This is a genomic window from Nonomuraea sp. NPDC050227, from assembly GCF_044459705.1.
Lineage (GTDB): Bacteria > Actinomycetota > Actinomycetes > Streptosporangiales > Streptosporangiaceae > Nonomuraea.
Genome location: NZ_JBITJF010000001.1, coordinates 927,171 through 981,793, shown reverse-complemented (window position 1 = coordinate 981,793; position 54,623 = coordinate 927,171). Strand labels below are relative to the sequence as shown.

Genomic DNA, 54,623 nt, shown 5'->3' with positions numbered 1-54,623 from the left:
GATCGACCCGATCGACGAGTACGGCGTCGCCGCCGTGTCCCCCAGCACCACCCGCACCCGCTCGATCGGCACCCCCATCCGGTCGGCCGCGACCTGGGCCAGCGCGGTCTCGATGCCCTGCCCGATCGAGACCACCCCGGACGACACCACCACCGACGCGTCCGGCTCCATGCGCAGCACCGCCGTCTCGTAGCCGCCCGCCTGGATGCCCGACGCCTTCATCTCCATCGACGGGCCCAGGCCGGTGGTCTCGACGTGGCAGGAGTAGCCGACGCCGCGAAGGCGGCCGTCGTCCACGCCGGTGACCGGGGTGACCAGGTCGCGCAGGGTGCGCAGGGCCCGGGGATAGTCGCCGGAGTCGTACTGCTGGTAGACCCGGCTCGTGCACGGCAGCTCGTCCGGCGTCAGCATGTTGCGCAGCCGCAGCTCGACCGGGTCCAGGCCGAGCCGCCGGGCCGCCTCGTCGATCAGGCGCTCCCTGGTCCAGGTGCACTCGGGCTGCCCGAAGCCGCGGTAGGAGCCGGTCGGGGTGGTGTTGGTGACCACTCCACGCACCCGTACGCCGACCCGCTCGAACCGGTACGGCCCCGGCAGCAGGGTGGCCGAGACCGCGAAGGGTGAGATGCCCACGTTCGAGGGATGGGCGCCGAGGTCGCCGAGGATGTCGGCGTCCAGGGCGACGAACCGGCCCTGGCCGTCGAGCGCCAGCCTGGCCCGGTGGACGGCGGCCCGCGCGGGCAGGGTCGCCGCCAGCCGGTCGCCGGGCGACTCGGTCCAGCTCACCGGGCGGCCCGTCCGCATCGCGGCCAGGCAGACGAGCGCCTCGTCGGGGTAGACGTGCTCCTTGCCGCCGAACCCGCCGCCGACGTCCCGGCTGATCACGCGTACCCGGTCGTGGGTGAGCCCGAACGCGTCGGCCAGGTGCTCGCGCACGTGGTGCGGGGCCTGGGAGGAGATGTGCACGGTCAGCTCGTCGTCGGCGTAGGAGGCCACCACGCCGCGCGGCTCGACGGGATGCGGCGAGATCCGGCCCATCCTGAACGTCATCTCGACGACGTGCTCGGCGGACTCGACGAACTCCGCGCAGTCGGCGTCGCCGAGCAGGAAGTCGGTGACCAGGTTCGTGCCCCACTCGGGGTAGAGCAACGGCGCGTCCTCGTCGAGTGCGCGTTCCGCGCCGACGGTCGCGGGCGACTGGTCGAGCTCCAGGTCCAGCAGGTCCGCGGCGTCGCGGGCGGCGGCGGGGGTGCCGGCCACGACGACGGCGAGCGGCTGGCCGGCGTACCTGATCGTGTCGTCGAGCACCCGGTAGGCGGTCAGCCGCTGGCCGGGGGCGAGGGTGACGCAGGGCAGCAGCAGCTCCGCGGCGTCGGCGGGGGTGATGACGTCGAGCACCCCCTCGACCGTCCAGGCCGCCTTGGCGTCGCAGCCGAGGAGCCGTCCGTGCGCGACGGGGCTGCGCACCACCACCGCGTACGCCATGCCGGGCAGGCGTACGTTGCCGACGTATCTCCCCTTTCCGGTCAGCAGTCTGGCGTCTTCCCTGCGAGGCGTCCGCGCGCCGACATAGCCCATGGGCCGATTGTGCGCGCCGCGAGGCGTGCGGTCCATATACGATCTCGCGGGGCGGCAGGCGGGAAAGACCAGGTCAGCGGGGGCATCGAATGCAGACATTTCTTCCGTATCCGGATTTCGCGGCCAGTGCCGGAGTCCTGGACGCGCTGCGGCTGGGCAAGCAGCGGGTGGAGGCTCTGCAGGTGCTGCGCGCCCTGATCGTCCCCGGCTACGGCTGGCGCCACCACCCCGCCGTCAAGATGTGGGCCGGCTACGAGGAGGCCCTGGTCCGCTACGGGCTCGACGTGTGCGAGCGCTGGTGCTCGACCGGCCGGGCCGACACCTGCGCGGCCACGATGTCCGTCGAGCTGGGCCGCGCCTGCGGCACCCCCGTCATCCGCACCCAGCACGAGCTGGCGGCGGCCGGCGAGCTGCCGCCCTGGCTCGGCGACGACGCCTTCCACCTCAGCCACCGCTCCGCCCTCCTGCGCAAGGACCCCGATCACTACCGCCCGCTCTTCGGCGACGAGCCCGACGACCTGGAATACGTCTGGCCCGCCTCGGGCCGCCCGCCCGCCTGCCTACCGGCCTGACCTGCCGCCGGCGCCCACGCGGGTCCCGGTGAGGACGCCCTCCGCGTGCCGCGTCGCCGTGGCGGCGCCGAAGGCGACGAGCCGCACCAGGTCCTCGTCCGTCGTCGCGGCGCCGCGCCAGGCGGCGACGTCCGCGTCGGTGACCCGGTAGGGCGCGAGGGCGGCGAGCAGCGCGAGCCTGGCCCCCGGCCGTTCCTCGCCGGGCACGCCGGTCAGCGGGCCCGACAGCCAGTCGCCGCCCATCGGCGGGTGCTCGCCGTCCCAGGCCGCGACCGCCTCGGTGACGGCCGTCCGCGCCGCCTCGCCGAGCAGCTCCCCGCCCGTCACCGCGACGGCCATGAGCGTGGCGTACGCCGTGCCGGCCGGCATGCCGGCCGCCCAGGCGGGCTCGGGCGAGGAGGGCAGGCCGTCCAGCACGTCCAGGCCCGCGCCGGGCGGCAGCTCCCTGCGCACCGTCCGGGACATGGCCCGGCCGCCCACGCTGCGCACCAGGCGCGACTTCTGCAGGTTGCCCGGCAGCAGGTTCTCGGTGAGCAGGGACGAGGCGATCCGGTTGACGAAGTGGAAGGTCAGCGCGGTGCCGACGTACGCGGGCGCCTCGTCCTCGGGGAAGGGCGCGGGCACCCGCCGGTCCTTGGCCCACCGCAGCAGCGCGGCGTGCCCGGGATCCGCGGGCGCGCCCCCGGCCGCGACGGTCTCGGCCAGCCTGTGGTCGCCGGTGGCGTGCAGCAGCGTTGTGTGCGCGGCCACGCAGAACGGGCACCGGTTGGCCAGCGACACCCCCAGCGCCACCACCTCCCTGCCGGTCCTGGACCCCGGCCCGGCCAGCAGCGACTCCCGCAGCAGCGCCCAGGTCCCGGCCAGCACGGCGGGAGCGGGCGACAGGGTCAGGAAGGCCGCCATGCGGGCCATGCCGAAGTCGTCGGCGAGGCGGGCGTAGACCTGGGCCACCCGGCCCGTGGCGTCCTGCGGCCGGACGGGCGTGACGTAGCGGAACTGGCCTGCGGCCGTCTGCGTCGTGTTCATGGCCGCCATGGTGGGCCGCGGGACGGGCCGAAGTCGTCCTGCCCTGGATGACTTCCGCGGCTACGGCGCGGGGCGCAGAGGCGGACGGCGTACGACGGCGGGAGTAGTCCCCCATTCCGCCCACGTGAGGACGATTATCGACACATCAGGCTCTACTGTGCTTGGCATGAGCTTGCGATGGCACCCCGCCGTCATGGACGCGGCGCTCGCGGCTGTCGTGGCCGTGCTGCTGACGGCGACCGTGGTGGCCACGCCGGACGCGGGGCCCGCGGACTACGCCGCCGTGCTCGCCGGGTCGCTCGCGCTCGTCGCCTGGCGGCGGGCGCCCGTCCCGGCGCTGCTGGTCACCACGTTGTGCATGCTGGTCTACTCCGCGCACGCCCAGCCCGGCCCGCCGGCCGCCTTCCCGGTGATGGTGACCGTGTTCGCCACGGTCAGGGCCGGTCACCGGGCGCTCGCGGCGGCGGCCGGCGCGGTGTTCCTGGGCGGGACCCTGGCGGTCAACCTGGCCACCCCCGACGGGCAGACCGCGCAGGAGATCGTGCAGAAGACGACGCTGCTGCTCGGCTGGTTCCTGGCGGCCGGGGTGACCGCGACCGTGACCCGGCACCGGCAGGCGTACCTCGTGCAGGTCGAACAGCGGGCCGCCGAGGCCGAGCGGACCCGCGAGGAGGCGGCGCTGCGCCGGGCGGGCGAGGAGCGGCTGCGCATCGCCAGGGAGCTGCACGACTCGCTCACCCACACCATCTCCGTCATCAAGGTGCAGGCGGGCGTGGCCGTGCACCTCGCGCGCAAGCGCGGCGAGGAGGTGCCGGCGGCGCTGCTGGCCATCCAGGAGGCCAGCGGCGAGGCCATGCGCGAGCTGCGCGCCACGCTGGAGGTGCTGCGCGAGGACGACGACGCCCCCGCGGCCAGCGGCCTCGACCGGCTCACCCACCTGGTCGAACGGGCCCGCTCGACCGGCGTCCCGGCCACGGTGATGGTCACCGGCGACCGCCGCGACCTGCCGGCCGAGGTCGACCGGGCGGCCTACCGGATCGTCCAGGAGGCGCTGACCAACGTCTCCAAGCACGCCGGGCCCGCCACCGCCTCGGTACGCGTCGACTACGGCAAGGAGGAGCTGATCGTGCAGGTGGACGACGACGGCCGCGCGAACGGCGGCCCCTGCGACCCCGGCGTGGGCCTGCTGGGCATGCGCGAGCGCGTCACGGCGCTCGGCGGGCGGCTGGCGACCGGGCCGCGTCCCGAGGGCGGGTTCACCGTGCGCGCCGAGCTGCCGCTGCAGGAGGCCCGGTGATCCGCGTGCTGCTGGTGGACGACCAGGCCCTCATCCGCGGCGGCTTCCGCGCCCTGCTGGAGGCCGAGGACGACATCGAGGTCGTCGCCGAGGCCGCCAACGGGGAGCAGGCGGTCGCCCTCGCCCTGGAACACCGCCCCGACGTGGCGCTCGTGGACGTGCAGATGCCCGTCATGGACGGCATCGAGGCCACCAGGCGGATCGCCGCCGACGAACGCCTGGCCGAGGTCCACGTGGTGATCCTGACCAACTACGGCCTGGACGAGTACGTCTTCCACGCCCTGCGCGCCGGCGCGAGCGGCTTCCTGGTCAAGGACACCGAGCCCGCGGACCTGCTCCAGGGCGTCAGGGTGGCCGCCCGCGGCGACGCCCTGCTCTCCCCCGCCATCACCCGCCGCCTGATCGGCGAGTACGTCGCCCGCCGCCCCGAACCCGAACCCCAGGGCCTGGACGTGCTCACCAACCGCGAACGCGAGGTGACCGCCCTGGTCGCCCGCGGCATGTCCAACGACGAGATCGCCGCCCAGATGGTGATCAGCCCGACCACCGCCAAGACGCACGTCAGCCGGGCGATGACCAAGCTGCACGCCCGCGACCGCGCCCAGCTCGTGGTCTTCGCCTACGAGTCCGGCCTGGTGACCCCGCGCGAGCGCTGACCCGAGGCTTGACCGTCGAGGAACGCGGTCCCTCCGCATACCCGTCCCGGACTGAGTACACTCGGGCACGTTCAACGGCCGAGACTTGTACGGCGAGGCTCTTGGCCCGGGGCGGTGGCCCCTCGGCCCCCGTCCCTCTGGAGTCACGTGAGCAGCGGGCTTGTCGATGCTCCGCCCTCCAGCGACCCCGGCGCCCCCAAGAGGCGCCACGGGCGCTGGCTACGCTGGGTGATCGCGATCGCGGTCGCCGTCGTCCTCCTGGTCGCCGGCGTGGCCGTCGGCGTCACCGCGAAACTCAGCGGCAACCTCAAGCGCTCCACGGTCACCAAGGAGGACCTCGGCGAGACGCGGCCCCCCAAGGTCGCCACCTCGGCGATGAACGTCCTGATCGTGGGCTCCGACCAGCGCGACGGCAAGAACGCCAGGTACGGCCGCCGCATCGCGGGCGAGCGCACCGACACGATCATGCTGGCGCACGTGTCGTCCAAGCGGGACAACGCCATGGTGATCAGCTTCCCGCGCGACTCGCTGGTCCAGCTCCCCGCCTGCCGGGCCACGGGCGGCCTGCCCGGCCAGCAGCCGCACCTGGGCATGATCAACGAGTCGTTCAACTCCGGGGGCATCGCCTGCACCTGGAAGACGATCGAGTCGCTCACCCGCATCCACATCGACCACTTCGTGAAGGTCGACTTCACCGGCTTCAAGAGCATGGTCAACGCCGTGGGCGGCGTCGAGGTCTGCCTGCCCTCCCCGGTGAACGACAAGAAGGCCCTGCTCCACCTGCCCGCCGGGCGGCAGACGCTCAACGGCGAGCAGGCGCTCGGCTACGTCCGCGCCCGCTACAGCCTCGGCGACGGCTCCGACATCGGGCGCATCCAGCGGCAGCAGATGTTCATCGCCTCGATGCTCAAGAAGGTGATGAGCGGCGAGACGCTCACCGACCCGTCCAAGCTGTTCGGCTTCCTCGACGCCGGAACCAAGTCGGTGACCGTCGACGACGACCTGTCGGTGGGCGTCATGAAGGACCTCGCCACCAGCCTCCAGGGCCTCAACGCCGGGCAGATCCGGTTCATCACCACCCCCTGGCACTACTCGCTGACCCAGCCGGGCCGGGTCGAGTGGGTGCAGCCGCAGGCGGGCCGGCTGTTCCAGATCGTCGCCAGGGACCAGAGCGTCCAGGGCGTCAAGGGCGGCCAGGCCAAGGTGGGGCGGTCGAAGATCCAGATCGAGCTGCGCAACGGCACCTACCGCGGCGGCCTCGGCACGCAGGTGGCCGCCTTCCTGGAACAGCGCGGCTACCACATCAGCAAGATCGGCGACACGGCCAGGAAGCCCCAGGCGAAGACCACGCTGCTCTACGGCCCCAACGCCGAGACGCGGGTGCCCACGCTCACCAACGACCTGCTCGCCGCCACGCCCAAGCTGGTCGCCGGTGCCCGGACGAACCACCTGGTGCTGGTGATCGGCGACGACTGGAAGGGGCTCAAGCCGCTGCGCGCCGACGACACCGAGGCGATCAAGGGCTTCGACGCCACCCACGACACCTGCGCGGCCTAATTCCGGCCCCCTCGGCTCCCCCAGGCCCGTCCCGGCTCACGTAGGGCCGGCCGGGCCCAGCCGGCTCGGCCCGGCTCACAGGGCGTCGGCGAGCCCGCCCCCGTCGATGGCGGTGAAGCCGGCGTCCTCGATGAGCGGCACCACGGCCTTCTTGGCGGCCTCGTCGTCGCCCCAGTAGGGCATGTCGGCCCGCGGGCCGCCCCGCTGCCCGGCCGTGCCCAGGTCCAGCAGCTCGTTGGGGTACTTGGTGTTGAACGTGCGCACCAGCCGCACCTCGCGGCCGAGCACGTGCTGCTGGTACTGCGGGCTGGTGAGCCCGTCCGGCACGGCCACCACCGCCTCGGCGCCGTCGAGCCGGGTGATCGGGTTGCTGGGGTCGATGACGATCTTGCCGCCCAGCGCCGCGCCCAGCTCCTCGACCACGGTGGGGAACGCCTCCCACCACACCGCCATGACGACGACCTCGCCGAAGCGCGCCGCCTCGATCGGCGAGCCGACGCCCGACTGCCCCTCGGCGGCGGCCGCGGCCTCCTCGGCCAGGGCCGGCCGGGCGTCGCTGAAGAGCACGTCGTGACCGGCCGCCGCGAACAGCCGGCCGAGCGGCGCGCCGAGCCGGCCCGAGCCCACGATTCCTACGCGCATGTCTGGATCTCCTTGTCGGCCGATCGGCACCTGCCCATCGGCCTTCCCCGCATGCCCGGCTTTGCGCCTGCGCCGCGAGATCTTTGCCCGCCGGTGATCCCTACACTCGTCGTCCATGAACGATCCCGACGTCCATGAGCTGCGCAGGGGCAGCGCCGAGCGGGCGCACCTGCGTGCGCGGGGGCCCGAGCTGCCGCAGGTGACCGACCTGGCCGGGCCGCGCGGGCTGCCGCTGCGGCACTACCGGCCCGCGCGGGAGCGGCGGCCGCTGGTGGTGTACGTGCACGGCGGCGCGTGGGTGCTCTGCGACCTGGACACGCACGACCGGATCTGCCGCCTGCTGGCCAGCGAGTGCGAGGTGGAGGTGCTGGCCGTGGACTACCGGCTGGCGCCCGAGCACCCGTACCCGGCGGCCGTCGAGGACGTCGTGGACGTGCTGCGCGAGGCCCGTCCGGTCGCGGTGGCCGGGGACAGCGCGGGCGGCTACCTGGCCACGATGGCCTGCCTGGAGCTGCGGGACGCGGGCGACCCGTTGCCCGCCGCCCAGATCCTGGTCTGCCCCAACACCGACCTCACGCTCTCCTGCCCCAGCGTGCGGGAGAAGGGCACCGGTCACGGCCTCGACGAGAGCTTCCTCGCCTGGGCCGTGCGGCAGTGGGCGCCCGATCCGGCGCGGCGCGCCGACCCGAGGCTGAGCCCGCTGCGCGTGCCCGACCTGAGCGGGATGCCCGCCACGCTGGTGGTCACCGCCGAGCACGACGCCCTCAGGGATGAGGGCGAGGCATACGCCCGCCGGCTGGCCGAGGCGGGCGTGCCGGTCACGTGCCGCAGGGAGCCCGGCCTCACGCACGGATTGCAGCAGAACGCCGACCCGGTGTCGCGGGCCGCCACCGGCCGCCTGCTCGCCGACGCGCGCCGCCTGCTCGAAGCGGTGACGGGCTAGCCCGCCGGACCACCGCGGCCCGGCCCGCGCCCTGCGGCACGCCGCCGGGCGGGGACGGGAACACCGCCTGGAACTCGCGGCGACCGGTCAGGCGCCGGAGGCCAGGCGGCCCGAGAACGTCGCGGACGCCCCCGCGAAGCCGGCGCGCGTCATTGCGCGCGCTCGGACTCCTGCTCGGACGCCGTAGACGTGTACATCTCCTCGCGCGGCGTGTCCGCGCCCAGCTCCTCGCGCAGCCGGTCGTAGTCGATGTTGTGGTTGGCGTACTTCAGCTGGCGAGCGACCTTCGTCTGCTTCGCCTTGGCTCTTCCTCGGCCCATGGCTACTCCCTAGTCCCCGCTGTCATGCTATCCAACAACGTTACGACTTGAAGAATTATGCAACTGCGCTCGATTAGTCTTGCAATATGCACGTGGAGGTCCACCAGGCCAAGGCCGACTTCTTCAGGACGCTCGGCCACCCCGCTCGCATCAGAGTGTTGGAGCTACTCCAGGAAGGTCCACTGCCCGTCAGGGACCTGCTGGCCCAGATCGACATCGAGGCGTCGAGCCTCTCACAACAGCTGGCGGTCCTGCGCAGGGCCGGGATCGTGAGCGCAATCCGCGAAGGCAGCACGGTGGTCTACACCCTGGCCACTCCCGAGCTGGCAGACCTGCTCGGGGCCGCCCGCCGCATCCTCACCGACATGCTGGCCGACCAGGGGGAGCTCCTGGCCGAGCTGCGGGCGGAGGTCACTTAGCGGCGGCCTCGGCGCGGCGCCTGACCACCTTCGGGTAACGGGCGGTGAAGACGGCGGGGACGACGAACGAGAGCACCTTGATCGCGATGACGACCGTGGTGGCGTGGGGGGCCGCGGCCAGCACGAACGTCAGCGAGACGGCGGCGAGCGTGAACGCCGCCGCCCACACCGTCGTGATCACCACGTTGACGCGGCGGAACGCCTGGGTCTCCCAGATCTCCTTCGGCGCCATCGTGCGCGCGATGCCCAGCGTGAACGGCTTGCCGATGGCCAGCGAGCCCCAGGCGGTGCCGGCCAGCCAGACGTTGACCAGCGCGGGCCCGTACGGCGTGAGCGGCGAGTGCGGGGCCGCCAGGGAGAGCACCGTGAGCAGGGCGAAGAAGGCGGCGGCGCTCGTCTCGATCACGATCTCGTCCCAGGCCCGGCCGGACCGCCGGTCGATGGCCACGAGGGCGAGGGCGATCACGAGGCCGGTGATGGCGCCCCAGCGCCACTCGTCGCCGGTGGCGATGACCGCGTAGACGACCCAGGGGAGGAAACCGAGCAGACCGCGCATCGCGCAACTCCTTTGACATTCCTAAGTAGACATGTCGAATGTAGAACCTCCTGTGGAGATATGTCAATATAGGAATATGAGCTTGAGACACGCCGTGCTTGGTCTGCTCGCCGAGGGGCCGGCCAGCGGCTACGACCTGCTGAAGACCTTCGACGTCTCATTGTCCAACGTCTGGCCGGCCACGCAGAGCCAGCTCTACGCCGAGCTCGGCAAGCTGGCCGACGCCGGTCTCGTGAGCGTCGCGGCCGAGGGCCCCCGCGGCCGCAAGGAGTACGCGATCACCCAGGAGGGCCGGGCCGAGCTGCGCCGCTGGATCACCGAGGTCGAGCCGGTCAGGGTCGGGCGCAGCGACATGCTGCTGCGCGTGTTCTTCCTCGGCCAGGTCGATCCCGAGCAGGCCCGCGCCTACCTGCGCCGCCAGGCCGAGGTGGTGGGCAGGCACCTGGAGCACATGGAGGCCATCAAGGGCTTCGTCGAGAGCGGCCAGGACAACCTGTCGGTCTACGGCCGGCTCGCCCTGGAGTACGGCCTGCGGCTCGGCGCCGTGCAGAAGGAGTGGGCCGAGTGGGCCGAGGGGCAGATCCGTTAGGCTCGCCCCCATGGTCTCCGAGCTGTTCGATCCGAAGATGTGGCAGGTCGTCGAGGGCTTCGACTTCACCGACATCACCTACCACCGGGCCCTCGACCAGGGCACGGTGCGGGTCGCGTTCAACCGGCCCGAAGTGCGCAACGCCTTCAGGCCCCAGACGGTCGACGAGCTCTACCGGGCGCTCGACCACGCCAGGCAGGCCACCGACGTCGGCTGCGTGCTGCTCACGGGCAACGGCCCCTCGCCCAAGGACGGCGGGTGGGCCTTCTGCTCCGGCGGCGACCAGCGCATCAGGGGCAAAGACGGCTACCAGTACGCCGACGGCACCCCCGCCACCGGGCGCCTGCACATCCTGGAGGTGCAGCGCCTGATCCGCTTCATGCCCAAGATCGTGATCTGCGTGGTGCCCGGCTGGGCCGCGGGCGGCGGGCACAGCCTCCACGTCGTGGCCGACCTCACCCTGGCCAGCGCCGAGCACGCCCGCTTCAAGCAGACCGACGCCGACGTGGCCAGCTTCGACGGCGGCTTCGGCTCGGCCTACCTGGCGCGGCAGGTCGGGCAGAAGTTCGCCCGCGAGATCTTCTTCCTGGGCGACACCTACAGCGCGGCCGACGCCCACCGCATGGGCATGGTCAACGCCGTCGTCCCGCACGCGGAGCTGGAGGCCACGGCGCTGGAGTGGGCCCGCAAGGTCAACGGCAAGTCGCCCACCGCGCAGCGCATGCTGAAGTTCGCCTTCAACATGATCGACGACGGGCTCGTCGGGCAGCAGGTGTTCGCGGGCGAGGCCACGCGGCTGGCGTACATGACGGACGAGGCGGCCGAGGGGCGCGACTCCTTCCTGGAGAAGCGGGCGCCCGACTGGTCGCCCTTCCCCTGGCACTTCTAGCCGCGGGCGCCCCGGCCGGAGGCAGACTGGGGCGATGAGGATCATGGTTCCCGAGGCGTTGACCGCATCACATGTGAAGATCGACGGCGAGCGGGGGCGGGCCTGGTCGGCCGGCCTGCCCGCGCTGGCCGAGCGTTACCTGGAGGAGTGGGGGCTGCGGCTGGACGAGGGCCGCCCCATGCACGGCGTGGTCTCCCTCGTGCTGCCCGTCGTACGGGAGGACGGCACCAGGGCGGCGCTCAAGCTCCAGCCCGTCACCGACGAGAACGCCACCGAGGCGCCCGGCCTGCGCACGTGGGCCGGGAAGGGCTCGGTCCTGCTGCTCGACGACGACCCCGAGACCGGCACCCTGCTGCTGGAACGCCTCGACTCCGGCCGCCCGCTGTCGGCCCTCCCGGACGACACCGAGGCGCTGACGATCCTGACCGGGCTGCTGGGCCGGTTGACCGCCCTCCCCGCCCCGCCGGGGCTGCGCCGGTTGGGCGACATCGCCGCGCAGATGCTGGCCGACGTCGACCGCGCGACGGCCGCGCTGCCCCGCGAGCAGGACAGGTACTGGCTGCGCTGGTGCGCCGACGCGGTCGCCGAGCTCGTCGCCGAGCCGGGCGACCGGCTGCTGCACTGGGACCTGCACTACGACAACGTGCTGGCCGCCGAGCGGGAGCCGTGGCTGGCCATCGACCCCAAGCCGCTGGCCGGCGACCCCGGGTTCGACCTGTGGCCCGCCCTGGACAACCGCTGGGACGCCGTCGTCGCCACCGGCGACCCGATCAGGGGCGTGCTGCGGCGGTTCGACCTGATGGTGGACGGGCTGGGCCTCGACCCCGCCAGGACGGCCGGCTGGACCCTCGGCCGGATCCTGCAGAACGCCCTGTGGGACGTCGAGGACGGCGAGCACGAACTCAACGAGGTCGCCCTGGTGATCGCCGAGGCCGTGCGCCACCGGCAGTGACGGGTCACCGCCAGTAGGCGGGGTATCTGTGGCCCGGCAGCAGCCGTCCGAGCGCCACCCCGGCGGCGATCACCACGACGCTCGCGACCAGGACCGGGTCGAGCAGGTACACCGGGTCCGGGGCGGTGAGCCCGATCAGCGCCGCCGTGGCCCCGGCCGGCGGGTGAGGGGCCCGCAGCAGCAGCATCGGGGCCGTGGAGAGCGCCGCCGCGGCGACCGCCGTCCACACCGAGGGGCCGGTGAGGGCGGTGAGCGCCAGAGCGAGCGCGGTGGCGCTCAGGTGGCCGAGGAGGATGCTGCGTGGCTGGGCGAACGGCGCGGCGGGCGCCAGGGCCACGATCCCGGCGGTGGCGGCGAACGGCAGCGCGAACAGCTCCATGCCGGTGAGGCCGGCCAGCAGGGCCAGTGACGACAGTCCGGCCAGCGCCGCCGCGGTGGCCAGGGCCACCGCCCTGCCGGACGGCCGGGCGGGCGCCCCCGACGTCCCGGCCCGCCCCCACCTCCGGGTGGGCGGCGGCCCGGCCGTCGGGCCCGCCGCGCGCCCGTGGGGGGCGGGCGCGCGGCGGGAGTTCAGTGATCGGTGCGCGTGGACGGCCGCGGCGGACAGGCCGGGGCGGGCCGTGGTGTTCCCGCGGCGGCGGGGCTGGGCCATCGGAGGCTCCCGTCAGTCGGAGAGGCGGCGGAGGAAGTCGCGGACCAGCGCGGCGATCTGCCGGCCACGGGTCTCAAGGGCGAAGTGGCCAGCGTCGATGAGCTGGATCTCGGCGCGCTTGGTGTCCCGGTCGAAGGCGAGGGCGCCGTCGGGGCCGAAGATCTCGTCGTGCCGCCCCCACACGGCCAGCACCGGCGGCTGGTGCGTGCGCAGGTACTCCTGCCACTGCGGGTAGAGGCCAGGGTTGCGGCCGTAGTCCACGAAGAGGGCGAGCTGGACGGCGTGGTTGCCGGGCCGGTCGAGGCGAGCCTGGTCGAGGGCCGCCTTGTCGGGGTTGACCATGGCGGCGTCGGGGACGCCGTGCGTGTACTGCCAGTGGGTGGCCTCGGGGGTGAGCAGGCCGAGCAGCGCGGAGGTGTTCTCCTCGGAGGGGTCGGCCCACGCCTTGCGCAGCGGCTCCCAGAACGGCGTCAGACCCTCCTCGTACGCGTTGCCGTTCTGGGTGACGATGCCGGTGATGCGCTCCGGGTGCCGGACGGCGAGCCGGAAGCCGACGGGGGCGCCGTAGTCGTGCACGTAGAGGGCGTACTTGGCGACGCCCAGGGTGTCCAGGAGGCTGTCCACCACGTCGGCCAGGTGGTCGAAGCTGTACTCCCACTCGTCGGCCGCGGGGGCCGAGCTGTGGCCGAAGCCCGGGTAGTCCGGCGCGATCAGATGGAACTCGTCCGCCAGGTCGGCGATCAGCTCCTGGTAGGCCACCGACGAGGTCGGGAACCCGTGCAGCAGCACCAGCGTGGGCGCCGACGGGTCACCGGCCTCCCGGTAGAACACGTCGAGGCCGTCCACCACAGCGGTGCGGTACCGAACAGTCATCTCATCCTCCAGCCATAACCGGCTAAATCCGTTTTGCTGGTTAAGTGATAGCATGGCGATCAGTAACCGGTCAAATCGCTTTGGGGGGTTAGAGGCAGTGAGGATACGGCCGCTTCGCGACGAGCCCATGGCGCTCGACCTGGTCGACACCGTCTGGGTGGAGCACGGCGTCCTGCTCGACCAGTTCGACGACCTGGAAGGCGTGCGCTCCTGGCTCGGCGACCACGGCCTGCCGGGCGAGGACGATCTGGAGCGGGTGCGCGACCGGCTCGTCCGGGCGCGGGACGCGCTGCGCGGCTCGCTCGAAGGCCGGGGGCACGACGCGCTCAACGCGGTGCTCGCCGAGGGCTCGACCAGGCCGCGGGTGGACGCCGACGGGCCGCGCGAGACCGTCGTGGTGAGCGATCCGGCCTGGGAGTCGGCCTGGACGGCGGCCGCCGACTTCGTCCGGCTCCTGCGCGAACGTCCCGAACGGCTGCGCAAGTGCGCGAACCCCGCCTGTGTCCTGTGGTTCCTCGACGTGAGCAAGAACGGCAGCCGCAGGTGGTGCTCGATGGAGGTGTGCGGCAACCGCGCGAAGGCGGGCCGGTTCAACCAGCGCCACAAGAACGCCGTCTGAACCGCGAAGGCGGGCCGGCTCGGCCGGCGCCACAGGAACGCCGCCCGAACCGGCCCGCCCGGAGATTGTGGCGGACCTCTAGTCCGTCACGAGGACGACCTTCCCCCGGCCGTGGCCGGTCTCGATCTCGCGGTGGGCGTCGGCGGCCTCCTCCAGCCGGTACGTCCGCCGCACCGGGAAGGCGAAGCGGCCCTCGGCGTACAGGGCGGCGTACCGGCCGAGCCGTTCGGCCGTGCGCTCGCCCTGGACGACCTTGACGCCCAGCTCGGCCGCCCGGCCGTGCTCGACCAGCGTGACGATGCGCCCGCGGTCGGCGACCAGGTCGAGCGAGACCTCCAGGGCGTGGCCGCCGGCGCCGTCGAGGGCCGCGTGCACGCCGCCGGGGGCGAGCGCGCGCACCCGGTCGGCGAGCCCGTCACCGTAGGCGACCGGGATCGCGCCGAGGTCGCGCAGGTGGTCGTGGTTGGCCTCGCGGGCGGTGCCGATCACCGTGGCGCCGCGCATGCGGGCGATCTGCACGGCCGCCGTGCCCACCGACCCGGCCGCGCCGTGCACGAGCAGCGTCTCGCCGGCGCCGACCGCCAGGGCGTCGAGGGCCAGCTCGGCCGTCTGCACGCCGGAGGTCAGCCCGCCGGCCACCTCCCAGGGCGTCCCGGCGGGCTTGGGGGCCACGTCGGCCGCCGGGACCACGATGTACTCGGCGTAGGCGAACAGCCGCGAGAAGCCCAGCACCTCGTCCCCGGCCGACACCCCGGCGACCCCGTCGCCCACCTGGTCGACCACGCCGGCGAACTCGTTGCCCGGGATGCGCGGCCAGGGCACGTCCCCCATGTACGGCGGCAGCCACCCCGCCCGTACGGCCGCGTCGAACGGCTGCACGCCGGCCGCCCGCACGCGGACGCGCACCTGTCCCGGGCCCGCCTGCGGCGCGGGCACCTCCATCACCTTCAGCACCTCGGGGCCGCCCGGCTCGGCGAACGCCGCCGCCCTCATCACGTCAGTCATGCCGTCGAGCGTGCTACCTCAACCGCCCTTGAGGTCAAGTCGGCTAACTTTCGATATGAAGTCGGGAACTTTCCGCTTTAGTCGCGCTTTATATGTATATAGTCCGTCAGGACACACCGGGGGATGGGGCAAACCGAGGGCTGATGACCGAGTTCTTCCACGCCGCTCTGGGCTTTCCGACCGTCATTTTCACTTTTCTCCTCGCGGCGGTCCTGGCTTATTGGCTGGCCGTCATCGCGGGCCTGCTGGACCTCGACCACGACGCGCCATGGCTGGGATTCGGGGGCGTCCCCGCCGGGATCGTCATCTCCCTGCTGGTGGCGGTCGCGTGGCTGCTGAGTCTGATCGGCGGCCAGGTGCTGCCGGACGCCGCGCTGGCCGCCGTGCCCTTCGCCGCGGCGGCGGGCGGCTGGCTCGCCACGCGCGCCCTGATCGGGCCGCTGCGCAGGGCTTTCCAGGACGGCGGGCAGCACTCGCGCGGCGACCTCGTGGGCCGCCCGTGCGTCATCCGCACCGGCGCCGCCACCCCCGAATTCGGCCAGGCCGAGGTCACCGCCGAGGACGGCTCGACCGCGGTCGTCCAGGTCCGGACGACCGGACGGGACCGCCTGGGCCGCGGCGACAAAGCACTCATCTTCGAATACGACAAAGACGGCGAATTCTTCTGGGTCATGCCCTACGAAAGCGAGCTCTGATGGACGTCATCTCCACGGGCTTCGGCGTATTTCTCGCCGTCGTCCTGGTCATCGTGATTGGCCTGCTGGTCATCATCGGCCGCCTTTTCCGCAAGGTGGAACAGGGCAAGGCGCTGATCGTGTCGAAGGTCAACAAGGTGGACGTGACGTTCACCGGCGCCATCGTGCTGCCGGTCGTCCACAAGGCCGAGACCATGGACATCTCGGTGAAGACCATCGAGATCACGCGTACCGGCCGTGAGGGGCTGATCTGCCGGGACAACATCAGGGCCGACATCAAGATCACGTTCTTCGTCCGGGTGAACAAGACCGCCGAGGACGTCATCAAGGTCGCCCAGGCCATCGGCACCGCGCGGGCCAGCGACGAGAACACCCTCCAGGAGCTGTTCAGCGCCAAGTTCTCCGAGGCGCTGAAGACGGCCGGCAAGCAGCTCGACTTCGTCGACCTCTACACCAAGCGGGACGAGTTCCGCGACGAGATCATCCGGCTCATCGGCACCGACCTGAACGGCTACAGCCTCGAAGACGCCGCCATCGACTACCTGGAGCAGACCGCGCTCACCCAGCTCGACTCCAGCAACATCCTGGACGCCCAGGGCATCAGGAAGATCACCGAGCTGACCGCGCTGGAGCACGTACGGACCAACGAGTTCCAGCGGGCCGAGGAGAAGGAGATCACCCGCCAGAACGTGGACGCCCGCGAGGCCATCCTGGAGCTCCAGCGCCGCCAGGCCGACGCCGAGCTCAAGCAGCGCCGCGAGATCGAGACCGTCAAGGCCCGCGAGGAGGCGGAGATCGCCCGCGTGCAGGCCGAGGAGCGGCTGCGCGCGCAGACGGCCGGCATCAAGACCGACGAGCAGATCGGCGTGCAGCGGGAGAACCAGGCCCGCGAGGTGGCGGTCGCCGAGAAGAACCGCGAGCGGGTGATCGCGATCGAGAGCGAGCGCATCGAGAAGGACCGCCTGCTGGAGGTCATCGCCCGCGAGCGGGAGACCGAACTGTCGCGCATCGCCAAGGACAAGGAGGTCGAGACCGAGAAGCGGTCGATCGCCGAGGTCATCAGGGAGCGCATCGCGGTCGACAAGACGGTGGCCGAGCAGGAGGAGAGCATCAAGCGGCTGCGGGTGGTCGAGGAGGCCGAGCGCACCCGTCAGCAGGTGATCATCGCGGCCGAGGCCGAGGCGCAGGAGAACCTGGTCAAGGACATCAAGGCGGCCGAGGCCGCGGAGGCGGCCTCGAAGTTCAAGGCCCGCGAGGAGCTGGTGCTGGCCGAGGCCCGGCAGCAGGCCGCGGAGCTGGAGGCGCGGGCCAAGATCCGGCTCGCGGAGGGCGTGCAGGCCGAGTCCGCCGCGGCCGGGCTGGCGCAGGTGCAGGTCAAGGAGCGCGACGCGGACGCCATCGAGAAGGTCGGCCGCGCCGAGGCCCTGTCCCTGGGCGAGAGGCTGCGGGCCGAGGCCGAGGGCGCGCGGGCCATGGCGCTGATCGAGGGCGACCGGCTCAAGGCCCAGGCCGAGGGCGAGCAGGCCATGGCGCTGGCCGGCGCCACCGCGATCGGCGAGAAGCTGAAGGCCGAGGCCGAGGGCCTGACCCAGAAGGCCGCCGCGATGGCCGCCCTGGACGAGGCCAGCCGGGGCCACGAGGAGTACCGCCTGCGCCTGGAGGCCGACAAGGAGATCAGGCTCAAGCACATCGACGTCACCCGCCAGGTGGCCGAGTCGCAGGCCAGCGTGCTGGCGGCGGGCCTGGCCAAGGCCAACATCGACATCGTCGGCGGCGACACGATGTTCTTCGACAAGGTGGTCGGCTCGATCACCGCGGGCAAGGCGGTGGACGGCTTCGTCGGCCACTCGAACGTCGCGGGGGCCCTCGCGGCGCCGTACCTCAACGGGACGGCCAGCCTGGCGGCGGACATCGCGAGCGTGGTCGGCGGGGTGCGCACCGAGGACATCAAGAACCTGACCGTCTCGGCCCTGCTCATGCGGCTCATCCAGGACGGCGGCCCGCAGTCGACGGCGCTCGGCGAGCTGCTGGAGACCGCGCGCCGGCTGGGCGTGGCCGACTCCCCCGTGGCCGCGCTGGCGGCGGCGAAGGGCTGACGTGAGCACCACCGAGCTGGAAGCCGGGACCTACGAGGTTCTGCGGAACCGTCTCCAGGCGCAGGCCAAGGCCCTCGCGGTGGCGGCGGAGGAGGTCAACGTGCAGCGGCTGCGCGTCTTCGGCGGCGCGGAGCTGCGCCTGCTCGGCACCGAGCGGATCAGGACCGAGAACAACTGCGTCCCGAGGGACATCGTCTCGCTGGGCGAGGTGATGTTGTTCGGCTACAACGTCTTCATCGGGCTCAAGCCGGAGACGACCGTGGCCGACGTGTTCGCCGTGCACCGCTTCACCAGGGACGGGGACGCGTTCACGTTCGAGACGGGGAAGCTGGAGACGCTGGAGGAGCCGGCGTTCAGGAAGGACTTCGCCGAGCTGTACCGGTACTACAAGGAGACCAGGCTCCAGCAGCTGCGCCGGGTCGAGGGCAAGCTGCTGGCGGTGTTCCGGACGGGCCCGGCGGACACGCGGGTGCTCAGGTGGACGGTCAGCAACGGCGGTGTCCCGAAATATCTGGATAACAGGGGGGAGCGGGACCACGTCTTCCCGCCGTCCCACGACTTCGAGTGGACGCCGACCACCCGCGACGACCACGTCCTCGGCCGCCATCCGCACATCTCCATCGAGGGCGAGGTCTTCGTCGAGACGATCGGCGGCGACCTCACCATCAAGGTCGAGAACAACACCGAGACCGGCGCGGGCGTCTACTCCGAGCCGGTCACCGAACGCCTCCAGTCGCTGGCCGACGCCGACGTCGAGTACGCCAGGGTCGGGCCGCTCGCCCTCATGCGGATCAGGCCGTACAAGGAGCCGGACTGGCGGCATCTGGTGTTCAACACCCGTACCAAGGCGGTGACCAGGCTCGACGGCATCGGCCAGTCCTGCCAGCGGCTGCCCGAGGACCAGGGGCTGATCTTCCCGGGCGGCTACTACCTGGCCACCGGGATCAGCAAGACCTTCGACACGGACGTGGCGGACCTGGAGTTCGAGCGGGTCGTGCGCTCGCCCAACGGCGAGGACGTCCTGTACGTCTTCCACGCCCGGGGCGACGGCCGCTCGTTGCTGCTGCCGTACAACGTGATCAGGAAGGAGGTGGCCAACCCCATCGTCTGCCACGGGTACTCCCTGTTCGACGACGGCACGATGGTGGTCTTCCGCGCCCTCTCCGAGGAGCCGACCCGGGTCCACCCGATGCAGGTGTGGCAGACGCCGTACGTGTCCGACACCTACGCCGCCGCCCAGCCCGCCGGGACCGGGCCCCTGGAGCGCATCGGCAACGCCGAACTGGTGCGCGGCATCTCCGACTGCCTGTCCGTGGCCCGCATGGTCGAGGAGATGGCGGCGTCGGAGGCCACGTTCGAGGCGCTGATCGCCGCCTGCACCCGCGCCGCCGACTCCTACCACTGGCTCGGCGAGCACGGGCTCGCCGCGCCGCTCGCCGACGTGCGCGCCACCGCCGAGCAGGTGCTCGACGAGTACGAGAACGTCGAGCAGCTCACCCGCCAGGCCGCCGACGCCCTGGCCGCGGCCGCCGAGGAGACCGCCCACCTGGTACGCGCGGCCGCCGCCGACACCCCCGCGACGGCCGACGCCTGGGTCACCACGCTGGCCGGACTGCGCAGGCAGCAGGGCCGCCTGGTGACCCTGCGCGACGTCCGCTACCTGGACCTCGCCCGCCTGGACGAGCTGTCCGCCGCCGTGACCGCGGAGCTGGCCGCGACCGGCCGGCGCGCGGTGGCCTTCCTGGAGGGCGCGGAGGCGTTCACCGCCTACCATGTGGCGGTCGAACGGCTGGCCGCCGACGCCGCCGCGATCGCGACCGTGGCCGAGGCCGCGCCCGTCGCCGACCGGCTGGCCGAGCAGGCGGAGGGCCTGGAGGTGGTGACGGAGGTCGTCGGCTCGCTGGAGATCGCCGACGCCACGGTCCGCACGTCGATCCTGGGCCGGATCGCCGAGGTGCTGGCCGGGGTGAACCGGGCGCGGGCCGTGCTCGACGGGCGGCGGCGCGAGCTGCTCGGCTCGGAGGGCCGCGCGGCCTTCGCCGCCGAGTTCGCCCTGTTCGGGCAGGCCGTCTCGGGCGCGCTGGCGATGGCCGACACGCCGGACAAGTGCGACGAGCAGCTCGGCCGCCTGATGCTCCAGGTGGAGAACCTGGAGGCGCGGTTCGGCGAGTTCGACGACTTCGCCGCCCAGCTCGCGGGCAAGCGGGACGAGGTCTACGAGGCGTTCTCGGCCAGGAAGCAGACCCAGCTCGACGGCCTGGCCCGGCGGGCCGACCGGGTCTTCGCCTCGGCCGAGCGCATCCTGGGCAGCGTGACCAGGCGGCTGGCGTCCCTGGGGTCGATGGACGAGGTCAACACGTACTTCGCCACCGATCCGATGGTCGGCAGGGTCCGTACGGCGGCGGCCGAGCTGCGCTCCCTGGGCGACGCCGTCCGGGCCGAGGAGCTGGACGGCCGGGTCAAGGCGGCCCAGCAGGAGGCCGGCCGCGCCCTGCGGGACCGGCTGGACCTGTTCACCGACGGCGGCGAGACGCTGCGCCTCGGCCGTCACCTGTTCGCCGTCAACACCCAGCCGATCGACCTGACGCTGGTCCCGCACGACGGCGAGATGCACTTCGCGATCACGGGCACCGACTACCGCGCGCCCGTGCCGGCGTCGTTCGCGGACACGCGGCCGTTCTGGGAGCAGCTGCTGGTGTCGGAGACGCCGGAGATGTACCGGGCCGAGCACCTGGCCGCCTCGCTCCTGGACTCCGCGGAGCCCGGCGCTTCCCTGGCCGACCTGGTACGCCAGGCCGCCGAGCAGCGCTACGACGAGGGCTACGAGCGCGGCGTGCACGACCACGACGCGATCCTCGTCCTGGAGAGCCTGGTCCGCCTGCGCGAGGGCGCCGGCCTGCTGCGCTACCCGCCCGAGGCCCGCGCGGCGGCGCAGCTCTTCTGGGCCTTCGGCACGGACGAGGTTTCACGTAAAACATTGGCCACCAGGGCCGCCTCCCTGGTCCGCGCCCGCGCGGTCTTCGGCCGGACGCCCGCCCTGGAGGCGCTGGCCGCCGAGCTCGGCGGCCGGATCGCCGCCTTCTCCCCCGGCCAGGACACCGGCCAGGACACCGGGCGGAGCACGGCCGCGCTGGCCGGTGAGTACCTGGTCGAGGAGCTGGGCGCGACGCCGTCGGGCTTCGTGACCGGCAAGGCGGCGCGCGACCTCCTCGACGGCTTCAGGCAGGCGCTCGGCCCGGCCAGGACGCGCGAGTTCGAGGAGGAGCTGGCCGCGCTCCCCCTGCCCGAGCGGCTGCAGCTCGCCCACGCCTGGATCGGCGCCTACCGGCAGGGTCCCGAGGTGGCCGAGGCCGTCGCCGTGCTCCTGTGCGACCTGCCGCGTCACGACTCCGGCGCCGCCGTCGAGGAGACCGTCGAGGGGCTGCTCGGCGCGCATCCGCGCGTGCAGGACCGCAGGCTGCGGGTCAGGCTCGACGAGCTGCTGACCAGGGCGCGCGCCTTCAGGCAGGACCGGGTCCCGGCCTACCGGGCCTACCAGCGCCGCCGCAACGAGCTGATCGAGCAGGAACGCCGCCGGTTGCGTCTGGAGGAGTACCGGCCCAAGGTCATGAGCGCGTTCGTCCGCAACCGGCTGCTGGACGAGGTCTACCTGCCGCTGATCGGCGACAACCTGGCCAAGCAGCTCGGCGCGGCGGGCGCGGGCAAGCGCACCGACCAGATGGGCCTGCTGCTGCTCATCTCACCGCCCGGCTACGGCAAGACCACGCTGATGGAGTACGTCGCCAGCCGCCTCGGCCTGGTCTTCGTCAAGGTGAACGGCCCGGCGCTCGGCCACGGCGTCACCTCGCTCGACCCGGCCGACGCGCCCGACGCCACGGCCAGGCAGGAGGTCGAGAAGATCTCCTTCGCGCTGGAGAGCGGCAACAACACCCTGCTCTACCTGGACGACATCCAGCACACCTCGCCGGAGCTGCTGCAGAAGTTCATCTCGCTGTGCGACGCCCAGCGCCGCATCGAGGGCGTCTGGAACGGCCGGACCCGCACGTACGACCTGCGCGGGAAGCGCTTCGCGGTGTGCATGGCGGGCAACCCGTACACCGAGTCCGGGCAGCGCTTCCGCATCCCGGACATGCTGGCCAACCGGGCCGACGTGTGGAACCTGGGCGACGTGCTCTCCGGCAAGGACGAGCTGTTCGCGCTGAGCTACGTGGACAACGCGCTGACCTCCAACCCGGTGCTCGCCCCCCTCTCGGGCCGCGACCGGGCCGACGTCGAGCTCCTCGTGCGCCTGGCCAAGGGGGACCCGGCCGTCCGGCCTGACCAGCTCCGGCACCCGTACGGCAAGGCCGAGCTGGAGCAGGTGCTCGGCGTGCTGGGCAAGCTGGTGCGGGCGCAGGAGGTGGTGCTGGCCAACAACGCGGCCTACATCGCGTCGGCGTCCCAGGCGGAGGCGTCCAGGACCGAGCCGCCGTACCGGTTGCAGGGGTCGTACCGGAACATGAACAAGCTGGCCGAGCGCATCGTGCCCGCCATGAACGACGAGGAGCTGGAGGCGGTGATCGACGACCACTACCTGGGCGAGGCGCAGACCCTCACCCAGGACGCCGAGGCCAACCTGCTCAAGCTGGCCGAGCTGCGCGGCCGCCTCACCCCCGCCCAGGCGGCGCGCTGGGCGGAGATCAAGGCGGCCTTCCTCCGGGCCAGGGCGCTCGGCGGCGCCGGCGACGACCCGATGACCAGGGCCGTGGGCGCCCTCGGCCTCCTCGCCGACCGGGTGAGCGAGGTGGGCACGGCCATCAGGGAGTCGGACCGCTGACCGCAGCCGTCAGGGGCCGGCCCCTGAGCGGAGCGGAGCGGCCCGGCCCTCAGCGGGCCGGTCCCTGAGGGGAGCGGGCCCGGCTGTCAGCGGGCCCGCTCGCTGGGCCGGGCGGGTGCGAGCTCCAGGTGGGTGCCGGTGAAGGCGGCGCGCAGGCGGCGGTCGTGGGTGACGACCACCAGCGCGCCCTCGTAGTGGGCCAGCGCCTCCTCAAGCTGCTCCACCAGCATCGGCGACAGGTGGTTGGTCGGCTCGTCGAGCAGCAGCAGGTCCACCGGTTCCGTGACCAGGCGGGCCAGCTCGACCCGGCGGCGCTGTCCGTACGAGAGGTCGGCCAGCCGCCGCCGCAGGTCGTCCGGCCGGAACAGGCCCAGGCCGAGCAGCCGGTCGGCGTGCTCGTCGAGGCTGCCCGTCCGTCCCTCGGCGAAGGCCGCGAGGACGGTACGGTCCAGCCGGGCCGCCCGGTCCTCCTGACGCAGCAGACCGGCCCGTCCGGTCCGGCGTACGGTCCCCTCGTCGGGACGCAGCTCGCCGGCCAGCACCCGCATGAGCGTGGTCTTGCCCGCGCCGTTCGGCCCGGTGACGAGCAGCCGCTCCCCCCGCCGTACGGCGAGCCCGTCGATCCGCAGCCGCCCCGCCACCCGCACCCCGTCGAGCACGACCACCATGGACCGCCACCCCGCCCCGCCCGCCTCGCCCACGCCGTGGAGGCGTTCCGGCAGACGCACGTCGGCCGGGACGACCACGTCGGGACGTTCCGGGAGGAGCACGTCGGCGGGGGGCGGGGTGGTGATGGCGGCGGTGAAGCGGAGCGGCACCGGGGGCGGCGGCACCGCGTGCTCTTCGAGCCATCGCATCCGCGCCCGCGACTGCCGGACGCGCCCGGCGGCGCCGTGCGTACGCGACCGCGCCCGCCACGCGCCGGTGCCCATCCCGGCCTGGACCATCCCGCGCGGGATGGCCGCCATCCGCCCCGCGTTGGCCGCCACCAGCCCGGCGTGCCGGGCCAGCTCGGACCGCCACTCCTCGTGGGCCCGCACGTGCGCGGCCCGTTCGGCGGCCTTGGCCGCGAGGTAGCCCGAGTAGCCGTCGCCGTAGCGGCGCACCCGCCCGTCGGAGACCTCCAGGATCACCGTGGTGACCCGGTCGAGGAACGTCCGGTCGTGGCTGATCGCGACGACCGTGCCGCGGTGCTCGCGCAGGTGCTGTTCGAGCCAGGCGACGGCCTGGTCGTCCAGGTCGTTGGTCGGCTCGTCGAGCAGCAGCAGCTCAGGCGCGGCGGCCAGCGTCGCGGCCAGGGCGAGCCTGGACCGCTCGCCGCCCGACATCGTCGCGACCGGACGGTCCCGGTCCAGGCCGGGCAGGCCCAGGCCGTGCAGCGCGACGTCCACCCGGGTGTCGGCCTCGTAGCCGCCGCGCGCCTCGAACTCGGCGACGGCGGCGGCGTAGGCGTCCAGGTCGGTGCCGGCGAGCGCGCGCATGCGCGCCTCGATCTCGCGCAGCTCGGCCAGGGCCAGATCGACGACGTCGGCCACGGTGGCGTGCGGCGGCAGCTCCAGCGACTGCGGCAGGTGCCCCACGCCGCCGGGCGCGACCACGGTCAGCTCGCCGTTGTCCGGACGCTCGACGCCCGCCATGAGCCTGAGCAGCGTGGACTTGCCCGAGCCGTTGTCGCCGATCACCCCGGCCTTCTCGCCGGGCCGGACGGTGAGCGACACCCGGTCCAGGACGATTCGGGTGTCGTAACGCTTGGTGATCTCGTTCAGTGCCAATTGGGCAGCGGTACGCATAGAGGCTCCACTTCCTTGTCTCAACGCGGACATGACCGGTACGAGGCGCGGCGGAGCGGTCGGCTCAACGCGTATGCGCCTCGGGCGTGAGAATCACAGGAAGCAGTAACCCATATCGGCGGACACCGTAGCCCATAAGCGGGATTGTGTACAGCCCTTTATTCGGTGCGCAGCGACGTGGTGGCCTCCCGTTGCAGGGCCGTGGACCGCCGGAGGAAGTCGACGATCAGGGCCAGCTCCTCGTCGGTGTAGCGGTCGTACAGGCCGGACATGGCGGCCACGAACGGCTCGAACAGCTCGCCGAAGCCGGCCAGCCGCTCCCAGTTGATCTCGACGATGACCCGGCGGCGGTCTTTGGTGTCGCGCACCCTGCGGACCAGCCATTTGGCCTCCAGCCGGTCGATCAGCCCGCTGACGGAGGCCGGGGCGAGGCCCGTGTGCTGGGACAGCTCCCCGGCGGTCAGCGGCCCGAGGCGCTGGAGCAGGTCGAGCGTCTTCTCCTCGGTCATCCCCAGGCCCAGCCGCTCGCCCATGGCGCTGTGGTACATGACCGCGGCGTTGCTGCTCTCCCGGCCCGCCTCGACCAGTTCGTCCAACAATTTCTTTCGATGCTCCGAAATATCCCTGGACATCCCGCCACCCGCGCTCATATATTTCGTTCGGTCGAACGAAAGGATACCAGCATGAAGGCTCTGATCATAGGCTGCGGGATCGGCGGGCCCGTCACGGCGATGGCCCTTCAGGCGGCCGGCATCGACGCCGAGATCCACGAGGCGTACCCGCGGGGCGCCGAGAACGTCGGCTCGTTCCTCAACCTCGCCTCCAACGGCCTGGCCGCCCTGCGCGTGCTCGGCGTCCACCGCGAGGTGCTGTCGTCGGCCATCCCCACCCCGCGCATGGTCATGTGGAGCGGCACCGGCAAGCGCCTCGGCGAGGTGGCCAACGGCCTGCGCCTCGACGACGGCACGGTCAGCCACACCGTGCTCCGCTCCGACCTCTACGGCGCCCTGCGCGACGAGGCCGCCCGGCGCGGCATCCCCATCGCCTACGGCCGGCGCCTGGTCTCCTACGACGACACCGGCGACCAGGTCGTGGCGACCTTCGAGGACGGCGCCTCGGCCGCCGGCGACCTGCTGATCGCCTGCGACGGCGTGCACTCGCGCACCCGTTCGCTGCTCGACCCCGGCGCGCCCGGCCCGCGCTACAGCGGCCTGTACAGCTTCGGCGGCATCGTCAGGAACACCGCGCGCAACGAATTCGGCGGGTTCGGCGGCGAGCCCGGCGTCTACGACATGGTCTTCGGCAAGCGGGCCTTCTTCGGCTGCACGGTGACCGAGTCGGGCGACATGTGGTGGTTCGCGAACCTGCCCAGACGGCTCGGCGACGTGCCCGCCGACTGGCGGCCCGTCCTGGCGGCGGCGTTCGAGGGGGACGCGAACCCCTCGGCCGACCTCGTCCGCCGCGGCCCCGTGGGCCCGGCGCTGCCGGTGTACGACCTGCCGCCGGTGCCCGTCTGGCACCGGGGCCGCGTCCTGCTCACCGGGGACGCCGCCCACGCCACCTCGCCCAGCTCCGGCCAGGGCGCCTCGCTGGCCGTCGAGGACGCGGTCGTGCTGGCCAGGTGCCTGCGCGAGGCGAAGGACCACCGCGCGGCGTTCGAGCGGTTCGAGGCCGAGCGGCGGCCGAGGGTCGAGCGGGTGGTCGCCTACTCCAGGACGATCAGCAACAGCAAGGCCGCGGGCCCGGTCGCCCGGGTCTTCCGCGACCTGATGCTGCCGATGTTCCTGAAGCGCGGCGCGAGCCAGGAGTCACTGGCCTGGATGTACCGCCACCAGGTCGGCCTGTGACACCGCGGCGGCGGAGGCGGGCAGCAGCGGCAGCCGCACGTCCGGCGTCGGGATCAGGCCCCTGGCGTGCAGGACGCCCTTGATCACGGTCGGGTTGGGCTCGGCGAAGAGCGCGCGGGAGACCTGGGCCAGCCGGTGCCCGAGCGGACGCGCGGTGGCCACGTCACCCGCTAGCCAGGCGTCGACCAGCTCGACGAAGCTCCTGGTCAGCACGTGCGCCGAGGCCAGGATGCCGCCGGTGGCGCCGAGCGCGAGCAGCGGCGAGACGAACGCGTCGTCGCCGCCCAGCACCTCGAAGCCGTCGGGCAGGTCCGCGAGCAGGTCCACCGTGTCCTGGTCGATGCCGCCGGCGGCGTACTTGACGCCCGCGATGTTCGGGTGCTCCCCGACGGCCCGCAGCGTCGCGGCGCCCACGGCCTGCCCGGTCCGGTAGGGGATGTGGTAGATCACCAGCGGCACGGGTGACGCCTCGGCCAGCGCCTCGAAGTGCGCGATCACGCCGCGCTCGCCGGGCCGCAGGAAGTACGGCACGGTCACCAGGGCCGCGTCCACCCCGGCGGGCAGCTCGCGCAGCGCCGCGGCGGTCGTGCGGGTGTCGTTCCCGGTCACGCCGACGGTCAGCAGCGCCCGGCGCTCGGCGCACACGCGTACGCAGGTCTCGACCACCAGGGCCCGCTCGCCGGGGTCGAGGGCGGCCACCTCGGCCGTCGTCCCCAGCGCCACCAGACCGGCCGCGCCCTCGTCGAGCATCTGCCGGGCGAGCTTCTCGACCGCGTCGGCGGCCACCTCCCCCGACGACGTGAACGGCGTGACCAGCGGTACGTGGATTCCTCTCAGCATGCTTCGAGCCTGCCGCCCGCAGACCTGTTAGGTCCAGTTCGGATTTCTTCGTTCGAGCTTAAGATGGACTTATGCTCGACCCACGCAAGCTCCACCTGCTCCGCGAGCTGGCCAGGCGCGGCACGATCACCGCCGTGGCCGAGGCGGTCACCTTCACCCCCTCGGCGGTCTCGCAGCAGCTCAGCGCCCTGGAACGGGAGGCGGGCGTGCCGCTGCTGGAACGCACCGGGCGCACGGTCACGCTCACCCCGGCCGGGCTGCTGCTGGTCGAGCACGCGCAGGCCGTCCTGGAACAGCTCGAACGCGCCTCGGCCGCGCTCGCCGCGGCCCGGGGCGGGCCGTCGGGGCCCCTGCGGATCGGCGCGTTCCCGACGGCCACCCGCGTGCTGCTGCCCCCTGCGCTCGCCCGCCTGGCCGCGGACTGTCCCGGGCTGGAGCCGATGGTGGCCGAGATCGACCCCGCCGACGTCTCGGCGGCGCTGCGCGCGGGCGAGCTCGACGTCGCCCTCGTGCACGAGTACGACTTCGTGCCCCCGGTCACCGACGCCTCCATCGAGACCGAGCCGCTGTTCACCGAGCCGATGTACCTGACCGACCGGGCCCGCGTCCTCGACGCCCGCGACGACCCGTGGATCACCGGCAAGCCGGGCACGCTCTGCCACACCATGGCGATCAGGGCCTGCCAGGCGGCCGGGTTCGAGCCCAAGGTCCGGCATCACATCGACGACTTCGACACCGTGCTCGCCTTCGCCGCCGCCGGTCAGGGCGTCGCGCTCGTACCCAGGCTGGCGGCGCTCACCCCGCCGGACGGCGTCTCGCTGACCCGCCTGCCCCTGAGCCGCCGCACGCGGGCGGCCTTCCGCCGCGGCTACGGCGACCATCCGGCGGTCCGCGCGGCCGTCGCCGCCTTCCACACCGCCGCCACCACCCTCCCCCTCTGACGTCCGTACCCGCCGGTCCTCCGGGCTAAGGGGCGGGCCTGCCGAGCAGGCCCTCGGCGAGGGCGGCGAAACTGCGGGCGAGCCGCGCGCTGTCCCCCGCCCGCAACCGGCTCGCGATCGGCTCCATGTGCAGGGACCCGAGCAGCAGGTGCGCGATCTCGTCCGCGTCCACGTCGGGGCGGCCCTCCGTGATCAGGGCGGTGACGTGCCGGTGCCAGCCGGTGTAGATCGGGTTGGTCTCCCGGGGCTCGGATCTGCTGGTCGCGACCGCGTGCTCGTGCGCGGCCACCAGGTTGCCGTTGCGCGCCGCCAGCTCGGCCACCGCGCCCAGGAAGGCGACCAGCCGCTCGACGGGCGGCGCTCCGGGGCCGAGCGGCGGCGGCCCCTCGGCCACCGCCTTGTCCAGCTCGCGGGCCCGCTCGCTCATCAGCTCGCGCATCAGCCCGGTACGGCTGCCGAACCGGTGGAACACCGTCCCCTTGCCCACGCCGGCGGCCACCGCCACCCGCTCGACGGAGACCTGCTCGGGCGGGTGGCGGCGGAGCAGTTCCTCCGCCGCCCGCAGGATCGCCCGCCTGTTGCGCGCGGCGTCGGCCCGCTCTTGACGTTCCATCCGGTCATTGTTGCCCATAGACAAACTTGACCAGCGGTCCATATATTAACTGGACCAACGGTTCAGATACAGACGGGAACAACCATGCGCGCCATCCAGCTCGACGCCCTCGGCGGCCCCGAGACCCTGCGGCCGGTGGACCTGCCCCGCCCGCGCCCCGAGGCGGGCCAGGTCCTCCTCCGCGCACAGGCGATCGGCGTCAGCTACGCCGAGACGCAGATCCGCTCGGGCGCGCTGCCGTTCCCGCTGCCGCTGCCCGTCGTGCCCGGCGCGGAAGCGGTCGGCGAGGTCGTCGAGACCGGCGAGGGCGTGGACGACGGCCTGCTCGGCACCGTACGCGTGGGGGTGACCGGCGGGCTGGGCGCCTACGCCGAGTACGTGGCCATGCCCGCCGCCCTGACCTGCCCCGTCCCCGAGGACGTGCCGCCCCTGGCGGCCCTGGCCGGGGCCGCGCCCGGCGCGATCGCCCTCGCCCTGCTGCACCGGGCGCGGCTCGGCGGCGGGGAGACCGTGCTGGTCGAGGCGGGTGCCAGTACGATCGGCGGCTACCTGGTCGCGCACGCCAAGGAGTTCGGGGCGGCCCGGGTGATCGCCACCGCGGGCTCGCCGGCCAAGCGGCAGCGGGCCCTCGATCTGGGCGCCGACCAGGCCCTGGACCACGGCGACCCGAGCTGGCCGGACGCGCTGCCGGACGTCGACGTGGCCTTCGAGTCGATCGGCGGCGCGTCGGCCCGGCGGGTGCTCGACCGGCTCGTGCCCGGCACCGGGCGGATGTTGTTCTACGGCATGCTGAGCGGCGAACCCGCCGCCGTCACGGCCGCCGACCTGATGGAACGCGGCGTGACCGTCGTCGGCTGCGGCGGCCCCGGCTGGGCCGGCCAGGTGTTCGGCACTCACTATCCCGAGATGCTGGCCCGGCTCGGCTCAGGACGCAGCCGCGCCGTCGTCCACGAGACCCTGCCGCTGGCCGAGGCGGCGAAGGCCCACCGCCTCCTGGAGTCGCGCGCGGTCACGGGCCGCGTCCTGCTGGTGCCGTGAGCGGCTCAGCGGTCGAGGACGGCGTCCAGCACGGCCGTGGCGCTGACCTGCTCGGCGTTGTAGTCGCCGGCCGTCACCGCGACGACCAGCTCCTCGCCGGGCAGCACGAGCAGCCGCTGGCCGCCGTTCCCGATCGCCTCGGTCCACGGCCGGTCGCCGGTGCTCACGTACCACTGGTAGCCGTAGCGGAAGTCGCCGTCGATGACGACGCGGGGCCGCGTCATCTCGCGCACCCACTGCTCGGGGACGATGCCCAGCCCGCCGCCGAGCACCAGCCGGCCGAGCGCGGCCAGGTCGAGGGGCCGCAGCCGCAGCCCGGCCGCGGCCATCGCCACGCCGTCCGTGCCCTTGACCCACTCGGTCCTGGTGATGCCCAGCGGCTCGAACAGCGCCTTGGCGGCGTACTCCGCCAGCGGTTCGCCGGCGCCCCGCGCGATGAGCCCGCCGAGCAGGGCCGAGGCGCCGCCGCAGTACCGCCACCGCTTCCCGGCCTCCTCGACCACCGGACGTTCCAGGATGAACCGGTACCGGTCAGGAGCGAGCTCCATCGCGATCTCGCTGTTGGCCGGGCTCGTGTACGGCAGGTCCTCGTTCCAGTCGATCCCGAGCGTCATGGTGAGCGCGTGCGCGACGGTGAGATGCGCCCGGCCCGGATCAGCCACCAGGTCCGGATATTCGGGGAACTGCTCCACCAGCCTGGCGTCCGGCGGCGGCACCAGCCCGTCGCGCAGGGCCACGCCGTACAGCAGCGCGACCACGCTCTTGGTGACCGACCGCACGTCGTGCGGCGTGTCGCGGTCGAACACGACGTGCCGGGGCTCCTCGGTGATCCGCTGGTCGACGCCCGCGCCGTAGTGCTCGACGACGACCTCGCCGCCCCGCATGACCACGACCGCGTGCAGATTGGGCGCCGTGCCGGCCTTCAGGACCGCCTCGACCCGCTCCGCCATTCCCATGATGTCCTCCTAAGCCCGGGGGACATCCTGTCGTACCCGCTCGCACGATGTCAGGGTCAAGGGCTGAGAGCGTCCTCAGCGTCTCTCAGGAGGGGCACAGCGGCGCGGGAGCAGGCTTGGCCCCATGGAGCAACTCGTGAACAGCCCCGCCGTCAGCCAGGGTCTGCGCAAGGTCGAGGCCAGGATCAGGCGGCTCAGCGGCTCGTCCGCGCTGCCGGGGATCAACGCGGGCGCCGGGCGGATCGTCAGCGCCGGAGGCAAGCGGTGGCGTCCGGCGCTGACGCTGGCGACCTCGCTCGCCCTGGGCAAGGCCCCCGACCGCCGGGTGATCACGGCCGCCGCGTGCGTGGAGCTGATCCACGCCGGCTCGCTCGTGCACGACGACCTCATGGACCGGGCGACCGAGCGGCGCGGCACCCGTACGCTCAACGCCGAGCTGGGCGAGGGCAAGGCCCTGGTGATCGGCGACTTCATGCTGGCCAGGGCGGGTCTGGCGGCCATCACCGCGGTGTCCAGGCCGGTCGCCGAGGTGCTCGCGGCCACCGTGGTGGAGCTGGCCGAGGGCCAGTACCTGGAGACGAGCGACCTGTTCAACCCGGCCAGGACCAGGGAGAGCGCGCTGCGTTCGATCACCGGCAAGACCGCCGCGCTGTTCCGGGCCGGCTGCCTGGTGGCGGCCGTCTGCGCGCGGGCTTCGACCGAGGACCGGGCGCGCGTGGCGGCGTACGGCGAGAAGTTCGGGCTGATCTTCCAGGTGCTGGACGACCTGCTCGACCTGACCGCCTCCAGCGCCCAGCTCGGCAAGCCGGCCGGCAACGACCTGCGGCAGGGCGTCTACAGCCTGCCGCTGCTCCTGTCCGGCGCCGATCTCGGCGACCTGCTCGGCCGCGACATGAGCGACGAGCAGGTGGACGAGGCGCTGCGCCGGCTGCGCGCGGGCGACCTGGTGCCCAACACGCTGGAGTTCTGCCGGGGCCTGGCCTCGGACGCGCTGGCCGCCCTCCCGGTGATCCACGACAGGGAGATCGCGGCCCTGCTGTACGGCCTCCCGACGGCCTACATCGACCACGTCGCGGGGGTGTCGTCGCAGTTGACGGGCGTCAGTTGAGATTTGTTGGAACAATTGGTAGGAATCGCCTCCACAACCCGGCGAATCGCGCTAATACTGGAGTCACGCACTACAGGAGCGCACATGCGAAAGATCCCCCCTCGCATGATGATCCGGGACGACGGGCTTGAGTCCAGTCACTTCCTCCAGCTCGCCGCCGTGGACTTCACCGGCATCTACGCGGTCCACCTGGCCGCGAAGGAAGAACGGCTGAAGATGACCAGGCTCGCCATGAGCCTGTTGTCGGGGCCGTTCCTCGCGGCCATCGCCCTGACCAGCGCCAAGGTGGTGGACCCGCAGAGCCTCACGGAGTGGCAGCGCGTGCCGTGGTACCTGTTCGCCCTGGTCACGGCGTTCGGGGTGCTCAGCGTGCTGCCGTTCCTGCGGCTGATCGAGGCGGTCCGCGCGCACGCCAGGACGGCCCGCGCGATCAACAACTTCCGCCTGCTGTACGCCACCAGGCTCAAGGACCGGCTCGGCTGGAGCCCGAACCTGCCGATCGACCCCCGCTTCCCGGAGACGTACGCGCCGCTGGCCTGGCCCGGCATCAACGTGACCACGCTGGCGCTGGCGAACTCGGCCTACCTGACGGTGGGCCTCACCGGCCTGTGCGGGCAGGCGCCCAACCTGCTCCTGCTCACCTTCGGCATCCTCCTCGTCACGCTGGTCCACTACGCCGTCTACTACGTGCGCTGCAACGTGACCAGGCGGCGCCGGCTCCCGCGCGACCCCTACGAGTTCCCGGATCAGGAGACCTGAATGCCCGGCCCTGCGTCATGGGCGTCATGTGGGGAGGCGTGGATGTGGATGATGCGACATGTCTGGACGGCGGGCACACTCGCCGACGACGACCGCGGCCCCGTGATCGAGGCGCCGTCCGTGCTGTTCGAGATCGCCGAGGTGCGGGGCGACGACCCGATCATCGCGCGGTACGGCGACGCGGAGCGGCTGGCCCTGTACAGCAGGAAGTTCAGCGAGGACGTGATCGTGCCGCCGTTCAAGTACAGCTACGGCGCCCGGATCAGGGGGCAGCTCGCCTGGGCGGCCGACCTGCTGCGGGTCAAGCCGTACAGCAAGAGCGCGTGGATCTCGCTGACCATCCCCGGCGAGCCGTACGACGCGGTGCCCTGCCTGATCGGCGTGGCGTTCCGGATCCGGGACGGCGCGCTCGCCATGACCGCGACCTTCCGCTCCCAGAACGCCTTCACCAGCTACCTCAACTACCTGCCGCTCGCCGAGGTGCACGCGACCATGGCCCGCGACCTGGAACTGGACCGCGGGCCGATGCGGGTGTTCGTGGACGTGCCGCACCTGTACCTGGCCGACAGCACCCAGGTGCTGCGGGTCATGCGGCCCGCGCGGCGGTGAGCGGCGCGGCGATCTCCTCCAGCCCCTTGCGCTCGGCCTTGACCCCGAAGGCCAGCTCGACCAGCCCCGCGACGATCATCACGATCGCGCCGATCGAGAACGCCAGCGCCGTGTCGCCCGGCGCACCGCTCTCGACCAGCGAGGCGAACACGAGCGGGCCGGCGATGCCGCCGGCGGCCGTGCCGATCGCGAAGAAGAAGGCGATGGCCATCGCCCTGGTCTCCATGGGGAAGATCTCGCTCACCGTCAGGTACGCCGCGCTGGCCCCCGCCGAGGCCACGAAGAGCACCACGGACCAGCAGAGGGTCAGCGTCATCGCGGTCAGCGCGCCCTGGTTGAACAGCCAGGCGGTGCCGAGCAGCAGCACCCCGGAGCCGATGTAGGTCGCCGAGATCATGGGGACCCGGCCGACGGTGTCGAAGAGCCTGCCGAGCAGCAGCGGGCCGAGGAAGTTGCCGACCGCGATGATCGCGAAGTAGTAGCCCGTGTGCGAGTCGATCTTGAAGAACGTGGTCAGGATCTGGGCGTACCCGAAGGTGATCGCGTTGTAGAGGAACGCCTGGCCGATGAAGAGCGACAACCCGAGGACCGTGCGCTTGGGATAGAGCGCGACCATCGTGTGCGCGATCTTCAGGAAGCCGATCGACCTGCGCTGGTGGATGGTCATCGACTCCTGCGGCTCGGGCAGGTCCCGGCCGATCTGACGTTCGATGTCGTCCACGATCTGCTCGGCCTCGCGGTCGCGGCCGTGGATGAACAGCCAGCGCGGGCTCTCCGGCACGTTCCTGCGCACCAGGAGGATGGCCAGGCCGAGCACCACCCCCAGCCCGAACGCCACCCGCCAGCCGATGTTGACCGGCAGGTCGTTCAGCAGCGGCACGGTCAGCAGGGCGCCGCCCGCCGCGCCGAGCCAGTAGCTGCCGTTGATGATGATGTCGATGCGTCCCCGGTGGTGGCTCGGGATCAGCTCGTCGATGGCCGAGTTGATGGCCGCGTACTCGCCGCCGATGCCGAAACCGGTCATGAAGCGGAACAGGAAGAACCACCACGCGTCGAAGGACAGGGCGGTCATCAGCGTCGCCGCGAGGTAGACCACGAGCGTCAGCAGGAACAGCTTCTTCCTGCCGAACCTGTCGGTCAGCCAGCCGAAGAACAGCGCCCCCACGCAGGCCCCGGCCACGTAGAGGGCCGCGGCGAGGCCGGCGACCTGCGCCTGGGTGATGTCCAGGCCGCTGCCGGGCTTGGCGAGCTGCCCGGACAGGTTGCCGACGATGGTGACCTCCAGCCCGTCGAGCACCCATACCGTGCCGAGGCCGATGACGATCATCCAGTGCCAGCGGGACCACGGCAGCCGGTCCAGCCGTGCGGGCACCTTGGTAGTTACGGTGCCGGTATCCACGTCGCTCATAAGGGCACTTGGGTACCCGGTAAACGGATGGCAAACGTTCCCTACAGGGCAGGTTTTCTGGCCTCGACCAGGGTGGTGCCGAACCAGGGGCCGCCGTACCACAGACGGGCGCCCAGGTCGCGCCGGCGGATGTCGATCACGCCCAGGTCGCGCAGGGCGTCCTCGTAATCGGGCGCGTACCGGAAGTCGGCGATCAGCATGAGCCCGCCGGGCCGCAGCACCCGATGGGCCTCCGTGATCGCCCGCCGGCGGCCTTCGGCGGAGGGGATGTTGTGGATCGCCAGGCTCGACACGACGACGTCGAACGCGCCGTCCTCGAACGGCAGGTCGCGCATGTCGCCCGTGACCAGCTCGACCCGGTCGGCGACGCCTTCGGCCGCGGCGTTGGCCAGGGTGACGGCCGCGGCGTTGCCCGACTGGTCCTTCGAGCTCCACAGGTCGACGCCGGCCGCCCGTCCGGAGGTGAGCCGGGCGGCGGCGGCCAGCAGCACCGCGCCGCGTCCGCAGCCGAGGTCGAGCACCCGCTCACCGCCTTCGAGCGGCTCCAGCAGCTCGGCCCAGACGGCGAACTTGCCGCGGCGCGTGGTGTAGAGGTAGCTGGCCGCGCTGGCCAGCGTGTAGAGCCCGCCGAAGGCGAAGGCGATCCCGGCGGCGGGGATGTCCAGCACGAAGGAGAGCGCCGCGAGAGCCAGCAGGACGATCGCCCCGAAGAGCAGTCCGCCGAGGGCCCACGGTGCGTCGAATCCGTAGCTACCGTGTCGAGTGCTCACTCTCACGTTATATCTCAAGAGGGTCTTGACCGGGAATTGAGCAAACACTTCCCCTTCACCCTCAATTGGCCCGCAACGCAATAACTATGGTGACTTGGATGGGCTGGCATTGGGGGTTTGACCAGGCATGACAGGGAAACAACGCGAATTCGGCCTAGGAGCGAGCATCGCGCTGACGGTGGCGTCGGCCGCGCTGTGGGGGGTGGCGCACCTGGCCACCCACCGTCACCGGATGGGCATCGCCCTCATGGCGGCCTACGTGCTGATGCTCGCCGGCGTCCTGACGGTGTTCACCGCGTTCAGCACCCGGCTGCTGTCGCTGGCGGTCCAGCCCGGCTGGCTCACGGTGCTCACCGTGGCGCTGGTCGGGATCGCGCTGGCGTGGACCGCGGTGATCATCCGGTCGTTCCTGCTCGTCCGTCCCGACTCCTCCGACACCGCCGGACGTTTCCTGACCACCACGCTCGCGGCCGCCCTCTGCGCGCTCGTCCTGGCCCCCACCGCGTACGCCACCCGCATGGCCTACCTGTCCCGCGACGTCGTCAGCCATGTCTTCGCCACCACCACCAGCAGCGCCCCCGTCGTCGCCCAGGACCCGTGGAACGGCGCGAAGCGCGTCAACTTCCTGCTGATCGGCGCGGACGCCGCCCCCGGCCGCCCCGGCGTGCGCACCGACAGCATGACCGTGGCCAGCGTGGACACCGAGACCGGCGCCACCACCCTGTTCGGCCTGCCGCGCAACCTGCAGAAGGTCCAGCTTCCGCACGGCCCGGCCAGGAGCCGCTTCCCCTTCGGCTTCACCGGTGACGGCCCCAGCACCCCCGGCCTGCTCAACGAGATCTTCCAGTACGCCGAGGACCACCCGGAGGTGGTGCCCGGCGTGGGCAAGGGCAAGCGCGGCCCGTCGCTGCTCAAGCGCACCGTCAGCGACATCCTCGGCATCCCGGTCAGCTACTACGCCATGGTCGACATGAAGGGCTTCGCCGAGATCGTCGACGCGATGGGCGGCGTCCGGGTCACCGTCAAGGACCCCATCGTGTACGGCAAGTACCGCGAGGGCCTGCTGCCCGCCGGCACCCGCAAACTGTCCGGCGAGGAGGCCCTCTGGTACGGCCGCTCCCGCACCGACAGCGACGACTACGTCCGCATGGGCCGCCAGAAGTGCCTGCTCAACGCGGTCGCCAAGCAGGCCGATCCGATGACCGTGCTCAAGAGCTTCGAGAAGCTGGCCGCGGCCACCAAGCGGGCCATCTCCAGCGACGTACCCCAGGACCTGCTGCCCGCCCTGATCGAGCTGTCGGACAAGGTGAAGGACACCAGGATCCGGAGCCTCAGCTTCGTCCCGCCGCTGATCAGCACCGTCACGCCCGACTGGTACCTGATCAGGCGCAAGGTCTCCGAGGCCCTGGACGAGCGCCCGGCCAACCGGTCGGCGAGCGCGCACCACTCCGCCGCCCCGACCCAGGACCCGGAGAATCCGGCCAGCCTGGACGCCGCCTGCGGCTGAACCCTCACCTTTCCGACAGCCATCACCCCAGCACGGAGTGTGGCATGATGGTGCGCGGGCCAAACGGAAACGATTTTCATCGTCATTTCAGGAGCGCACGTGAGAGTGGCATTCGTCGGCAAGGGCGGCAGCGGGAAGACGACGATCTCGGCGCTGTTCGCGCGGCACGTGGCGGCCCAGGGCGACCCGGTGGTCGTCATGGACGCCGACATCAACCAGCACCTGGCCCTGGTGCTCGGCCTCGACGCCCAGCCCGAGCCGCTCGGGGCCCACCTCACCGAGATCAAAGACCTGCTGCGCGGCGACAACCCGCGCATCGCCTCGGCCGAGACCATGGTCAAGACCACCCCGCCGGGCCGCGGCTCGCGCCTGCTGGGCTTCGACGACCTGGCCGCGCTCGACTACGCCGTGACCACCCCCCATGGCCTGCGTCTGCTGGCCACGGGCCCGTTCGACGACGACGACCTCGGCGTGGCCTGCTACCACTCGAAGGTCGGCGCGGTGGAGCTGCTGCTCAACCACCTGGTCGACGGCCAGGGCGAATACGTCGTGGTCGACATGACCGCCGGCTCCGACTCCTTCGCCTCCGGGCTGTTCACCCGGTTCGACCTGACCTTCCTCGTCGCCGAGCCCACCAGGCAGGGCGTGAGCGTCTACCAGCAGTACCGCGACCACGCGGCCAAGTACGACGTCGCGCTCGCCGTGGTCGGCAACAAGGTCCACGGCCCGTCCGACGTGGAGTTCCTCCGCGCGCACGTGGGCGACGACCTGCTGACCTGGATGGAGCACTCCTCGGCGGTGCGCGCCATGGAGCAGGGCCGCCACTTCACGCTCGACGATCTGGAGCCGGCCAACACCGAGGCGCTGGCCGTCCTGCGCAAGACCCTCGACGCGCAGGAGAAGGACTGGCCGCGCTTCGGCCGCCAGACCGCGGAGTTCCACCTGCGCAACGCCCGCGCGTGGGCCAACGCCCGCACGGGAGCCGACCTGGCGGAGCAGATCGATCCTGACTTCGTCTACGGCCCCTAAAACGCACCTCCAGGCCTCTGGAGCTACCCACTTCTCCCACATAACGTCAGATTCGATCCCCTTCGAGAGGAGACAGCATGTCGCTGACCGTCCCGAACGATCTGCTGGACCAGGCCCGAGCCGGAGACGTGGACGACGCCGCGTTCGTCGCCTGCGTCCGCGACTCACTCCCCTACGCGTGGTCGCTGATCAGCGAGCTGGTCGCCGAGCGCGCGCAGAGCGGAGCCGAGTTCGCCGACAACCAGGTGCCACCGCCGTCCGAGGAGGCACGCGGCCAGCTCCTGCGGTGTCTGGCGAGCGACGCGATGCGCGGCGCGCTCGAACGCCACTTCGGCGTACGGCTGGCCTTCCAGAACTGCCACCGGGTCGCCGTCTTCGACCCGTCGGCCACCAAGGCCCTCGACGAGTTCGTCACCCCGCGGGCCCAGATCCTCAACCAGAAACCGGAGCTGGTCGACTGCTGAACCCATGGGCGAGCCGGGCCGTCCCGGCTCGCCCGTCAGTCCGCCAACAGGGGGATGACCTCGGCGCCGATGCGGCGCACGTCCTCCAGGGCCCGCCGGTGGTCGCCGATGCCCTCCACGGTCAGGATCACGTGCTCGATCCCGGTGCTCTCGGCCGTGCGGCGCAGCACCTCGGCGCAGTGGGCGGGCGTGCCGACCGGATGGATGCGCGTCAGCAGGTCGACGTAGGCGGTGACGTCCCGCGAGGGGCGTGGCCGGCCGTCCACCGGCAGGTAACCGGCCAGCCCGGGGCCCAGCCACGCGGGCATCGACTCCTTCAGCTCACGGACGGCCGCCTCGGTCGAGTCGGCCACGTGCGCCACCCCGGCCGCCAGGTGCCCCACGGGGCTCCCGCCCCGCGCGACGTGCTCGGCGACCAGCAGGGCCTTGTCGTGGTCGCCGATGTGCATGCCGAGCAGCATCGGCAGCCCGCGCTCGGCCGCCAGCGCCACCGTCGAGCCCGACGTGCACGCCACCACGGGCCGCAGCCGGGCCCGCGGCACCAGGGCGACCTGCCTGAACAGGAAGAACTCCCCCTCGGCCGCCACCGACCCCGTGGACAGGGCCTCGACCAGCAGGTCGAGCGACTCGGCGAAGCCCCGCTCGAACCGGTCGAGCCCGGTGCCGAACACCTCCAGGTCGACCCACGGGCCGCCCCTGCCGACGCCGGGCGTGAACCGCCCGCCCGACAGGTGGTGGAGCATGGCCGCCTGCTCGGCCAGCGCCACGGGATGCTGGGACGACAGCACGCTGACCGCCGTGCCGAGCCCGATCCGGCTGGTGCGCCCCGCCGCCACGGCGGCCAGCGTGACCGCCGACGGGCACACGCCGTAGGACATGAAGTGGTGCTCGGCGATCCAGGCGTCGTGGAACCCGGCCGCCTCGGCGGCCTCGATCAGCTCCACCGAGTTCCGCAGGACCTGCCCTGGATCCTGGCCGGGAAAGCAGGCCGCGATGACGAAGATCCCGATCCGCACTCCCCCGATCCTACGGCTCAGCCGAACAGCGCGGCCTGCCCTTCACCCACGAGCGGATCCCTGACCTGCTTCAGATGCCGCCACTGCGGCAGGTCGTCCAGGTAGGACCAGGAGAGCCGGTGGTGCGGTGTGGGGCCGAGCCGGGCCAGGGCGTCCTGGTGGGCGGGCGAGGGGTATCCGGCGTTCTCCGCGAAGCCGTACTCCTCATGCCCGATCGTGCCCATGTAGGCGTCCCGCCGTACCTTGGCCAGGACCGAGGCCGCCGCGACCGAGACGCTGGCCGCGTCGCCCTTGATCTCCAGGCGGACCGGCCAGGGTGCGCCGATGTAGTCGTGCTTGCCGTCGAGGATCACGGCGTCGGGGCGCACCGGCAGGGCTTCCAGCGCCCGGCGGGCGGCCCTGCGCAGCGCCTCGGTCATGCCGAGCGCGTCGATCTCGGCGTGGCTCGCCTCGCCGAACCCGATGCCGGCCGCCCATGCGGTCAGCTCGTCGGCGAGCGGGCCGCGTTTGGCGGCCGAGACCTGCTTGGAGTCGGTCAGGCCGGGCGGCGGCTCGGACAGATCGGTCACGACGGCGCAGACCGTCACCGGCCCCGCCCACGCGCCCCTGCCCACCTCGTCGACGCCCGCGACCGTGCGGGTGCTCGGCATGGACAGCAGGAGCTGCTCGATCTCGTACGTCGGCGCCATGGGCAGACGCTACCGCTCGGCCGGGGTCACCGGTTCCAGATCGCCGGCGATGTACCGGGCGGCCACGTGGATCGCCCGCAACGTCACCGACACCGACGGCCGGTGCACGCTGGACCTGCGGGCGACCGCGTGCACGTCGCGGCCGACCGGGTTGCCGGGGAACTCCCTGACCGCCAGCCCGCGCACCCCGGCGGCCAGCGCGAGCGCGGGCACCGCGGCGATGCCGATGCCCTTGGCGACGAGGGACAGGATCGTCCCGAGCCCCTCGAACTCCCAGGGCGTCGGCCGGGTGCCGCCGACGTCCACGAACAGCCGGTCCACGGCCAGGCGCGAGGGCTCGCCGTCGGGGGTGGCCATCCACGGCTCGTCGCGCAGCTCGCGCAGGTCGAGCGGCACCCCGGGGTCGGCCAGCCGGTGCCTGCGCGGCACGACGAGCACGATGGGGTCGCGCAGCAGGGGGAAGACCCGCAGGCTCTCGCTCTCGCGGACCGACCCGTACCAGTCGTCGACGAGGGCGATGTCCACCTCCCCCGCCTGGACCTCCCGCATGCCGCGCCCCGACCTGCTCTGGCCCAGGCGGAGCGTCAGCTCGGTGTGGCGGCGCAGCGAACGCGCGAGCGCCGGCGCGAATGCCACGGCCGCTGTGGGGAAGGCGGTGACGACGACGCGCCCCGAGGGGGTGCCCGCATGGGCGGAGAGGTCGGACTCGGCCTCCTCGACCATTGACAGGATGCGTTCGGCGTGCTGGACCAGCCGGCGGCCGGCGTCGGTCAGCTCCGCGCTGCGCGCGGTTCTGTCGATCAGCGCGGTGCCGGTCTCCCGTTCCAGCGCCGCGAGCTGCTGGGAGACGGCCGAGGGGCTGTAGCCCAGAGACTCGGCGGCGGCCGCGATGCTGCCCCGGCGAGCGAACTCACAGATCAGCGCCAAGCGCCGGAATTCGAGCATCAGACTTCCTTACGCCTACCCACAAAAAGCCTCGCTTGTACTGATGCCTTCATACAACCACCCTGGGAACGTGACAAACATGACCGTGACCTTGTCCGCCACCTTGGCGGCGAACGAAGACATCGAACGAAGACGGCGCGCTGGGGAACGCGTGCTGCACCTGGCCTTCGGCGAGGCCGGTCTGCCCGTCCACCCGGCGCTGCGCGACAAGCTGGCCGCCGCTTCCGAGCGCAACGGCTACGGGCCGGTCGCGGGCGCGTCCGGGCTCCGGGCCGCGGCAGCGGGCTACTGGACACGACGGGGGCTCCTGACCGACCCCGAGCTGGTCGTCTGCGGACCTGGCAGCAAGTCGCTGCTGTACGGCCTGCTCCTGGCGATCGGCGGGGACATCGTCCTGCCCATGCCCAGCTGGGTCAGCTACGCCGCGCAGGCCGATCTGGTGGGCTCCCGTCCCATCCTGGTGCCCGCACCGCCAGGAGAGGGCGGGGTGCCCGACCCCGACCTGGTCGTCGCGGCGGTCCGCAAGGCCCGGTCTACGGGCAGGACGGTCAGCTCCCTGCTGGTCACGCTGCCCGACAACCCGACCGGCCGGCTGGCCACGCCGGAGACCGTCGCCCGCCTGGCGGCCGTGGCCCGCGAGCTGGACCTGATCGTGATCTCCGACGAGATCTACCGCGACCTGGTCCACGACGAGTCGGCCGACTACACCTCGCCGGCCGACCTCGCGCCCGAGCGCACGATCATCACCACCGGGCTGAGCAAGAGCCTGGCGCTCGGCGGGTGGCGGATCGGCGTGGCCCGGCTGCCCGAGGGCGCGCACGGGCTGCGTACCCGGCTGCTGGCGGTGGCCAGCGAGATCTGGTCGGCGCCGGCCGCGCCCGTCCAGGAGGCCGCGTCCTACGCCTTCGACGAGCCGCGCGAGCTGACCGACCGGGTCGCCGGCAGCCGGAGGTTGCACGGCATCGTGGCGCGGGCCGTCCACGAGCGGTTCACGGAGATCGGCGCCTCGGTGCCGCGACCCCAGGGAGGCTTCTACCTCTATCCCGACCTGAGCCACCTCAGGCTCGGCGGCTCCGCCGAGATCACCCGGATCCTGCTGGACGAGCACGGCATCGGCGTCCTGCCCGGACACGCCTTCGGCGACGACCCGTCGGCCGCCCGGGTACGCGTGGCGGTGAGCCTGCTCTACGGCGACTCGCCCGAAGAACGACTGACCGCGCTGAACAGCACAGATCCCCTTCAACTGCCATGGATCGCAGCCAATCTGAACCATCTGTCCATGGGTCTGAAGGAGCTCGCTCTGGTCCGTCACGGCGTCGTGGGTGAACGTCACCCGGCGCTGGTGCCGGCACCATGTCACGGTTAGGCGAATCTTTCCCCAAGAGCTGGTTTACCATCCACCAAATCAGCCCTCTGACCTGCGGAAACACCGCACATCCAGAAACCCGGGAAAGATGGCTTCGAGAGCCTGGTTACGCGCGCGCCGCGCGAGCCTCATCATGTGCTCATGCCCGCTCTTGTCACCTTGTCCGGGCGCTCCGTGCGCCTGGAACCTCTCAGCCACGCGGTGATCGACGATCTCGTCGCCGCGGCGAGTGAAGACCGCTCCACTTACGCCTTCACTCGCGTCCCGGACGGCCGGGACGAGATGGTCTCCTATGTGGAGGCCGCCATGGCTGAGCAGGCGGAGGGCCGCACGCTGCCCTTCGCCATCCGGTGGCTGAACACCGACCGCGTGGTCGGTGCCACCCGTCTCATGCACCTGGAGTATTGGCAGGGCCCCATGCCCTGGCCTCCGGGTACACGGGGTGCGGTGGGCGACATCCCGTCCGTGGCGGACATCGGTTACACCTGGCTGGGCGCCTGCGCCCAGGGCACCGGCGTCAACCGGGAGAGCAAGTTCCTCATGCTCTCACTCGCCTTCGAGACCTGGAACGTCCACCGCATCACACTCAAGGCAGATGTCAGGAACGTCCGATCCCGGGCCGCCATCGAGGCCCTCGGCGCACACTTCGACGGGGTGCGGCGAGCGGATAGCCGAGGCGCCGACAACACGGTCCGAGATACGGCCTTCTACTCGATCCTGAACTCCGAATGGCCGCTCGTCCGAGAACGGCTGGCCATGCGGCTCGGACTGGTAGAGGCAGCGTAGGAACATCGGCAACGGCCCCGCCCATACTTTTCCGGGCGGGGCCTGTATTTTTCCGCGTCCCCATCGGCTCTACATGACACGCCCCCGTGTCGGTGCGCCATGTACGGCCTGCCATCAGCATGCGGAGGCATGGTCAACACCTGATCAAAGGCGGATCAACGGTGTGTTCCGGCGATCAGCCCAGTTCTAGGTGGTAAGCGGTACTGGATCTATCATTTGGACACAAATCGTTCCATTGCCCGGGAGACAGACGGCATGGCTGGTCAGAGCGTTGAGGGCGGGCTGCGGTTCGCCGTGCTCGGTCCCGTCCGCGCGTGGCGCGAGGGGCAGGAACTCGACCTGGGCACCCCGCTGCAACGTTCGATCCTCGGCATGCTGCTCCTGCGGGAGGGCCGCGCGGTCACCCCCGCCGAGATGATCGACGCCGTGTGGGGCGAGGACGCGCCGCCCCGCGCCCTGGGCGCGCTGCGCACCTACGTCTCCCGCCTGCGCACGGTGCTCGAACCCGACAGGCCCGCCCGCTCCCGTCCCGAGCTGCTGACCTCCATCGGCCGGGGCTACGCCCTCCGCCTGCCCGACGACGCGCTCGACCTGACCCGCTTCGAACGCGGCCTCGCCGAGGCCGAGACCGCCCGCAAGGCCGGCCGGCTCTCCGCCGCCGCCGAGGGCATGCGGGCCGCGCTGACCCTGTTCGAGGGCGAGCCGCTGGCCGGCGCCGTCGGCCCGTACGCCGAGCACCAGCGCGACCGCCTGGCCGAACGCCGCGTCAGCGTCATCGAGACGCTCATGGACCTCGACCTGGAGCTGGGCGGGCACGCCGCGGTCGTGTCCGAGCTGATCGCGCTCACCGCCGAGCACCCCCTGCGCGAACGGCTGCGCGCCCAGCTCATGCTGGCCTACTACCGGTGCGGACGGCAGGGCGACGCCCTCAACGTGTTCACCGAGACCCGCGAGGCGCTGATCGACGAGCTGGGCATCGAGCCCGGCAGCGAGCTGACCGCCCTCCACCAGCGCATCCTGGCCGCCGACCCGGCGCTCACCCTCGTGCCGCCGCCCGCCGCCCCGGCCGAGCAGGCCGCCGGCGAGCCCGCGGCCGAGGAGGAGCCGCCCGCGCTCGAACTGCCCCGCCCGGCGCAGCTCCCGGCCGCGGTCAGCGACTTCACCGGGCGCAGGGAGGTGGCCGTCCGCGTCCACACCCTGCTGTCCGCGCAGTCGTCGGCCGAGGGCGTGCCGGTGGTGGCGTTGTGCGGCATCGGCGGCGTCGGCAAGACCACGCTGGCCGTCCACGTGGCGCACGCGGCCGACGACCTGTTCCCCGACGGGCAGCTCTACGCCGACCTGCGCGGCCACAGCGACGAGGTGACCGCTCCGGAGTCGGCGCTCGGCGGCTTCCTGCGCGCGCTCGGCATCCCACCCGACGTCATCCCCGACGGCCTGGCCGAACGTTCGGCGCTCTACCGCTCGCTGCTGTCCGACCGGCGCATCCTCGTGCTGCTGGACAACGCCCGCGACGCCGACCAGGTCAGCCCGCTGCTGCCGGGCTCGCCGGGCTGCGCGACGATCGTCACCAGCCGGGCCAAGCTGGCCGACCTGCCCGCGGCCCGGCTGATCGACCTCGACGTCATGGAGCCGGACGAGGCGCTGTCGCTGTTCTCCTCCGTGGCCGGGCCCGAGCGGGTGGCCGCCGAGCACGGCGCCGCCATGGACGTGGTCGCCGCCTGCGGTTTCCTGCCGCTGGCCGTCCGGATCGTGGCCGCCCGGCTGGCCGCCCGCCCCTCCTGGACGGTCGCCTCCCTGGTGCCCAGGCTGGCCGACGAGCAGCGCCGCCTCGACGAGCTGCGCGTGGGCAACCTGGCCGTCGAGGCCACCTTCGCGCTCGGCTACGGCCAGCTCGAACCGGCCCAGGCCCGCGCCTTCCGCCTGCTGTCCCTGCCGAAGGGCCCCGACATCTCGATCGGGGCCGCCGCGGCCGTCCTGGCGATGAACATGTACGAGGCCGAGGAGCTGCTGGAGTCGCTGGTCGACATGAGCCTCCTGGAGGCCACCGCGCCCGGCCGCTACCGCTTCCACGACCTGCTCAGGCTGTTCGCCAGGCGCGTCCTGGACAAGACCGAGCGTCCCGAGGACAAGACGCTGGCGCTGCGCCGGCTGCTCGGCTTCTACCTGGCCTCGTCCCGGTCCGCCCACCGGCTGGCCTACGAGGGCAGCATGATCCCCGACAACCTGGCCGTGGTCGGCAGCGGGCTCACCTTCACCACCGTCGACGAGGCCGTGGCCTGGCTGATCTCCGAGGGCGACTCGCTGTTCGCGGCCATCAACCAGGCTGCGACGACGTCCACCGCCGGCGAGCAGCTCCTGCCCGCCGCCGACATGCTGGTGGCCATGGAACCGCTGCTGGAGGCGGGCACCCACACCCGAGAGTTCGACCAGGGCACCCGCGCGGTGCTCGCCGCCGCGCTGAACCTGGGCGACGAGGCCAGCGAGCTGCGCTCCCGGTACGTGCTGGGCCGGGTGCTGTTCGCCGGCAACCAGCTCTCGGAGTCCGAGACCCACTTCCGCCGCGTGTACGAGCTCTCCGACACCCGCGGCGAGAAGATCGTCACCGGCGAGGTGCTCAACGCGCTGGCCGTCGTCGTCGGCCGGCAGCGCCGCCACACCGAGGCCCTCACCCTGTTCGACGCCGCCTCCCGCTACTACCGCGAGAACGGCGTCCCCGCCGGCGAGGCCCTGGTGCTCAGCTACTCGGCCCGCGACCACCTGGGCCTCGGCCACGCCGAGGACGCCATCGCCGCGGCGGAGAAGGGCCTGGCCATCTTCACCGAGATCGGCAGCGGCGCCGGCACCGCCCGCGCCCGCTACCACCTGGGCATCGTGCTCAGCCGGGTCGGCCGGCTCACCGAGGCGGTGCACCACCACGCCGAGTGCCTGGCCTTCTTCCGCTCCAGCAAGCAGCGGGTCTGGGAGCAACGCGTGTGCTCCCGGCTGGCCGAGACGTTCATCGCCGCCGGGCGCTACCCCGACGCCGTACGCCACGCCGAGCAGGCGCTCGTGGTCTCGCGCGAGATCGGCCACCCCTACGGCGAGGCGCTCTCGCTCACCGTGCTCGGCCGGGCGCTACGCGGACTGGGCAGTGCCGCGCGGAGCCTCGACTGCCTCAGGCAGGCCTACGACGTCTTCACCAGGCTCGGCGCCCCCGAGGCCGGCGACCTGAAGCTCCTGCTGGACGGCTTCGCCGTCGAACGGTCCGTCGTCGAGTCCTGAGTACAGCTCGTCGTCCAGACGTGTCATCCACACATGGTTGATCAAGGCTGTCCTTAGTCAATGCCGATGGCAGCCCGGCCGGTCATCCTGACCGCCACGCGTCGCCAGGGGGCCCGGTCATCCGGATGCTTCGCGTGACGGCTAGCCGCCTCACACAGACGACCGGCCGGACTCGACGCGGACCTTCGAACCCCCCAGGCCCGCGTCTCGGTCAGAAGCCTCCACCGGCGCGGTCAACGTCGGATCAACGGTGAATCAAAGCAGGAAATAACCCTCGGCGATGAGCGGCCGGATCGCGTCGGCGTTGGGGATCTCGCCGTCGCCGACCAGCTCGGCGATCACGTTGAGCAGCGGCCCGAGCGCCAGCTCGCCGTCGCACACGCCGGCCAGGGCGGCCTCGACGGTGCCGACCTCCCTGCTGCGCCGCAGCCCCTGCGTCTGGCGCAGCACGATGCGGATCGGGTCCTCGGCGCCGGGCAGGCCGACGCGTTCGTCGAGCACCCCGTCGGCCGTGCGCAGCAGCGCCGCGTCGAGGTCGGCGGCGCGGTGGGCGGCGGCGATGGAGTCGAGCACGTCGTCGACGTAGTCGCCGACCGGCAGGGCCACCTGGTGGGGCAGGTGCTCCACGCGCACGACCGGGTCGAGGGTGCCCGAGTTGCGCATGGTGATCCAGCCGAAGCCGATGCCCTCGACCTTGCGCTCGTCGAACCAGGCCAGCCACCGGTCGTAGTGGTCGGTGTAGCCCTTGGTGCCCTGCTCGGCCGCGTCCTTGAGCCACAGCTCGACGTATTCGGCCGGATCCTGCACGTCACGCTGGACGACCCAGGCGTCGCAGCCGGTCTCGCGCAGCCAGCCGCCGACCCGGTCGTGCCAGTCCTCGCCCTCGACGTGCAGCCAGTTGGCCAGGAAGTGGGCCTGCCCGTCGGGCGCGAGGTGGCGCGGGGTGCGCCGGACCAGGTCGCGGCAGAAGTCGTCGGCCTCGCCGCCGGACTCGCGGTAGGTCAGCGTGCGCTCGGCCCCGGGGGCGATGACGAACGGCGGGTTGCTGACGACCAGGTCGAACAGCTCGCCCTCGACCGGCTCGAACATCGACCCCACCCGCGCGTCGACGCCCGTCACGCCGGACAGCTCCCAGCTCAGCCGGGCCAGCTCCACGGCGCGCGGGTTGAGGTCGGTGGCCACCACCTGCTCGGCCCGCCCGTCGAGGTGGAGCACCTGGACGCCGCAGCCCGTGCCGAGGTCGAGCGCGCGCGTGACGGGCCGGCGGCTGACGAGCTGGGCCAGGTTGGCCGAGGCGCCCCCGGCCCCCACGACGTGGTCGGCCCGCAGCGCCGGGTCGCCGGGCCGGACCTTGCGGTCGGAGACCACGTAGCCGCCGGTCTCCCACGGCTGGAGGTGCACGGTCGCCCTGATCAGGTCGCCGTCGGCCGACACCAGCCCCGACTCCAGGACGGCGGCCGGCACGGATTTGGCCGGCACCGGCACGCCGAGCCACCAGAGCCTGATCAGGGTGCCCAAGGGGTCGCCGTCGGCGGTCGCCCGCAGGGCCGGGACGAGCTCCTCCCGCGCCAGGGCCGAGGCCGCCATGGCGCCGAGCCGGTCGCGGACGCCGTCGATCGTGTAGCCGGTTTCGAGGAGGTGATGGCGCAGTCGTTCCACGGACACCATCCTTTCACCAGCCACCGACAGTGCTCATACTGTTACTTACGCACCCAAGCGTTCTGCAAGCCATGGACAAGTGGGTGGCGGTATCTCTAGGGGTGCAAGACGCCGTACCGAGGAGCGCGCCCCCATGCTGATCCCCTGCCTGGCCTGCGAGTCGCGATTCGGGCCCGACGAGTACTTCAACGCCTGCTCCGACTACAACCGGGGCCTGGACCTGGTCTCGTGGACCTGCCCGCGCTGCGGCAACCGCGACGACCTGCGGGTGCTGCCCGGCGAGCTGGGGTTCGGCTACCCCTCGCGCGGCAGGTTCGACGTGCACGACCGGCTGCGCGTGCCCGGCCTGCGCAGGCAGCGCGGCGACCTGCGGCTGGACATCTCCCTCGACCGCTCCCGCTGGCAGGTCAGGACGCGGATCCGGCAACCGGCCTGACCGGCGCGCACGCGTACGCGGGCGGCTCGCCGCGCAGCAGCCGCGCGATGTCCTCCACCAGCGCCTCCGCCAGCTCCTCCAGGCTCTCCCCGGTGGCCTCGCCGAGCCTGGGCGTGAGCACCACGTTCGGCAGCCTGGTCAGCGGGTGGGCCGGATCGAGCCATTCGCCCTCGAAGTGGTCGAGCCCGGCGCCGCCCACCTGCCCCTGGCGCAGCGCGTCCACCAGGGCGGTCAGGTCGTGCAGGGCGCCGCGCGAGGTGTTGAGGTAGATCGCGCCCTGGCGCATCGCGCCGAACTCGCTGTAGCCGAACAGGCCCCGCGTGTCCGCGGTCAGGGGCACGTGCAGCGACACCACGTCGGCCTCCGCCAGCAGCGCGGGCAGGGTGTGCGTGGCCTCGGGGACGTACGGGTCGCAGGTGACCACCCGCATGCCCAGCCCCTGGCAGCGCCAGCGCATGGCCCGGCCCACCCGGCCGAGGCCGACGATGCCGAACGTGCGTCCGGTGAGCCGTCTGCCGCGGTGGCGCTGGGCGGGGGGCACCCTGCCGCGATGGGCGCGGCCTCTGCGCACCTCACGGTCGGCGGTGACGATGTTCCTGCTGACCGCGAACAGCAGCGCGAGCGTCAGCTCGGCCACCGCCTCGGGGTCGCGGTCGGGGGCGTGCAGGACGGTGACCCCGCGTTCGGCGGCCAGGCGCAGGTCGACCCCCGTGGGGGCGCCGAGGCTGGCCACGATGTCGATGTGGAGTCCGAGCACCGAGGTGCGAACCTGGTCGCCGTCGGTGATGAGCACGTTCGCGCCGGTCTCGATGACCAGGTCGGCGAGCTGCTCGTCGGTGAAGCCGACGCTCGGCCGGGGAGGAGCCTCGGCCACGTCGGCGACCTCGCCCAGACGGGCGAGCGCGCTCTCCGGCAGGTCGGGCAGCACGAGCGCCCGAGGTCTTCTCACATTTGGACAATAACACCACAGACGGTACTCAGATCATTGCTCCCCGCGCTGGCGGAGACTCTGCCAGGCCGCCTCGCCCAGGCCCTTGATCTCTTCCTCGGTCGGGGTGTGCGCCCCGGCGAACCACAGGCGGCACATCTCCTGCGCCGGCCCGAGCCACAGGACGTAGCACATGGTGGCGTGGACGGGCTGGAGCTGCCCGTTCTTCATGTGCGGCTTCCACCAGTCGGAGACCTGGCGGAAGAACGCGCGCCTGGCCTCGGCCACCTCGGCGCCGCCCGGCTCGTGCTTGCGCGGCGGGCGCTCGCTGACCAGGATCCGGGCCCGCTCGGGGTGCTCGCCGGCCCAGCGCATGTGGAAGGCGACGACGGCCTCGATGCCGGCGCGGGCGTCGTCGTGCCGGACCAGCTCGGCGAGGAACTCCTGCTGGTAGGCGTCGAGGATCTCGGCGTACAGGACGCCGTAGACGTGCTCTTTGCTGGCGAAGTGGTGGTAGAAGCTGCCGACGCTTACACCGCTCTCCTCGCGCAGACTGGCCAGCGTGGTGGCCGAGACACCGTCCTGGCTGAAGCGGCGGAGGGCGCCCTCGATGATGCGGGTGCGGCCGTCGCGTCCGTTCTTGACACTCTTCACACTGTCAATGGTGTGCTACCAGAACGTTGTTCCGCAAATACTCCGGCCAGATCGATCATAGCGGTCACCTCGACCGTACCGGACGCGACCTTCATCTCGGCGTCCGGCCACAGCCTGCGGACCAGCCTGAGCACCCGCCGGTTCTCGCCCAGCACGTCCATCCCGACCGTGCGCGCCCCCCGCACGGCGGCCCTGAGCAGCAAGGTGTCGACGAGTCGCGGGCCGAGCCCGTTCCCCTGCCAGCGATCGGCCACGACGACGGCCACCTCGACGTCGGCGCAGCCGCCCCGGTAGCTCATGGCGTGCCCGACGATCTCGTCCCCGGCGGTGACGACGAGCGCGTCGCGGCGCTCGTCCAGGGTCAGCAGGGTGCGTACGAGGTGAGCGGCCGGGACGGTCACGCCGGTGAAGAAGCGCAGCGTCTGGGTGTGCAGCGACAACCCCGTCAGGAAGCGTCTGATCCGTTCCTCGTCGTCCGGGCGGACCGGGCGGATCTGGGTTCCGTGCATAGACTCAGCCTGCCCCTCGGAGCTGAGTCTGTCAATTGAACTCAGATATAATGCCGAGATGAACGTGCCGTTCCGATTGGGCTTCCGGGTGGACAACTGCTCGATCGAGCGCACCCTGGACATCGTCGGGGAGAAGTGGACCTTCCTGGTGCTGCGCGAGGCGTTCAGCGGCGTGCGCAGGTTCGCCGACATGCAGGCGGTCACCGGCGCACCCCGCCAGGTGCTCAGCGCGCGCCTGGCCCGGCTGGTCGACGAGGGCCTGCTGCGCAAGGAGCCCTACCGCGAGCCCGGCCAGCGCCAGCGCGACGAATACCGGCTGACCGACAAGGGCCGCGACCTCTATCCGCTGCTCGTCGCGCTCATGCACTGGGGCGACAAATACCTGGCCGACGAGGAGGGCCCGCCGGTGCTGCTCACCCACCGCGACTGCGGCGCCCCCGTCGAGCTGCACTTCCGCTGCGCCGAGGGCCACGAGGTGGCCGGGCCGCGCGAGGTCACGCCGGTCCCCGGGCCGGGCCCCGGGGTGCGGAGCGTCTAGCGGGCGAGCCGCGTGAGGGAGCACCCGCCCCGGTGCCTAACCTTGAAGGCGTGTACCGGTTCCTGCTGACGCCCCGGTGGCTGGCGCTCCACGTCGTGGTGCTGCTGGTCATCCCCGCCTTCGTGTTCCTGGGCAGGTGGCAGTTCGGGCGTTTCGAGGAGCGGTCCGACAACAAGGACAGAGTGACCGCCAACATCGAGGCCGCCGCCGTCCCGCTCGACCGGCTCGCGGCTCCCGGCCGGCAGGTCGGCGAGGGCGACCGATACCGCACGGTCGTCGCCTCCGGCACGTACGACACCTCCCACGGCCTGCTCGTCCGCCGCCGCCCGCAGGAGGGCCGCAACGGCTTCTACGTCCTGACCCCGCTCGTCACCGGCGACGGCAGCGCCGTCATCGTCAACCGTGGCTGGATCCCGGCCGCCGCCAGCGCCGACGCGGCTCCCGAGGTCCCCCCTCCGCCCACCGGACAGGTAACTGTCACCGGGCGGCTACGTCAGAGCGAGACCGAAGACTCCACCGGCATCCGCGAGCGGTCCGGGCTGCCGGACGGCCAGGTGCTGCTGATCGACGCGGCCAAGATCGGGCAGCGCATGCCGTACCGGCTGGTGGGCGGCTATGTCGAGCTCACCGGGCAGCAGCCGCAGGCCGCCGCCGCGCCCGCTCTGGTGCCCGCCCCCGACGTCGGCTCCGGCGGCGGCCTCAACCTGGCCTACGGGGTCCAATGGTGGCTGTTCATCGGCATCGCGATCGGCGGCTGGATCCTGCTGATCCGGCGCGAGGTGGCCGAGCGGAAGTCCGGGAAACCCGCCGGTGAGACGGCGGCGACCCAGGAAGCGGAAACCGCCGCCAACTAAGGTGTGAAGGGTGATCCGCCACATTGAGTTCACCAATCTCCGCAACTTTCGTGACGTAGGTGGATATGCCACCGAGGACGGGCGCACCGTCCGGTGGCAGCGGCTCTACCGGGCCGACTCCCTGGGCTGGCTGGCCGGCGACGACCTGCGGGCCTTCCACGCACTGCGCGTGCGCACCGTGATCGACCTGAGGCATCCCGCCGAGGTCGAGCGGGCCGGCCGGGTGCCGGAGACCGAGGGGTTGCGCTACCGCAACCTGCCGATCGAGGGCCGTCCCTGGGACATCGCCCAGTTCAGCGAGGAGATCGGCGTCGAGCGCTACCTCGCCGACCGGTACCTGGAGGTGACCGAGGACGGCGTGGAGAACCTGCGCGCCGCCGTGGAGACGGTCGCCGTCGCGGACAACGCGCCGGTCGTCATCCACTGCGCGGTGGGCAAGGACCGCACCGGCCTGCTCACCGCGCTGATCCTCTCGCTCGTCGGCGTCGCCGAGGACGACATCGTCGCCGACTACGCCCTGACCGGCCTGGCGACCGAGCGCTTCATCGCCGACCAGCGCACCAGGCACCCGGACGCCCTGCTGTGGCCGGGGTTCGGCCGGGCCCCCGCCCGGGCCATGCGCCTGTTCCTGGACGACCTGATCGACCGGCACGGCTCCGTCGAGGGCTACGTCACCGGCGTGCTCCAGGTCGACCGTGCCACCATCGCCGAACTTCGCGAAAATCTCCTGACTGATTCGATCTCCCGCGGGTAGAAGGCGCCGGGGTCCGCAAGGGGCAGCATCCTCAAGGACCCCACAAGCCCGGGATCGCCCCCATCCCCCTCCAGGCGGTCCCGGGTACGAATGCATGGATACCCAACGGATACGTCGCAGCTTGTTCGACGTTATGCCGCCGTCGTACGGTTACCTGCGTGACTACGCCGCTGCTCCCCGACCCTGACCCCCGGCGGCGCGACTATGTGATCATCTCTGCCGACGATCACCTGATCGAGCCTCCTGACCTCTTCGAGGACAGGCTCCCGGAGAAATACGCCGACGTCGCGCCCAAGGTCGTGGAGACGGACGCCGGTCACCAGGTCTGGCGCTACGGCGGGGCCACGTACCCGTGCGCGGGCATCGACGTGGGCGCCGGGCTGCCGCGCGAGCAGTGGACCCTGGATCCGGTCAGGTTCGAGCAGATGCGTCCCGGCTGCCACGACATCGAGGCCCGCGTCCAGGACATGGACGTCGCCGGCATCTGGGCCGCGCTGTGCTTCCCCGGCATGCTGGCCGGCCAGGCGGGCATGCCGTTCGCCCGCACCCGCGACCAGGAGCTCGGCCTCGCCCTGGTCAAGGCGTGGAACGACTGGCACATCGACGTCTGGGCCGGCACCTACCCCGAGCGGATCATCGGCCTGCAACTGCCCTGGCTGCCCGATCCCGACATCGCCGCCAAGGAGATCAGGGCCAACGCCGCCCGCGGTTTCAAGGCCGTGGTCTTCCCCGAGTTCCCGACCAGGCTCAGGCTGCCGTCGATCCACACCGGCCACTGGGACCCGTTCTTCGCCGCCTGCGAGGAGACCGGCACGGTCGTGGCCCTGCACACCGGCGACTCCTCCTGGTCGCCCGTGCCCTCGCCCGACACGCCCATCGAGGCCATCACCACGCTGATGCCCACCAGCGCCATGTTCGCCTGCGCCGACTGGCTCTGGTCGGGCCTGCCGCTGCGTTTCCCCGGGCTGCGCATCCTCATCGTCGAGGGCGGCGTCGGCTGGCTGCCGATGCTGGCCGAGCGCGCCGACTACGCGCTCGACCACCCGGTCGCGGGCGAGGCCGCCTGGGACGGCGGCCTCAAGCCCAGCGAGGTGCTGCGCCGCAACTTCTTCTTCGGCACGCTCGACGACCACGCGCTGTCCGGCGTGCGGCTCGCGGTCGGCCTCGACCACGTGCTCCAGGAGAGCGGTTACCCGCACTCCGACTCGACCTGGCCCGACACCCAGAAGGCCGTGGCCGCGAACCTCGGCGCGCTGCCGCCCGCCGACATCGCCAGGGTCGCCTACGGCAACGCCGCCCGCCTGTTCGGGCACCCGCTGCCCTCGCGCGCCTGGTTGCGGATGGAGGAGATCTAACCCTCGTCCTCGACCAGCCTGGCCTGGATGACCTTGCGCTCGTGCTCGACGTAGCGACCGCTCTCGCCGAGCAGCGAGGCGATCAGCCACAGGAACACGCCGAAGTCGTCGGCCACCCCGACGAGCACCAGGAAGTCGGGGATGACGTCGATCGGCGACAGGATGTAGACCACGCCGAGCGCCATCAGGGCGAGCTTGCCCTTGCCCATGCCGTCGTAGCGGCCGCGGGTGACCGCGCCGATCATGCGCGGGATCGCCCGCACCCTGGTCAACATCCCCGGCGTGCCAGGCTTGGTCACCTCGCGGTACGTCCGCCACGCCGCCGCTGCCCGTGCTGCCTTCGCCATCATGAGGATCCTCCTACCCCCGGCTTCTCACGACATAACGCGTCAGTCGGGTGAGGGGTTCCTGACGATCAGCGCATGGCGGCGTGCTCGAACGGCCT

The 54,623-nt window shown here is 72.2% G+C and carries 54 protein-coding genes (2 of these 54 cut by a window edge); 30 read left to right on the top strand and 24 right to left on the bottom strand.

Going from position 1 to position 54,623, the window contains the following annotated elements:
* Positions 1–1,575, bottom strand: partial view of a xanthine dehydrogenase family protein molybdopterin-binding subunit gene (locus ACIBK9_RS05280; RefSeq protein ID WP_397155312.1) — the 5' portion only. Its footprint begins 705 nt before the window's first position; only the first 1,575 of its 2,280 coding nucleotides appear in the window; its start codon is at positions 1,573–1,575; its stop codon lies beyond the left edge, outside the window.
* Positions 1,576–1,664: 89 nt separating this feature from the next.
* Between ACIBK9_RS05280 and ACIBK9_RS05275 the strand changes: the two genes are divergently transcribed.
* Entirely contained in the window at positions 1,665–2,147 is a 483-nt protein-coding gene (locus ACIBK9_RS05275; protein WP_387671646.1) for an MSMEG_6728 family protein, read from the top strand.
* Here ACIBK9_RS05275 and ACIBK9_RS05270 read toward each other — a convergent pair.
* Positions 2,136–3,173, bottom strand: a complete 1,038-nt coding sequence (locus tag ACIBK9_RS05270; protein WP_397155309.1) for a carboxymuconolactone decarboxylase family protein — start codon at positions 3,171–3,173, stop codon at positions 2,136–2,138. The two genes, ACIBK9_RS05275 and ACIBK9_RS05270, sit on opposite strands and share 12 nt — an antisense overlap.
* A 166-nt stretch (positions 3,174–3,339) precedes the next feature.
* Here ACIBK9_RS05270 and ACIBK9_RS05265 point away from each other — a divergent pair, with 166 nt between their 5' ends.
* The 3 genes from ACIBK9_RS05265 (at position 3,340) to ACIBK9_RS05255 (ending at position 6,683) form a co-directional block, all read left to right on the top strand.
* Positions 3,340–4,470 (top strand): sensor histidine kinase, encoded by a 1,131-nt coding sequence (locus ACIBK9_RS05265; protein WP_397155307.1) that lies wholly within the window; start codon positions 3,340–3,342, stop codon positions 4,468–4,470.
* Positions 4,467–5,126 carry a response regulator gene (locus ACIBK9_RS05260; protein WP_397155305.1) on the top strand — a complete coding sequence of 220 codons (660 nt, stop codon included), beginning with the start codon at positions 4,467–4,469 and terminating at the stop codon, positions 5,124–5,126. Before ACIBK9_RS05265 ends, ACIBK9_RS05260 begins: the two co-directional genes overlap by 4 nt.
* A gap of 147 nt (positions 5,127–5,273) precedes the next feature.
* Positions 5,274–6,683: an LCP family protein gene (locus ACIBK9_RS05255; RefSeq protein ID WP_387671653.1), complete on the top strand. Its 1,410-nt coding sequence runs from the start codon at positions 5,274–5,276 to the stop codon at positions 6,681–6,683.
* A gap of 75 nt (positions 6,684–6,758) precedes the next feature.
* On the opposite strand, the gene ACIBK9_RS05250 is transcribed toward ACIBK9_RS05255, so the two are convergent.
* Positions 6,759–7,325, bottom strand: a complete 567-nt coding sequence (locus ACIBK9_RS05250; protein WP_397155302.1) for an NADPH-dependent F420 reductase — start codon at positions 7,323–7,325, stop codon at positions 6,759–6,761.
* A 115-nt stretch (positions 7,326–7,440) separates the two neighbouring features.
* Between ACIBK9_RS05250 and ACIBK9_RS05245 the strand changes: the two genes are divergently transcribed.
* Positions 7,441–8,268, top strand: a complete 828-nt coding sequence (locus ACIBK9_RS05245; RefSeq protein WP_397155300.1) for an alpha/beta hydrolase — start codon at positions 7,441–7,443, stop codon at positions 8,266–8,268.
* A gap of 149 nt (positions 8,269–8,417) precedes the next feature.
* Here ACIBK9_RS05245 and ACIBK9_RS05240 read toward each other — a convergent pair whose 3' ends face one another.
* Entirely contained in the window at positions 8,418–8,588 is a 171-nt protein-coding gene (locus ACIBK9_RS05240) for a DUF3073 domain-containing protein (protein ID WP_358291422.1), read from the bottom strand.
* An 86-nt stretch (positions 8,589–8,674) separates the two neighbouring features.
* Here ACIBK9_RS05240 and ACIBK9_RS05235 point away from each other — a divergent pair, with 86 nt between their 5' ends.
* Positions 8,675–9,007 carry a helix-turn-helix transcriptional regulator gene (locus ACIBK9_RS05235; protein ID WP_090938046.1) on the top strand — a complete coding sequence of 111 codons (333 nt, stop codon included), beginning with the start codon at positions 8,675–8,677 and terminating at the stop codon, positions 9,005–9,007.
* Here ACIBK9_RS05235 and ACIBK9_RS05230 read toward each other — a convergent pair.
* A complete protein-coding gene (locus ACIBK9_RS05230; protein ID WP_352318327.1) occupies positions 9,000–9,563 on the bottom strand; it encodes a hypothetical protein in 564 nt (187 codons plus the stop codon). The two genes, ACIBK9_RS05235 and ACIBK9_RS05230, sit on opposite strands and share 8 nt — an antisense overlap.
* Before the next feature lie 76 nt (positions 9,564–9,639).
* Here ACIBK9_RS05230 and ACIBK9_RS05225 point away from each other — a divergent pair, with 76 nt between their 5' ends.
* The 3 genes from ACIBK9_RS05225 to ACIBK9_RS05215 are packed head-to-tail and all read left to right on the top strand — an operon-like array spanning position 9,640 to position 11,993.
* A complete protein-coding gene (locus ACIBK9_RS05225) occupies positions 9,640–10,152 on the top strand; it encodes a PadR family transcriptional regulator (protein WP_397155297.1) in 513 nt (170 codons plus the stop codon).
* A gap of 10 nt (positions 10,153–10,162) precedes the next feature.
* The gene (locus tag ACIBK9_RS05220; RefSeq protein ID WP_352366206.1) at positions 10,163–11,041 is read left to right on the top strand and encodes a 1,4-dihydroxy-2-naphthoyl-CoA synthase; all 879 of its coding nucleotides are present in this window, start codon (positions 10,163–10,165) and stop codon (positions 11,039–11,041) included.
* Positions 11,042–11,075: 34 nt separating this feature from the next.
* Positions 11,076–11,993: an aminoglycoside phosphotransferase family protein gene (locus tag ACIBK9_RS05215; protein ID WP_397155295.1), complete on the top strand. Its 918-nt coding sequence runs from the start codon at positions 11,076–11,078 to the stop codon at positions 11,991–11,993.
* Positions 11,994–11,997: 4 nt separating this feature from the next.
* Here the strand turns inward: ACIBK9_RS05215 and ACIBK9_RS05210 are convergent, their stop codons facing one another.
* Both ACIBK9_RS05210 and ACIBK9_RS05205 read right to left on the bottom strand, forming a co-directional pair.
* Positions 11,998–12,645: an HPP family protein gene (locus ACIBK9_RS05210; RefSeq protein ID WP_397155293.1), complete on the bottom strand. Its 648-nt coding sequence runs from the start codon at positions 12,643–12,645 to the stop codon at positions 11,998–12,000.
* A gap of 12 nt (positions 12,646–12,657) precedes the next feature.
* A complete protein-coding gene (locus ACIBK9_RS05205; RefSeq protein ID WP_397155291.1) occupies positions 12,658–13,518 on the bottom strand; it encodes an alpha/beta fold hydrolase in 861 nt (286 codons plus the stop codon).
* A gap of 97 nt (positions 13,519–13,615) precedes the next feature.
* Here ACIBK9_RS05205 and ACIBK9_RS05200 point away from each other — a divergent pair, with 97 nt between their 5' ends.
* Entirely contained in the window at positions 13,616–14,137 is a 522-nt protein-coding gene (locus ACIBK9_RS05200; RefSeq protein WP_397155289.1) for a CGNR zinc finger domain-containing protein, read from the top strand.
* 78 nt (positions 14,138–14,215) lie between these two features.
* Here the strand turns inward: ACIBK9_RS05200 and ACIBK9_RS05195 are convergent, their stop codons facing one another.
* Positions 14,216–15,130 carry an NADP-dependent oxidoreductase gene (locus ACIBK9_RS05195; RefSeq protein ID WP_387672198.1) on the bottom strand — a complete coding sequence of 305 codons (915 nt, stop codon included), beginning with the start codon at positions 15,128–15,130 and terminating at the stop codon, positions 14,216–14,218.
* A gap of 155 nt (positions 15,131–15,285) precedes the next feature.
* Between ACIBK9_RS05195 and ACIBK9_RS05190 the strand changes: the two genes are divergently transcribed.
* The 3 genes from ACIBK9_RS05190 to ACIBK9_RS05180 are packed head-to-tail and all read left to right on the top strand — an operon-like array spanning position 15,286 to position 22,749.
* The gene (locus tag ACIBK9_RS05190) at positions 15,286–15,837 is read left to right on the top strand and encodes a hypothetical protein (RefSeq protein ID WP_397155287.1); all 552 of its coding nucleotides are present in this window, start codon (positions 15,286–15,288) and stop codon (positions 15,835–15,837) included.
* Positions 15,837–17,933, top strand: a complete 2,097-nt coding sequence (locus ACIBK9_RS05185; RefSeq protein WP_397155285.1) for a flotillin family protein — start codon at positions 15,837–15,839, stop codon at positions 17,931–17,933. The genes ACIBK9_RS05190 and ACIBK9_RS05185 overlap by 1 nt, the downstream gene beginning before the upstream one ends.
* 1 nt (position 17,934) lies before the next feature.
* Positions 17,935–22,749 (top strand): DNA repair ATPase, encoded by a 4,815-nt coding sequence (locus tag ACIBK9_RS05180; RefSeq protein WP_397155283.1) that lies wholly within the window; start codon positions 17,935–17,937, stop codon positions 22,747–22,749.
* Positions 22,750–22,835: 86 nt separating this feature from the next.
* Here ACIBK9_RS05180 and ACIBK9_RS05175 read toward each other — a convergent pair whose 3' ends face one another.
* Together ACIBK9_RS05175 and ACIBK9_RS05170 are read right to left on the bottom strand one after the other, a co-directional pair.
* Complete coding sequence (locus tag ACIBK9_RS05175) at positions 22,836–24,539, bottom strand: ABC-F family ATP-binding cassette domain-containing protein (protein ID WP_397155281.1); 1,704 nt, start codon at positions 24,537–24,539, stop codon at positions 22,836–22,838.
* A gap of 158 nt (positions 24,540–24,697) precedes the next feature.
* On the bottom strand, positions 24,698–25,138 hold the full coding sequence (locus tag ACIBK9_RS05170) for a MarR family winged helix-turn-helix transcriptional regulator (RefSeq protein ID WP_397155279.1): 441 nt from the start codon (positions 25,136–25,138) through the stop codon (positions 24,698–24,700).
* 84 nt (positions 25,139–25,222) lie between these two features.
* On the opposite strand from ACIBK9_RS05170, the gene ACIBK9_RS05165 reads away from it, so the two are divergent.
* Positions 25,223–26,386 (top strand): FAD-dependent oxidoreductase, encoded by a 1,164-nt coding sequence (locus ACIBK9_RS05165; protein ID WP_397155277.1) that lies wholly within the window; start codon positions 25,223–25,225, stop codon positions 26,384–26,386.
* On the opposite strand, the gene ACIBK9_RS05160 is transcribed toward ACIBK9_RS05165, so the two are convergent.
* Positions 26,348–27,226, bottom strand: coding sequence for a 4-hydroxy-tetrahydrodipicolinate synthase family protein (locus ACIBK9_RS05160; protein ID WP_387671679.1), 879 nt, complete (start codon positions 27,224–27,226; stop codon positions 26,348–26,350). The genes ACIBK9_RS05165 and ACIBK9_RS05160 overlap by 39 nt on opposite strands.
* A 71-nt stretch (positions 27,227–27,297) precedes the next feature.
* Between ACIBK9_RS05160 and ACIBK9_RS05155 the strand changes: the two genes are divergently transcribed.
* The gene (locus ACIBK9_RS05155) at positions 27,298–28,167 is read left to right on the top strand and encodes a LysR family transcriptional regulator (RefSeq protein WP_397155275.1); all 870 of its coding nucleotides are present in this window, start codon (positions 27,298–27,300) and stop codon (positions 28,165–28,167) included.
* Positions 28,168–28,192: 25 nt separating this feature from the next.
* Here the strand turns inward: ACIBK9_RS05155 and ACIBK9_RS05150 are convergent, their stop codons facing one another.
* Complete coding sequence (locus ACIBK9_RS05150) at positions 28,193–28,780, bottom strand: helix-turn-helix domain-containing protein (RefSeq protein ID WP_358291395.1); 588 nt, start codon at positions 28,778–28,780, stop codon at positions 28,193–28,195.
* An 84-nt stretch (positions 28,781–28,864) separates the two neighbouring features.
* Here ACIBK9_RS05150 and ACIBK9_RS05145 point away from each other — a divergent pair, with 84 nt between their 5' ends.
* On the top strand, positions 28,865–29,818 hold the full coding sequence (locus ACIBK9_RS05145; protein WP_397155272.1) for a zinc-binding alcohol dehydrogenase family protein: 954 nt from the start codon (positions 28,865–28,867) through the stop codon (positions 29,816–29,818).
* Positions 29,819–29,823: 5 nt separating this feature from the next.
* On the opposite strand, the gene ACIBK9_RS05140 is transcribed toward ACIBK9_RS05145, so the two are convergent.
* A complete protein-coding gene (locus ACIBK9_RS05140) occupies positions 29,824–30,774 on the bottom strand; it encodes a serine hydrolase domain-containing protein (RefSeq protein WP_397155270.1) in 951 nt (316 codons plus the stop codon).
* A gap of 124 nt (positions 30,775–30,898) precedes the next feature.
* On the opposite strand from ACIBK9_RS05140, the gene ACIBK9_RS05135 reads away from it, so the two are divergent.
* The 3 genes from ACIBK9_RS05135 to ACIBK9_RS05125 all read left to right on the top strand — a co-directional run bounded on the left by ACIBK9_RS05135 (position 30,899) and on the right by ACIBK9_RS05125 (position 33,250).
* On the top strand, positions 30,899–31,882 hold the full coding sequence (locus tag ACIBK9_RS05135) for a polyprenyl synthetase family protein (protein WP_397155268.1): 984 nt from the start codon (positions 30,899–30,901) through the stop codon (positions 31,880–31,882).
* An 84-nt stretch (positions 31,883–31,966) separates the two neighbouring features.
* On the top strand, positions 31,967–32,641 hold the full coding sequence (locus ACIBK9_RS05130) for a hypothetical protein (protein WP_397155266.1): 675 nt from the start codon (positions 31,967–31,969) through the stop codon (positions 32,639–32,641).
* A 48-nt stretch (positions 32,642–32,689) separates the two neighbouring features.
* Entirely contained in the window at positions 32,690–33,250 is a 561-nt protein-coding gene (locus ACIBK9_RS05125) for a hypothetical protein (protein WP_397155264.1), read from the top strand.
* Here ACIBK9_RS05125 and ACIBK9_RS05120 read toward each other — a convergent pair.
* Both ACIBK9_RS05120 and ACIBK9_RS05115 read right to left on the bottom strand, forming a co-directional pair.
* Positions 33,228–34,658 (bottom strand): MFS transporter, encoded by a 1,431-nt coding sequence (locus ACIBK9_RS05120; protein WP_352318361.1) that lies wholly within the window; start codon positions 34,656–34,658, stop codon positions 33,228–33,230. The genes ACIBK9_RS05125 and ACIBK9_RS05120 overlap by 23 nt on opposite strands.
* A gap of 41 nt (positions 34,659–34,699) precedes the next feature.
* On the bottom strand, positions 34,700–35,428 hold the full coding sequence (locus tag ACIBK9_RS05115; protein WP_397155262.1) for a class I SAM-dependent methyltransferase: 729 nt from the start codon (positions 35,426–35,428) through the stop codon (positions 34,700–34,702).
* 127 nt (positions 35,429–35,555) lie between these two features.
* On the opposite strand from ACIBK9_RS05115, the gene ACIBK9_RS05110 reads away from it, so the two are divergent.
* The 3 genes from ACIBK9_RS05110 to ACIBK9_RS05100 all read left to right on the top strand — a co-directional run bounded on the left by ACIBK9_RS05110 (position 35,556) and on the right by ACIBK9_RS05100 (position 38,428).
* Positions 35,556–36,935, top strand: a complete 1,380-nt coding sequence (locus ACIBK9_RS05110) for an LCP family protein (protein WP_397155260.1) — start codon at positions 35,556–35,558, stop codon at positions 36,933–36,935.
* Positions 36,936–37,034: 99 nt separating this feature from the next.
* On the top strand, positions 37,035–37,964 hold the full coding sequence (locus ACIBK9_RS05105) for an ATP-binding protein (RefSeq protein ID WP_352362146.1): 930 nt from the start codon (positions 37,035–37,037) through the stop codon (positions 37,962–37,964).
* A 77-nt stretch (positions 37,965–38,041) separates the two neighbouring features.
* The gene (locus ACIBK9_RS05100) at positions 38,042–38,428 is read left to right on the top strand and encodes an SCO5389 family protein (RefSeq protein ID WP_358291377.1); all 387 of its coding nucleotides are present in this window, start codon (positions 38,042–38,044) and stop codon (positions 38,426–38,428) included.
* A gap of 35 nt (positions 38,429–38,463) precedes the next feature.
* Here the strand turns inward: ACIBK9_RS05100 and ACIBK9_RS05095 are convergent, their stop codons facing one another.
* From ACIBK9_RS05095 to ACIBK9_RS05085, 3 genes are read right to left on the bottom strand one after another with little or no spacing between them, the layout of a single operon-like run.
* Complete coding sequence (locus tag ACIBK9_RS05095; RefSeq protein WP_397155257.1) at positions 38,464–39,444, bottom strand: LLM class flavin-dependent oxidoreductase; 981 nt, start codon at positions 39,442–39,444, stop codon at positions 38,464–38,466.
* 17 nt (positions 39,445–39,461) lie between these two features.
* Complete coding sequence (locus ACIBK9_RS05090) at positions 39,462–40,133, bottom strand: ribonuclease HII (protein ID WP_397155255.1); 672 nt, start codon at positions 40,131–40,133, stop codon at positions 39,462–39,464.
* A gap of 9 nt (positions 40,134–40,142) precedes the next feature.
* A complete protein-coding gene (locus ACIBK9_RS05085; RefSeq protein ID WP_397155253.1) occupies positions 40,143–41,078 on the bottom strand; it encodes a LysR family transcriptional regulator in 936 nt (311 codons plus the stop codon).
* Positions 41,079–41,157: 79 nt separating this feature from the next.
* On the opposite strand from ACIBK9_RS05085, the gene ACIBK9_RS05080 reads away from it, so the two are divergent.
* The 3 genes from ACIBK9_RS05080 (at position 41,158) to ACIBK9_RS05070 (ending at position 46,491) form a co-directional block, all read left to right on the top strand.
* Entirely contained in the window at positions 41,158–42,444 is a 1,287-nt protein-coding gene (locus ACIBK9_RS05080; protein ID WP_397155251.1) for a pyridoxal phosphate-dependent aminotransferase, read from the top strand.
* 141 nt (positions 42,445–42,585) lie between these two features.
* The gene (locus tag ACIBK9_RS05075; RefSeq protein WP_352318377.1) at positions 42,586–43,230 is read left to right on the top strand and encodes a GNAT family protein; all 645 of its coding nucleotides are present in this window, start codon (positions 42,586–42,588) and stop codon (positions 43,228–43,230) included.
* A 255-nt stretch (positions 43,231–43,485) separates the two neighbouring features.
* Positions 43,486–46,491 carry an AfsR/SARP family transcriptional regulator gene (locus tag ACIBK9_RS05070; protein ID WP_397155249.1) on the top strand — a complete coding sequence of 1,002 codons (3,006 nt, stop codon included), beginning with the start codon at positions 43,486–43,488 and terminating at the stop codon, positions 46,489–46,491.
* Between the two features lie 255 nt (positions 46,492–46,746).
* On the opposite strand, the gene ACIBK9_RS05065 is transcribed toward ACIBK9_RS05070, so the two are convergent.
* Complete coding sequence (locus ACIBK9_RS05065; protein WP_397155247.1) at positions 46,747–48,159, bottom strand: methyltransferase; 1,413 nt, start codon at positions 48,157–48,159, stop codon at positions 46,747–46,749.
* Between the two features lie 124 nt (positions 48,160–48,283).
* On the opposite strand from ACIBK9_RS05065, the gene ACIBK9_RS05060 reads away from it, so the two are divergent.
* Complete coding sequence (locus ACIBK9_RS05060; protein WP_352318383.1) at positions 48,284–48,586, top strand: hypothetical protein; 303 nt, start codon at positions 48,284–48,286, stop codon at positions 48,584–48,586.
* Here ACIBK9_RS05060 and ACIBK9_RS05055 read toward each other — a convergent pair.
* The 3 genes from ACIBK9_RS05055 to ACIBK9_RS05045 are packed head-to-tail and all read right to left on the bottom strand — an operon-like array spanning position 48,558 to position 50,677.
* Complete coding sequence (locus ACIBK9_RS05055) at positions 48,558–49,535, bottom strand: NAD(P)-dependent oxidoreductase (RefSeq protein ID WP_387671706.1); 978 nt, start codon at positions 49,533–49,535, stop codon at positions 48,558–48,560. The genes ACIBK9_RS05060 and ACIBK9_RS05055 overlap by 29 nt on opposite strands.
* A gap of 33 nt (positions 49,536–49,568) precedes the next feature.
* Entirely contained in the window at positions 49,569–50,168 is a 600-nt protein-coding gene (locus tag ACIBK9_RS05050; protein ID WP_352318387.1) for a TetR/AcrR family transcriptional regulator, read from the bottom strand.
* Positions 50,165–50,677 carry a GNAT family N-acetyltransferase gene (locus ACIBK9_RS05045; protein ID WP_358291316.1) on the bottom strand — a complete coding sequence of 171 codons (513 nt, stop codon included), beginning with the start codon at positions 50,675–50,677 and terminating at the stop codon, positions 50,165–50,167. Before ACIBK9_RS05045 ends, ACIBK9_RS05050 begins: the two co-directional genes overlap by 4 nt.
* 58 nt (positions 50,678–50,735) lie before the next feature.
* Here ACIBK9_RS05045 and ACIBK9_RS05040 point away from each other — a divergent pair, with 58 nt between their 5' ends.
* The 4 genes from ACIBK9_RS05040 (at position 50,736) to ACIBK9_RS05025 (ending at position 54,178) form a co-directional block, all read left to right on the top strand.
* Entirely contained in the window at positions 50,736–51,215 is a 480-nt protein-coding gene (locus tag ACIBK9_RS05040; protein ID WP_397155244.1) for a winged helix-turn-helix transcriptional regulator, read from the top strand.
* A 32-nt stretch (positions 51,216–51,247) separates the two neighbouring features.
* Complete coding sequence (locus ACIBK9_RS05035; RefSeq protein WP_397155242.1) at positions 51,248–52,069, top strand: SURF1 family protein; 822 nt, start codon at positions 51,248–51,250, stop codon at positions 52,067–52,069.
* A gap of 10 nt (positions 52,070–52,079) precedes the next feature.
* Positions 52,080–52,823, top strand: a complete 744-nt coding sequence (locus tag ACIBK9_RS05030; RefSeq protein ID WP_397155240.1) for a tyrosine-protein phosphatase — start codon at positions 52,080–52,082, stop codon at positions 52,821–52,823.
* 158 nt (positions 52,824–52,981) lie between these two features.
* The gene (locus ACIBK9_RS05025; RefSeq protein ID WP_352362172.1) at positions 52,982–54,178 is read left to right on the top strand and encodes an amidohydrolase family protein; all 1,197 of its coding nucleotides are present in this window, start codon (positions 52,982–52,984) and stop codon (positions 54,176–54,178) included.
* Here ACIBK9_RS05025 and ACIBK9_RS05020 read toward each other — a convergent pair.
* Together ACIBK9_RS05020 and ACIBK9_RS05015 are read right to left on the bottom strand one after the other, a co-directional pair.
* A complete protein-coding gene (locus ACIBK9_RS05020; protein WP_397155238.1) occupies positions 54,175–54,528 on the bottom strand; it encodes a YkvA family protein in 354 nt (117 codons plus the stop codon). The two genes, ACIBK9_RS05025 and ACIBK9_RS05020, sit on opposite strands and share 4 nt — an antisense overlap.
* A 65-nt stretch (positions 54,529–54,593) precedes the next feature.
* On the bottom strand, positions 54,594–54,623 hold the final stretch of the coding sequence (locus ACIBK9_RS05015; RefSeq protein WP_397155236.1) for an amidase. 1,389 nt of this gene lie beyond the right edge of the window; the window shows 30 of its 1,419 coding nt (coding positions 1,390–1,419); its start codon lies off the right edge, out of view — the gene reads right to left on this strand; it ends in the stop codon at positions 54,594–54,596.

Bases quoted from the DNA above. Each gene is read 5' to 3' on its own strand.
- ACIBK9_RS05275 (WP_387671646.1), top strand. From the start codon at position 1,665: ATGCAGACATTTCTTCCGTATCCGGATTTCGCGGCCAGTGCCGGAGTC.
- ACIBK9_RS05265 (WP_397155307.1), top strand. From the start codon at position 3,340: ATGAGCTTGCGATGGCACCCCGCCGTCATGGACGCGGCGCTCGCGGCT.
- ACIBK9_RS05020 (WP_397155238.1), bottom strand. From the start codon at position 54,528: ATGATGGCGAAGGCAGCACGGGCAGCGGCGGCGTGGCGGACGTACCGC.
- ACIBK9_RS05070 (WP_397155249.1), top strand. From the start codon at position 43,486: ATGGCTGGTCAGAGCGTTGAGGGCGGGCTGCGGTTCGCCGTGCTCGGT.
- ACIBK9_RS05140 (WP_397155270.1), bottom strand. From the start codon at position 30,774: ATGGGAATGGCGGAGCGGGTCGAGGCGGTCCTGAAGGCCGGCACGGCG.
- ACIBK9_RS05065 (WP_397155247.1), bottom strand. From the start codon at position 48,159: ATGGTGTCCGTGGAACGACTGCGCCATCACCTCCTCGAAACCGGCTAC.
- ACIBK9_RS05110 (WP_397155260.1), top strand. From the start codon at position 35,556: ATGACAGGGAAACAACGCGAATTCGGCCTAGGAGCGAGCATCGCGCTG.
- ACIBK9_RS05075 (WP_352318377.1), top strand. From the start codon at position 42,586: ATGCCCGCTCTTGTCACCTTGTCCGGGCGCTCCGTGCGCCTGGAACCT.
- ACIBK9_RS05040 (WP_397155244.1), top strand. From the start codon at position 50,736: ATGAACGTGCCGTTCCGATTGGGCTTCCGGGTGGACAACTGCTCGATC.
- ACIBK9_RS05220 (WP_352366206.1), top strand. From the start codon at position 10,163: ATGGTCTCCGAGCTGTTCGATCCGAAGATGTGGCAGGTCGTCGAGGGC.
- ACIBK9_RS05090 (WP_397155255.1), bottom strand. From the start codon at position 40,133: ATGGCGCCGACGTACGAGATCGAGCAGCTCCTGCTGTCCATGCCGAGC.
- ACIBK9_RS05145 (WP_397155272.1), top strand. From the start codon at position 28,865: ATGCGCGCCATCCAGCTCGACGCCCTCGGCGGCCCCGAGACCCTGCGG.
- ACIBK9_RS05085 (WP_397155253.1), bottom strand. From the start codon at position 41,078: ATGCTCGAATTCCGGCGCTTGGCGCTGATCTGTGAGTTCGCTCGCCGG.
- ACIBK9_RS05100 (WP_358291377.1), top strand. From the start codon at position 38,042: ATGTCGCTGACCGTCCCGAACGATCTGCTGGACCAGGCCCGAGCCGGA.
- ACIBK9_RS05125 (WP_397155264.1), top strand. From the start codon at position 32,690: ATGATGCGACATGTCTGGACGGCGGGCACACTCGCCGACGACGACCGC.
- ACIBK9_RS05130 (WP_397155266.1), top strand. From the start codon at position 31,967: ATGCGAAAGATCCCCCCTCGCATGATGATCCGGGACGACGGGCTTGAG.
- ACIBK9_RS05225 (WP_397155297.1), top strand. From the start codon at position 9,640: ATGAGCTTGAGACACGCCGTGCTTGGTCTGCTCGCCGAGGGGCCGGCC.
- ACIBK9_RS05250 (WP_397155302.1), bottom strand. From the start codon at position 7,325: ATGCGCGTAGGAATCGTGGGCTCGGGCCGGCTCGGCGCGCCGCTCGGC.
- ACIBK9_RS05045 (WP_358291316.1), bottom strand. From the start codon at position 50,677: ATGCACGGAACCCAGATCCGCCCGGTCCGCCCGGACGACGAGGAACGG.
- ACIBK9_RS05235 (WP_090938046.1), top strand. From the start codon at position 8,675: ATGCACGTGGAGGTCCACCAGGCCAAGGCCGACTTCTTCAGGACGCTC.
- ACIBK9_RS05215 (WP_397155295.1), top strand. From the start codon at position 11,076: ATGAGGATCATGGTTCCCGAGGCGTTGACCGCATCACATGTGAAGATC.
- ACIBK9_RS05135 (WP_397155268.1), top strand. From the start codon at position 30,899: ATGGAGCAACTCGTGAACAGCCCCGCCGTCAGCCAGGGTCTGCGCAAG.
- ACIBK9_RS05190 (WP_397155287.1), top strand. From the start codon at position 15,286: ATGACCGAGTTCTTCCACGCCGCTCTGGGCTTTCCGACCGTCATTTTC.
- ACIBK9_RS05240 (WP_358291422.1), bottom strand. From the start codon at position 8,588: ATGGGCCGAGGAAGAGCCAAGGCGAAGCAGACGAAGGTCGCTCGCCAG.
- ACIBK9_RS05185 (WP_397155285.1), top strand. From the start codon at position 15,837: ATGGACGTCATCTCCACGGGCTTCGGCGTATTTCTCGCCGTCGTCCTG.
- ACIBK9_RS05230 (WP_352318327.1), bottom strand. From the start codon at position 9,563: ATGCGCGGTCTGCTCGGTTTCCTCCCCTGGGTCGTCTACGCGGTCATC.
- ACIBK9_RS05080 (WP_397155251.1), top strand. From the start codon at position 41,158: ATGACCGTGACCTTGTCCGCCACCTTGGCGGCGAACGAAGACATCGAA.
- ACIBK9_RS05270 (WP_397155309.1), bottom strand. From the start codon at position 3,173: ATGAACACGACGCAGACGGCCGCAGGCCAGTTCCGCTACGTCACGCCC.
- ACIBK9_RS05245 (WP_397155300.1), top strand. From the start codon at position 7,441: ATGAACGATCCCGACGTCCATGAGCTGCGCAGGGGCAGCGCCGAGCGG.
- ACIBK9_RS05210 (WP_397155293.1), bottom strand. From the start codon at position 12,645: ATGGCCCAGCCCCGCCGCCGCGGGAACACCACGGCCCGCCCCGGCCTG.
- ACIBK9_RS05150 (WP_358291395.1), bottom strand. From the start codon at position 28,780: ATGGAACGTCAAGAGCGGGCCGACGCCGCGCGCAACAGGCGGGCGATC.
- ACIBK9_RS05160 (WP_387671679.1), bottom strand. From the start codon at position 27,226: ATGCTGAGAGGAATCCACGTACCGCTGGTCACGCCGTTCACGTCGTCG.
- ACIBK9_RS05120 (WP_352318361.1), bottom strand. From the start codon at position 34,658: ATGAGCGACGTGGATACCGGCACCGTAACTACCAAGGTGCCCGCACGG.
- ACIBK9_RS05155 (WP_397155275.1), top strand. From the start codon at position 27,298: ATGCTCGACCCACGCAAGCTCCACCTGCTCCGCGAGCTGGCCAGGCGC.
- ACIBK9_RS05195 (WP_387672198.1), bottom strand. From the start codon at position 15,130: ATGAGGGCGGCGGCGTTCGCCGAGCCGGGCGGCCCCGAGGTGCTGAAG.
- ACIBK9_RS05060 (WP_352318383.1), top strand. From the start codon at position 48,284: ATGCTGATCCCCTGCCTGGCCTGCGAGTCGCGATTCGGGCCCGACGAG.
- ACIBK9_RS05165 (WP_397155277.1), top strand. From the start codon at position 25,223: ATGAAGGCTCTGATCATAGGCTGCGGGATCGGCGGGCCCGTCACGGCG.
- ACIBK9_RS05175 (WP_397155281.1), bottom strand. From the start codon at position 24,539: ATGCGTACCGCTGCCCAATTGGCACTGAACGAGATCACCAAGCGTTAC.
- ACIBK9_RS05205 (WP_397155291.1), bottom strand. From the start codon at position 13,518: ATGACTGTTCGGTACCGCACCGCTGTGGTGGACGGCCTCGACGTGTTC.